Origin of the sequence: Streptomyces sp. NPDC093546 (assembly GCF_044765045.1) — a bacterium.
Taxonomy (GTDB): domain Bacteria; phylum Actinomycetota; class Actinomycetes; order Streptomycetales; family Streptomycetaceae; genus Streptomyces.
Window position 1 is genome coordinate 343,041 of the sequence record NZ_JBIWJG010000001.1, and the last position, 57,671, is coordinate 400,711.

The 57,671-nt window shown below is 73.2% G+C and carries 42 protein-coding genes and 1 riboswitch (2 of these 43 cut by a window edge); of the genes, 30 read left to right on the plus strand and 12 right to left on the minus strand.

Annotated features, from left to right (window positions below; all coding sequences use genetic code 11):
• Both ACIRNI_RS01520 and ACIRNI_RS01525 read right to left on the minus strand, forming a co-directional pair.
• On the minus strand, window positions 1-1,835 hold the 5' portion of the coding sequence (locus tag ACIRNI_RS01520; RefSeq protein ID WP_403547778.1) for an alpha-1,4-glucan--maltose-1-phosphate maltosyltransferase. Its footprint begins 151 nt before the window's first position; 1,835 of the gene's 1,986 nt are visible here — the first part of the coding sequence; its start codon is at window positions 1,833-1,835; its stop codon lies beyond the left edge, outside the window.
• A gap of 292 nt (window positions 1,836-2,127) precedes the next feature.
• Entirely contained in the window at window positions 2,128-3,093 is a 966-nt protein-coding gene (locus ACIRNI_RS01525; RefSeq protein ID WP_403547327.1) for an SDR family oxidoreductase, read from the minus strand.
• Window positions 3,094-3,210: 117 nt separating this feature from the next.
• Between ACIRNI_RS01525 and ACIRNI_RS01530 the strand changes: the two genes are divergently transcribed.
• The 15 genes from ACIRNI_RS01530 (at window position 3,211) to ACIRNI_RS01600 (ending at window position 27,414) form a co-directional block, all read left to right on the plus strand.
• Window positions 3,211-4,176 carry an AraC family transcriptional regulator gene (locus tag ACIRNI_RS01530; protein ID WP_403547329.1) on the plus strand — a complete coding sequence of 322 codons (966 nt, stop codon included), beginning with the start codon at window positions 3,211-3,213 and terminating at the stop codon, window positions 4,174-4,176.
• Window positions 4,177-4,327: 151 nt separating this feature from the next.
• The gene (locus ACIRNI_RS01535; RefSeq protein WP_403547331.1) at window positions 4,328-5,779 is read left to right on the plus strand and encodes a 4-hydroxyphenylacetate 3-hydroxylase family protein; all 1,452 of its coding nucleotides are present in this window, start codon (window positions 4,328-4,330) and stop codon (window positions 5,777-5,779) included.
• Between the two features lie 181 nt (window positions 5,780-5,960).
• Entirely contained in the window at window positions 5,961-7,373 is a 1,413-nt protein-coding gene (locus ACIRNI_RS01540; RefSeq protein WP_403547333.1) for an MFS transporter, read from the plus strand.
• A gap of 69 nt (window positions 7,374-7,442) precedes the next feature.
• Complete coding sequence (locus tag ACIRNI_RS01545; RefSeq protein WP_403547335.1) at window positions 7,443-8,633, plus strand: monodechloroaminopyrrolnitrin synthase PrnB family protein; 1,191 nt, start codon at window positions 7,443-7,445, stop codon at window positions 8,631-8,633.
• Window positions 8,634-8,646: 13 nt separating this feature from the next.
• A complete protein-coding gene (locus tag ACIRNI_RS01550; protein WP_403547337.1) occupies window positions 8,647-9,951 on the plus strand; it encodes a flavin-dependent oxidoreductase in 1,305 nt (434 codons plus the stop codon).
• A 110-nt stretch (window positions 9,952-10,061) separates the two neighbouring features.
• Window positions 10,062-12,692: an alpha-glucan family phosphorylase gene (gene glgP, locus ACIRNI_RS01555; protein WP_403547339.1), complete on the plus strand. Its 2,631-nt coding sequence runs from the start codon at window positions 10,062-10,064 to the stop codon at window positions 12,690-12,692.
• 202 nt (window positions 12,693-12,894) lie between these two features.
• Entirely contained in the window at window positions 12,895-14,439 is a 1,545-nt protein-coding gene (locus ACIRNI_RS01560; protein WP_403547341.1) for an MFS transporter, read from the plus strand.
• Window positions 14,440-14,691: 252 nt separating this feature from the next.
• Window positions 14,692-15,243 carry a hypothetical protein gene (locus ACIRNI_RS01565; RefSeq protein WP_403547343.1) on the plus strand — a complete coding sequence of 184 codons (552 nt, stop codon included), beginning with the start codon at window positions 14,692-14,694 and terminating at the stop codon, window positions 15,241-15,243.
• Between the two features lie 67 nt (window positions 15,244-15,310).
• Window positions 15,311-16,651 carry an ABC1 kinase family protein gene (locus ACIRNI_RS01570; protein WP_403547344.1) on the plus strand — a complete coding sequence of 447 codons (1,341 nt, stop codon included), beginning with the start codon at window positions 15,311-15,313 and terminating at the stop codon, window positions 16,649-16,651.
• A gap of 1 nt (window position 16,652) precedes the next feature.
• Window positions 16,653-17,732: a DUF1702 family protein gene (locus tag ACIRNI_RS01575; RefSeq protein WP_403547345.1), complete on the plus strand. Its 1,080-nt coding sequence runs from the start codon at window positions 16,653-16,655 to the stop codon at window positions 17,730-17,732.
• 2 nt (window positions 17,733-17,734) lie between these two features.
• On the plus strand, window positions 17,735-19,678 hold the full coding sequence (locus ACIRNI_RS01580; RefSeq protein WP_403547347.1) for a CRTAC1 family protein: 1,944 nt from the start codon (window positions 17,735-17,737) through the stop codon (window positions 19,676-19,678).
• Window positions 19,675-20,727, plus strand: coding sequence for an enediyne biosynthesis protein UnbU (locus tag ACIRNI_RS01585; protein ID WP_403547349.1), 1,053 nt, complete (start codon window positions 19,675-19,677; stop codon window positions 20,725-20,727). Before ACIRNI_RS01580 ends, ACIRNI_RS01585 begins: the two co-directional genes overlap by 4 nt.
• On the plus strand, window positions 20,724-26,441 hold the full coding sequence (locus ACIRNI_RS01590) for an SDR family NAD(P)-dependent oxidoreductase (RefSeq protein WP_403547352.1): 5,718 nt from the start codon (window positions 20,724-20,726) through the stop codon (window positions 26,439-26,441). The genes ACIRNI_RS01585 and ACIRNI_RS01590 overlap by 4 nt, the downstream gene beginning before the upstream one ends.
• Window positions 26,438-26,896 (plus strand): acyl-CoA thioesterase, encoded by a 459-nt coding sequence (locus tag ACIRNI_RS01595; protein WP_403547354.1) that lies wholly within the window; start codon window positions 26,438-26,440, stop codon window positions 26,894-26,896. Before ACIRNI_RS01590 ends, ACIRNI_RS01595 begins: the two co-directional genes overlap by 4 nt.
• Window positions 26,893-27,414 carry a flavin reductase family protein gene (locus ACIRNI_RS01600; protein ID WP_403547356.1) on the plus strand — a complete coding sequence of 174 codons (522 nt, stop codon included), beginning with the start codon at window positions 26,893-26,895 and terminating at the stop codon, window positions 27,412-27,414. Before ACIRNI_RS01595 ends, ACIRNI_RS01600 begins: the two co-directional genes overlap by 4 nt.
• A gap of 12 nt (window positions 27,415-27,426) precedes the next feature.
• On the opposite strand, the gene ACIRNI_RS01605 is transcribed toward ACIRNI_RS01600, so the two are convergent.
• Complete coding sequence (locus tag ACIRNI_RS01605; protein ID WP_403547358.1) at window positions 27,427-29,460, minus strand: M4 family metallopeptidase; 2,034 nt, start codon at window positions 29,458-29,460, stop codon at window positions 27,427-27,429.
• Window positions 29,461-29,919: 459 nt separating this feature from the next.
• Between ACIRNI_RS01605 and ACIRNI_RS01610 the strand changes: the two genes are divergently transcribed.
• Entirely contained in the window at window positions 29,920-31,293 is a 1,374-nt protein-coding gene (locus ACIRNI_RS01610; protein WP_403547359.1) for a hypothetical protein, read from the plus strand.
• A gap of 7 nt (window positions 31,294-31,300) precedes the next feature.
• Here ACIRNI_RS01610 and ACIRNI_RS01615 read toward each other — a convergent pair whose 3' ends face one another.
• From ACIRNI_RS01615 to glgX, 3 genes are all read right to left on the minus strand, one after another.
• Window positions 31,301-33,130, minus strand: a complete 1,830-nt coding sequence (locus ACIRNI_RS01615; RefSeq protein ID WP_403547780.1) for an ABC transporter ATP-binding protein — start codon at window positions 33,128-33,130, stop codon at window positions 31,301-31,303.
• Window positions 33,127-34,905: an ABC transporter ATP-binding protein gene (locus ACIRNI_RS01620; RefSeq protein ID WP_403547361.1), complete on the minus strand. Its 1,779-nt coding sequence runs from the start codon at window positions 34,903-34,905 to the stop codon at window positions 33,127-33,129. Before ACIRNI_RS01620 ends, ACIRNI_RS01615 begins: the two co-directional genes overlap by 4 nt.
• 80 nt (window positions 34,906-34,985) lie before the next feature.
• Window positions 34,986-37,172 carry a glycogen debranching protein GlgX gene (gene glgX / locus ACIRNI_RS01625; RefSeq protein ID WP_403547782.1) on the minus strand — a complete coding sequence of 729 codons (2,187 nt, stop codon included), beginning with the start codon at window positions 37,170-37,172 and terminating at the stop codon, window positions 34,986-34,988.
• A 366-nt stretch (window positions 37,173-37,538) separates the two neighbouring features.
• Here glgX and ACIRNI_RS01630 point away from each other — a divergent pair, with 366 nt between their 5' ends.
• The 5 genes from ACIRNI_RS01630 (at window position 37,539) to ACIRNI_RS01650 (ending at window position 43,434) form a co-directional block, all read left to right on the plus strand.
• A complete protein-coding gene (locus ACIRNI_RS01630; protein WP_403547363.1) occupies window positions 37,539-38,789 on the plus strand; it encodes an Ig-like domain-containing protein in 1,251 nt (416 codons plus the stop codon).
• 198 nt (window positions 38,790-38,987) lie between these two features.
• Window positions 38,988-40,250: an Ig-like domain-containing protein gene (locus ACIRNI_RS01635; RefSeq protein WP_403547365.1), complete on the plus strand. Its 1,263-nt coding sequence runs from the start codon at window positions 38,988-38,990 to the stop codon at window positions 40,248-40,250.
• 85 nt (window positions 40,251-40,335) lie between these two features.
• The gene (locus ACIRNI_RS01640) at window positions 40,336-41,103 is read left to right on the plus strand and encodes an enoyl-CoA hydratase-related protein (protein ID WP_355358588.1); all 768 of its coding nucleotides are present in this window, start codon (window positions 40,336-40,338) and stop codon (window positions 41,101-41,103) included.
• A gap of 247 nt (window positions 41,104-41,350) precedes the next feature.
• Complete coding sequence (locus ACIRNI_RS01645; protein ID WP_356642443.1) at window positions 41,351-41,866, plus strand: ATP-binding protein; 516 nt, start codon at window positions 41,351-41,353, stop codon at window positions 41,864-41,866.
• Window positions 41,867-42,237: 371 nt separating this feature from the next.
• Window positions 42,238-43,434 (plus strand): YncE family protein, encoded by a 1,197-nt coding sequence (locus tag ACIRNI_RS01650; RefSeq protein ID WP_403547367.1) that lies wholly within the window; start codon window positions 42,238-42,240, stop codon window positions 43,432-43,434.
• 16 nt (window positions 43,435-43,450) lie between these two features.
• Here the strand turns inward: ACIRNI_RS01650 and ACIRNI_RS01655 are convergent, their stop codons facing one another.
• On the minus strand, window positions 43,451-44,089 hold the full coding sequence (locus ACIRNI_RS01655; protein WP_403547369.1) for a GNAT family N-acetyltransferase: 639 nt from the start codon (window positions 44,087-44,089) through the stop codon (window positions 43,451-43,453).
• A 94-nt stretch (window positions 44,090-44,183) separates the two neighbouring features.
• Here ACIRNI_RS01655 and ACIRNI_RS01660 point away from each other — a divergent pair, with 94 nt between their 5' ends.
• Entirely contained in the window at window positions 44,184-44,399 is a 216-nt protein-coding gene (locus ACIRNI_RS01660; protein WP_355358579.1) for an EF-hand domain-containing protein, read from the plus strand.
• The gene (locus ACIRNI_RS01665) at window positions 44,396-45,367 is read left to right on the plus strand and encodes a CopD family protein (protein ID WP_403547371.1); all 972 of its coding nucleotides are present in this window, start codon (window positions 44,396-44,398) and stop codon (window positions 45,365-45,367) included. Before ACIRNI_RS01660 ends, ACIRNI_RS01665 begins: the two co-directional genes overlap by 4 nt.
• A gap of 21 nt (window positions 45,368-45,388) precedes the next feature.
• Here ACIRNI_RS01665 and ACIRNI_RS01670 read toward each other — a convergent pair whose 3' ends face one another.
• The 4 genes from ACIRNI_RS01670 to gcvT form a co-directional block, all read right to left on the minus strand.
• The gene (locus ACIRNI_RS01670) at window positions 45,389-46,759 is read right to left on the minus strand and encodes an L-serine ammonia-lyase (protein WP_403547373.1); all 1,371 of its coding nucleotides are present in this window, start codon (window positions 46,757-46,759) and stop codon (window positions 45,389-45,391) included.
• A gap of 168 nt (window positions 46,760-46,927) precedes the next feature.
• Window positions 46,928-48,187: a serine hydroxymethyltransferase gene (glyA, locus tag ACIRNI_RS01675; RefSeq protein ID WP_361418731.1), complete on the minus strand. Its 1,260-nt coding sequence runs from the start codon at window positions 48,185-48,187 to the stop codon at window positions 46,928-46,930.
• A 12-nt stretch (window positions 48,188-48,199) separates the two neighbouring features.
• Entirely contained in the window at window positions 48,200-48,577 is a 378-nt protein-coding gene (gene gcvH / locus ACIRNI_RS01680) for a glycine cleavage system protein GcvH (RefSeq protein WP_403547375.1), read from the minus strand.
• A gap of 85 nt (window positions 48,578-48,662) precedes the next feature.
• Window positions 48,663-49,778 carry a glycine cleavage system aminomethyltransferase GcvT gene (gene gcvT / locus ACIRNI_RS01685; protein WP_403547377.1) on the minus strand — a complete coding sequence of 372 codons (1,116 nt, stop codon included), beginning with the start codon at window positions 49,776-49,778 and terminating at the stop codon, window positions 48,663-48,665.
• A 143-nt stretch (window positions 49,779-49,921) separates the two neighbouring features.
• A riboswitch (glycine riboswitch) is annotated at window positions 49,922-50,014 on the minus strand.
• Window positions 50,015-50,170: 156 nt separating this feature from the next.
• On the opposite strand from gcvT, the gene ACIRNI_RS01690 reads away from it, so the two are divergent.
• From ACIRNI_RS01690 to ACIRNI_RS01700, 3 genes are all read left to right on the plus strand, one after another.
• The gene (locus tag ACIRNI_RS01690) at window positions 50,171-50,851 is read left to right on the plus strand and encodes an AAA family ATPase (protein WP_403547378.1); all 681 of its coding nucleotides are present in this window, start codon (window positions 50,171-50,173) and stop codon (window positions 50,849-50,851) included.
• Between the two features lie 62 nt (window positions 50,852-50,913).
• Window positions 50,914-51,648, plus strand: coding sequence for an enhanced serine sensitivity protein SseB (locus ACIRNI_RS01695; protein WP_403547380.1), 735 nt, complete (start codon window positions 50,914-50,916; stop codon window positions 51,646-51,648).
• A gap of 33 nt (window positions 51,649-51,681) precedes the next feature.
• The gene (locus ACIRNI_RS01700) at window positions 51,682-52,464 is read left to right on the plus strand and encodes an enhanced serine sensitivity protein SseB C-terminal domain-containing protein (RefSeq protein WP_403547382.1); all 783 of its coding nucleotides are present in this window, start codon (window positions 51,682-51,684) and stop codon (window positions 52,462-52,464) included.
• A gap of 56 nt (window positions 52,465-52,520) precedes the next feature.
• On the opposite strand, the gene ACIRNI_RS01705 is transcribed toward ACIRNI_RS01700, so the two are convergent.
• Window positions 52,521-53,285 carry a hypothetical protein gene (locus ACIRNI_RS01705; protein ID WP_403547384.1) on the minus strand — a complete coding sequence of 255 codons (765 nt, stop codon included), beginning with the start codon at window positions 53,283-53,285 and terminating at the stop codon, window positions 52,521-52,523.
• A 394-nt stretch (window positions 53,286-53,679) separates the two neighbouring features.
• Here ACIRNI_RS01705 and ACIRNI_RS01710 point away from each other — a divergent pair, with 394 nt between their 5' ends.
• The 4 genes from ACIRNI_RS01710 to ACIRNI_RS01725 form a co-directional block, all read left to right on the plus strand.
• On the plus strand, window positions 53,680-55,350 hold the full coding sequence (locus ACIRNI_RS01710; protein WP_403547385.1) for an ABC transporter substrate-binding protein: 1,671 nt from the start codon (window positions 53,680-53,682) through the stop codon (window positions 55,348-55,350).
• An 88-nt stretch (window positions 55,351-55,438) separates the two neighbouring features.
• A complete protein-coding gene (locus ACIRNI_RS01715) occupies window positions 55,439-56,443 on the plus strand; it encodes an ABC transporter permease (protein WP_403547387.1) in 1,005 nt (334 codons plus the stop codon).
• Between the two features lies 1 nt (window position 56,444).
• A complete protein-coding gene (locus ACIRNI_RS01720) occupies window positions 56,445-57,398 on the plus strand; it encodes an ABC transporter permease (protein ID WP_403547389.1) in 954 nt (317 codons plus the stop codon).
• Between the two features lie 6 nt (window positions 57,399-57,404).
• A protein-coding gene (locus tag ACIRNI_RS01725) for an ABC transporter ATP-binding protein (RefSeq protein ID WP_403547391.1) crosses the window boundary here: on the plus strand, window positions 57,405-57,671 show its start. 738 nt of this gene lie beyond the right edge of the window; only the first 267 of its 1,005 coding nucleotides appear in the window; the start codon lies at window positions 57,405-57,407; its stop codon lies off the right edge, out of view.

Genomic DNA, 57,671 nt, shown 5'->3' on the forward strand with positions numbered 1-57,671 from the left:
CAGTCGAGGCCGAGCTCCGGCATGTCCAACGAGACCGTCGCCTCGTGGGTATGGTGCGGGTCGAGGTTGACGACCGTCAGAACAATGTTCGAACCCGACCGCTTGCTGTAGGCGATCACCGCCTCGTCGTCCACGTGGTGGAAGTGGATCGAGCGCAGCTGCCGCAGCGCCGCGTTGCGCCGCCGGATCCGGTTGAGCGCGGTGATCAGCGGGGTGATCGTCCGGCCCTCGCGCTCCGCCGCCTCCCAGTCGCGCGGCCTCAGTTCGTACTTCTCCGAGTTCAGGTACTCCTCGCTGCCCTCGCGCAGCGGGGTGTTCTCGCACAGCTCGTACCCGGCGTACACGCCCCACGTCGGCGACATCGTCGCCGCGAGCACCGCCCGCGCCTCGAAGGCGGGGCGTCCGCCGTGCTGGAGGTAGCCGGGCAGGATGTCGGGGGTGTTCACGAAGAAGTTCGGCCGCATGTAGGCGGCGGTGTCCCCGGACAGCTCTGTCAGGTACTCGGTGAGCTCCTGTTTGCCGTTGCGCCAGGTGAAGTACGTGTACGACTGGTGGAAGCCGACCGCGGCGAGCGTGTGCATCATCGCGGGGCGGGTGAACGCCTCCGCCAGGAAGAGCACGTCCGGGTCGGTGCGGCGGATGGAGGCGATGACCTTCTCCCAGAAGACCACCGGCTTGGTGTGCGGGTTGTCGACGCGGAAGATGCGCACGCCGTGGGCCATCCAGTGCCGCAGCACGCGCAGCGTCTCGCGGACGATGCCCCGCATGTCCTGGTCGAACGCGATCGGATAGATGTCCTGGTACTTCTTCGGCGGGTTCTCGGCGTACGCGATGGTGCCGTCGGCCCGGTGGTGGAACCACTGCGGGCGCTTGCGCACCCACGGGTGGTCCGGCGAGCACTGGAGCGCGAAGTCCAGCGCGACCTCCAGGCGCAGCTCGCGGGCGCGCGCCACGAAGGCGTCGAAGTCCTCCATGGTGCCGAGGTCCGGGTGGATCGCGTCGTGGCCGCCCTCGGCCGAGCCGATCGCCCACGGCACGCCGACGTCGTCGGGTCCGGCGGTCAGGGAGTTGTTGCGGCCCTTGCGGTGCGTGGTGCCGATGGGGTGGATCGGCGGCAGGTACACCACGTCGAAGCCCATCGCGGCGATGGCCGGCAGCCGCTCGGCGGCGGTGCGGAAGTTGCCCGAAACGAGCCGCCCGTTCTCGACGCGGGCGCCCTCGGAGCGCGGGAACATCTCGTACCAGGAACCGAAAAGCGCCCGCTCCCGCTCCACGAGGAGGGGCAACGGGCGCGAGGAGGTGACCAGTTCGCGCAGCGGGTGCCGGGACAGGGCGTCCACGGCCTCCGGTGCGAGGGCGGCTCGCCACCGCTCCTCGGGCGGGCGCCGCGCGTCCCGCAGCGCGTCCACCACCGCGAGCACGGCCTCGCGGCCCTCCCTCTTCGGTACGCCCTCGGCGGCGCGCTCGTGCAGGGCCGCGCCCTCCGCCAGGACGAGCTCGGTGTCGAGGCCCGCCGGGATCTTGATCCCGGCGTGGTGGCGCCAGGTGGCGACCGGGTCGCTCCACGCCTCGACCCGATAGGACCAGCGCCCTTCGGCCGTCGGAGTGACCTCGGCGCCCCAGCGGTCGGTCCCGGGCGCGAGCTCGCGCATCGGGGTGAAGGGGCTCTCGCGGCCGGCCGGGTCCGTCAGGACGACATTGGCGGCCACGGCGTCGTGGCCTTCGCGGAACACGGTGGCCGTAACCTGAAAGGTTTCGCCGACCACCGCCTTGGCTGGCCTTCTGCCGCAGTCGACCAGAGGGCGGACATCGAGGACGGGAATGCGACCAATCAGCGAGTTCACGGCATCACCTGAGGGTTGCGTACGGGGTATCGCTCTTTGTAGCTGCTCCGTTGACGAGTGGCGGGGCGCAGGCATCACCGCTCCTGTCCGGGTTCACTCGGGTGGGCGGGTACCGCAGGAGCCTTCCCACACCGTTCGGGTGGGCAATCCGGCGCGTTGTTAACTCCTACGGTGCATCAGGGAAACGGGAAACCGGCCCCGTATGGTTGATTCCGGGACCGGTTGGCTTGTTTCCACCGAATGGGTGACGAGGAGCCGTCGGGCAGATGCCGAGGAGCGATCCTCACGCCCGGGACTGGGCGTTGTGCTCCTCCGGGTCGTTGGCCCACACCTGCCACGGCTGCCGGCTGACCCACTCGTCCACCGGTGCCTGCCGCAACGACAACGCCCGCGCCGAAGCGCCGTCGTCACCCGCCATCAGCGTCTCGTCCGTCCCCGACGCCATGTAGTGGTAGATGCCCGCTACACCGGCCGCCGCGGCCGGGCCCAGAACCGCCGCCAGGCCCTGCTCGAAAGCGACCGGATCCAGCGCCTGGTACCGCACCTGACGGCCGAGACCCCGCGCGAAGGCCTGGGCCAGCTGGTCGCCCGTCAGCGTCCGCTCGCCGCCGATGTCGAACGTCCGCCCTTCCACGCCGTCCGCGGTGAGCGCCGCCAGCACCGCCTCCGCCAGGTCCCGGTGCGAGAGCCAGGCCGTCGGCGTGTGCGCGGGCAGCGGATAGGCGAGCACCCCGTCGTTGACCAGGGCGGGGCCGTTCCACGGGCTGAAGAGGTTGTCCAGGTAGACCGGCGGGCGCAGCACCACCAGCGGGACGCCGCTGTCGCGCAGCACCTCCTCGGTGATCCGCCGCGTCTCGAACGCCGCCACGTCGGTGGAGACCGACGGGACGCGCGTGTTGGCGTTGTAGACCAGACGCCGCACCCCGGAGTCCACGGCCGCCGCCGCGATGTTGCGCGCGTACCGGCGGACTCGCTGGGGCTCGTACACCAGCGGCATCGTCACCGCCGCGTGCGTCGCCCCGTCGAAGAGCTGCCGTACGGCCTCGGCGTCGGCCAGGTCACCGGAGGCGAAGGCGACGCCCGGCAGCGGCGGCCGGTCGCCCTCCGGACGGCGGGTAAGGGTGCGGACGCGGTGGTGCCGTTCCGCCAGGAGACGGGCGATCGCGCCGCCCTGGAAACCGGTCGCCCCCACGACCGAGACCCGCATCGGCGCGGGCGTCTGCATGGGCTGGGAAAGGTGATCGGACATGTGCCTGAAGGGCCCTTCGATAGGGTGTCTCTGCTGCCATGACGGCACTCCACAGGCTGGCGGCGACGGCTTTGGCCGATCAATTAACAAACCGGGGCGGGGGTTGAAGGATCGTCCATGGACACCGTACGCACCGATCAAGCAGGTACCGACAGTGACGACCTCCTCAGCGAGCTGTTGCAGCCGCTGCGCCTCACAGGGGTCTTCGACAGCCGCTGGCACGTCAGCGCCCCGTGGGCGATCGAGGGCGACGCCGAGCAGAGCTGCGCGGTCCTGCACTACATCGTCCAGGGCGGCTGCTGGATCACCGCCGAGGGCCAGGCGCCGCAGGAGCTGCACGCCGGGGACCTGGCCGTCTTCCCGACGGGCACCGCGCACCGCCTCGCCGACCGGCCCGAACGGCAGGGCGTGCCGCTCAAGGCCATGCTGCCCGAGCGGGTCCCCGGCACCTCGGGCGAGATCCGCATCTCCGGCGGCGGCCCGCAGAGCCGGCTGCTGTGCGCCGGGCTGCACTACGACGCCAGCGCCGCGACCGGCCTGTACAAGGCGCTGCCCTGGGTGCTCGTGCTCGACCGCTCCCAGGTGGACCGCGAGCCGCTGCTGCGCGACACGCTGCGGCTGCTCGCCTCTCCGGACCGGCCGATCGGCCCCGGGGACCGGCTGATCACCCTGCGCGCCTTCGAGATGGCCCTGGTGCTGGCGCTGCGGCCGCTGCTGCGCGAGTTCGCGGAGAACCCGGCGTCCCTGCCGGTGCTGCGGCACCCCGGGATCAGCCGGGCGCTGGTGATGATCGCGACCCGGTTCGCGGAGCCGTGGACCATCGAGTCCCTGGCCAAGGAGGTCGGCATGTCGCGCTCGGCCTTCACCGCCGCCTTCCGCGAACTGGTCGGCGAGGCCCCCGCCCGCCATCTGACGGGACGGCGGATGCAGGAGGCGGCACGGCTGCTCGGCGAGACGTCGCTGCCGCAGTCGGCGGTGCCGCAGCGGGTCGGCTACCAGAGCGCGGTCGGCTTCCACCTGGCGTTCCGCAAGTGGTTCGGTGTGACGCCGGGGGAGTACCGCTCGGGCGCGACGGCGGCGTGAGCAGGCCCGCGGCCCGGGTCCATTCCGACCGGTACGTACCCCGACCCCACTGGCAGGTTCTTAAGTGCGGCTGGACGGACGTTCATTGCCGCAGGCCGTTACGGCCAGACAGGCTCTGCTGCGGCAATGCCGTTACGCAAGAGGAGAACAGGTGACCAGGTCCGGTCAGGATTATCTGGCGTCGCTGCGCGACGGGCGCGAGATATGGCTCGACGGCGAGCGGGTGGAGGACGTCACCTCGCACCCCGCCTTCCGTAACACCGCGGCGTCGATCGCGCGGTTGTACGACCTGGCGCACGACTCCGAGCACACGCCGGTCCTCACGCAGGGCGGCGTCCACCGCGCGTACGCCATCCCGCGTTCGTACGAGGACCTCGTCGCCCGCCGCCGGGCGTACAAGGTGTGGGCGGAGGCGAGCTTCGGCTTCCTGGGCCGCACGCCCGACTACATGGCGGGCGGCGCGGCCGGCTTCGCCGCGGTGCCGGGGCTGTTCACGACGGAGGCGTACGACGGATCCGACGCCGCCCTCGCGTACCACCGGCGGCTCGCCGAGGGTGACCTGTACCCGACCTTCACCATCACCAACCCGCAGATCGACCGGACGAAGCCGGCCTCCGAGCAGGAGGAGGACGACCTGGTGGTGCGGGTCGTCGCCGAGAAGGACGGCGGGATCGTGGTGCGCGGCGCCAAGATGATCGGCACCGCGGCCGTCTTCGGCAACGAGGTCATCGTCGGCACCATCGAGCCGCTCGCCCCGCAGGACGTCGAGCACGCGGTCTGCTTCTCCATCCCGATCGACACCCCCGGGCTGAAGTTCCTCTCCCGCACGTCGTACGAGGCGCAGGCGCGCAGCGTCTTCGACAACCCGCTCTCCTCGCGCTTCGACGAGAACGACGCGCTGCTGGTGTGCGACGACGTCTTCGTGCCCTGGGAGCGGGTGCTCGCCTACCGGAACGTCGACGTGTCGTTCCGGATGTGGTGGCAGACGCCGGCGTACCTGAACTTCGTCCACCAGGCGGCCACCCGCTTCTGGACCAAGCTCGAGTTCCTGACGGGCGTCGCCATCCTGCTGACCAAGGCCAACAACACGTACCAGCTGCCGCCCGTCACCCAGGCGATCGGCCGGCTGATGGGGCGGGTCGCGCAGGCGAAGGCGTTCGTGCTGGCCGCAGAGGCGTCGTACGAACAGGTCGACGGCGGGCGCGGCGGGGTGATGCCCGGCAAGGACATCTCCTTCGCGCAGCGCATCATGGCCGGCGAGCTCTACCCGCAGACCGTCCAGGAGATCAAGCTCCTCGCGGGCGGCGGCCTCATCCAGCTCCCCGCCTCCGGCGAGGACCTGCTCCACCCGGAGCTCGGCCCGCTGGTCCGCAAGTACATCCGCTCGCCCGGCACCCCGGCCGAGGAGCGGATCAAGCTGCTGAAGCTGGCGTGGGACGCGCTCGGCTCGGAGTTCGCCGGCCGCCACGAGCAGTACGAGCGCTTCTACCACGGCGCACCGCACGTCTACCTGATGCAGCAGGCCTGGGAGGGCGACACCGCCGCGTGCGAGTCCCTGGCGCAGGCCTGCCTGGACGGCTACGAGCTGGGGGCGTCCCGGTGACGCGGACGTTGTCGCCGGTGGTGCCCGATGTTTCCGCGGTGGCCGCCGTGCGGCGGCCCTGCCCGGACCCGGCCCTGCCCCCGGCCGGGGCGGCGGTGCCGCGCCCGACGCGCCGCTGTCGGCGCTCGGCGCCCGCGGCGCGGCACGCTGCCGCCCGGCCTGCCGTGCCGGAGGTGCGGCGGTGAGTGGGACCCGGACGCGGCCGCTGCGCGGCGCGCTGGCGCTGCTCGCGGCCACGCAGCTACTGCTGATCATGGACACGGCGATCGTCAACGTCGCGCTGCCGTCGATCGGCGAGGACCTCGGCTCCGGCTCCGCCGGGCTGTCGTGGGTCGCCAACGCCTACCTCATCACCTTCGGGGGCCTGCTCCTCCTCGGCGGGCGCACCGCCGACCTGCTCGGCCACCGGCGGCTGTTCGTCGCCGGGCTCGGGCTGCTCGCCGCCGCCTCCGCCGTGGGCGCGCTCGCCGGCTCCGCCGGGGCGCTCGTCGCCGCGCGCGCCGTGCAGGGCGTCGGCGCCGCGCTCGCCGCGGCCGCCGCCTTCGCGCTGCTGCTGATCCTCTTTCCGGACGGGCCCGCGCGGCACAAGGCGCTCGGCGCGTTCGCCGCGATGGGCGGGCTCGGCGGGGTGCTCGGCACCGTGCTCGGCGGCGTCCTCACCGACGTCCTCGGCTGGCGCTCCACCTTCTGGCTGAACGTCGCCGTCGCCGCGCTCCTTGCGGTCCTCGCGCTCCGCCTCCTCGACGGCGGCACCCGCGGCGCCGAGCGCGGCTTCGACCTGCTCGGCGCGCTCACCGCCACCGTCGGCCTCGGCCTCGTCGCGTACGCCCTCGTCGGCCGCAGCCTCGTCGCGGGCGCGGCCGGGCTGGTCCTGCTCGCCGCCTTCGCGGTGCTGGAGACCCGCATCGCGCGGCCCCTCGTGCCGCCCGCCGTGCTGAAGCGGCCCACGCTGCGGCTCGCCAACGGCCTGAGCGCGCTCGCCCAGATGGCGCTGTTCCCGATGTTCTTCCTGGTGAGCCTGTACCTCCAGCAGGTGTTGGAGCACTCGCCGCTGGGCGGCGGGCTCGGGCTGCTGCCGCTCTCCGTGGTCGTCGTCGCCACCGCTCCGCAGACCGGGCGGATCATCGGCCGCCTCGGCCTGCGCGCCGCCACGGTCCTCGGGTTCGTCCTCCTCCTCGTCGGCATGGTGTGGCTCGCGTTCGCCCTCACGCCCGACGGCACCTTCTTCACCACCGTCTTCGCACCCAGCCTCCTGCTGGGTGTCGCCCTGCCGCTGGTCATGGTCACCACCAACGTGGCCGCCACCGCCGAGGCCTCGCCCGCCGAGACGGGCCTGGCCTCCGGGCTCATCAACACCAGTCAGCAGTTCGGCTCCGTCCTGGGCCTCGCCGTCCTGGTGGCCGTCGCCACCGCCCGTACGGGCACGGCGGCGTCCGGGGCGGCGACCCCGGCGGCCGAGACGGCCGGCTTCCAGGCCGCCCTGCTCGTCGGCGCCGCCTTCGCGGCGGTGGCCGCACTGCTGTCCGTACGGCTGACCCCGCCCGCGCCCGTACCGGCGCCGCCACGCCACGACCGGGTGGGTGACCTGCGGTAACCGCGCGGCCGCCTGACCGAGCGGCCGCGCCACCACCCCGACCCGAGACTGCCCGAGGGGGGCTTCCCGTTGACCTTGTACGACCTTGTCGCGCCCGGTCTGGACACCGTCGCCGAACCGCGCTACCGCATAGCCGAGATACGCGCGGCCGATCCACTCGGCGCCGATCCGCTGCTCGCCGCGCTCCCCGCGATGAACCGTGACGCCGACGTCCCGGCGCTCACCGTCGCGCTGCGCGCCCTCATCCCCGACCTCGACCGGGTCGCCGAGTGGAGCGTCGTCGAGGCGCTCGCCGGGATGCGCGACCTCGGCATGCTCCTCGGCTCGCTGAAACGTCACGGCACCGAACCCCTCGCCGTCGTGCCCGAGGTCCTGCCCGTCCTGGAGGAGCTGGCCCGCCGCACCGACATGGTGCCCCGCGACACCGTGCACCACTACACCACCTGGAACCCGCTCGGCCGGCGCCAGCGGATGTACACCGGCCACGAGATGGAGGCCCACCTCCAGGAAGCCGTCCGGATGGTCTTCCCCAGCCTCGTCGCCGCGCTCGACACCTGCGCGCAGCTCGCCCGCCTCGAACCGTACGACCCGGGCTTCGCCCTCGCGCTGGACCGCACCGCACAGCACGTCCAGTCCATGGTCGACGCCATCGACTTCACCGTCGCCAACGTCACGCCCGTCTTCTTCGCCCAGACGCTGCGCTCCTACTTCGAGGAGATCGACGTGGCGGGCCGCGACTACCTCGGGCCCGCCGCCGCGCAGGTCCCGCTGTGGCTGGTGGACCTGACGCTCTGGCAGTGCGACCGCTCCCAGCCCGCGTACGACGCCTTCCTCGACGAGTCCGTCCAGTACAGCCTGCCGTCGTGGCGCGCCTTCTACGCGGCCCACAAGGGAGGCGTCTCCGCCGTCAGCAAGCTGTCCGCCGCGCTGAGCTGGGAGACCGTGCACCGGCTGCCGCCCCAGCTCGTGGCCTCCGCCCGCTCGCTCGCCCGCGTGCTGCGCATCCTCAAGACGTTCCGCGCCCGGCACATCGGCATCGCGCGCAAGGCGTACAGCGACGAGCTGCGGCTGTACGACGAGGGCAGCGGCGGCGCCCCGGTGGCGCTGCTGCGCGAGGTCCTCGACCTGACGCGGGACAACGAGACGCTGGTGCGCCGCTCGGTGGCACCCCCGCGGCCGGCCACCGCCCCCGCACCCGTGCCCGTGACCGCGGCCACGGCGAGCGGCGCCGCGCCGCACCGTCCCGCACCGGCCGCGTGAGAGGAGCGCCCCCATGACCCCGCACATACTCATCGCCGGCGGCGGCATCGCCGGTCTCACCGCCGCGCTCTCCCTGCACGCCGCAGGGTTCCAGCGCGTCACCGTGGTCGAGGCCGCCCGCGAGATCCGCTCCGTCGGCGCCGGACTGAACATCATGCCCAACGCCGTCCGCGAGCTCGACGCGCTCGGCGTCCTGGACCGCCTGGAGACCGACGCCGTACGCACCCGGGAGCTGCGCTACTACCACCGCTCCGGCGGCCTCATCTCCCGTGAGCCCCGCGGCCTGCGCGCCGGCTACCGCTGGCCCCAGCTGTCGATCCACCGCGGCCACCTCCAGCTCGTCCTCGCCGAGGCCGTACGGGAGCGGCTCGGCCCTGCCGCGATCGTCGGCGGCGTCCGCGTCGCCGGGCTGGAGATCCTGCCCGACGGCCGCCCGCGCGTCCGCCTCGCCCACCGCACCGGCGCCACCCGCGGCCTCGCCTCGCTCCAGCCGGACGTCCTGATCGGCGCCGACGGCATCCGCTCGGAGGTCCGCGCCGCGCTCCACCCGGGCGAGGGCCCGCCGCCGTGGAACGGCATGCTCGTGTGGCGCGGCGTGTCGCGGATGGCGGCGAAGGACACCGGTTCCTTCATGCTCATCGCGGGCGACGACCGCCGGAAGGCCGTCGTCTATCCGATGACCGAGCCGACCCTGCGCAGCCCGGAGGTCCTCGTCAACTGGGCGCTGGCGATGCCCGCCGACCGCATCGCCGGCGCCGAGCGCCTCGACGCCGTACGCGGCGACTGGAACCAGCCGGTCCCCGTCGGCGACTTCCTCCACCACTACGAGGGGTGGGAGTTCGACGGCGTCAGCGTCCCCGACGTCCTGCGCGCCTCCGACGGCGCCTACGAGTACCCCATGGTCGACCGCGAGCCCCTCGCCCGCTGGAGCCACGGCCGCACCACCCTGATCGGCGACGCCGCCCACGCCATGTACCCCATCGGCTCCAACGGCGCGACCCAGTCCATCGTCGACGCCCGCGCCCTCGCCCACGCCATGGCGCTGTACCGCGACCCGGCCGACGCCCTCGCCGCCTACGAGGCGGACCGGCGCCCCGCCATGACGGAGCTCCAGCGCGCCAACCGCCGCCTGGGCCCCGAGGTCGTCATCAACCTGGCCCACCAGCGCGCGCCCGGCGGCTTCACCGACATCGACGCCGTGATCCCGCCGGAGGAGCGCGCCGAGATCGCCGCGCGCTACGCCCTGACCGGCGCGTTCGACCCGGCGGCCGTCAACGCGGGCTCACCCTACGAGGTGGCGGTGAGCGTGCTCCCCTGAGTGCGCCGTGGTTGACGGTGGCACCGTGCCACTACCGTCGAAGGGTGAAGGCGGACGCACACCGTGGTGCGTCCGCCCCGATACGTACCTGCCCTGCGAAGGTGGAACACGTGAAGGCAATCCGTCGATTCACCGTGCGCCCCGTCCTCCCCGAACCCCTCCGCCCGCTCAGCGACCTCGCGCGCAACCTGCGCTGGTCCTGGCACACCGAGACCCGCGAGCTGTTCCAGACCGTCGACCCCGACGGCTGGCGTGCGGCCGGCGGCGACCCCGTACGGCTGCTCGGCTCGGTGCCCGCCGCGCGCCTCGCCGAGCTCGCCAAGGACCGGCGGTTCCTGCGCCGCCTGGCCGCCGCCGCCGACGACCTCGACGACTATCTCCACGGCCGCCGCTGGTACCAGCAGCACCAGGGCGCCTCGGACGGCGAACTTCCCGCCGCCGTCGCGTACTTCTCGCCGGAGTTCGGCGTCACCGCGGCCCTGCCGCAGTACTCCGGCGGCCTCGGCATCCTCGCCGGGGACCACCTGAAGGCCGCCTCCGACCTCGGCGTCCCGCTCATCGGCGTCGGGCTGCTCTACCGCCACGGCTACTTCCGCCAGTCCCTCTCGCGCGACGGCTGGCAGCAGGAGCAGTACCCGCTCCTCGACCCCAACGAGCTGCCGCTGAGCCTGCTGCGGCAGGAGAACGGCTGCCCCGTCCGCGTCTCCCTCGCGCTGCCCGCCGGCCGCCGGCTGCACGCGCACATCTGGGTGGCGCGCGTCGGGCGCGTACCGCTGCTGATGCTCGACTCGGACGTCGAGGAGAACGGCACCTCGGAGCGGGACGTCACCGACCGGCTGTACGGCGGTGGCAGCGAGCACCGGCTGCTGCAGGAGATGCTGCTGGGGATAGGGGGAGTGCGGGCCGTCCGGGCGTACTGCGCGCTGACCGGCCACCCGGACCCCGAGGTCTTCCACACCAACGAGGGCCACGCCGGCTTCCTCGGCCTGGAGCGCATCCGCGAACTGACCGAGAGCGGACTGGAGTTCGACGCGGCCCTGGAGGCGGTGCGCGCCGGGACCGTGTTCACCACCCACACGCCCGTCCCGGCCGGCATCGACCGCTTCGACCGCGAGCTCGTCGCCCGCCACTTCGGCGACGGCGCGGAGCTGCCGGGCGTCGACGTCGAGCGGATCCTCCAGCTCGGCCGGGAGACCTACCCGGGCGGCGAGCCCGGCCTCTTCAACATGGCCGTCATGGGCCTGCGCCTCGCCCAGCGCGCCAACGGCGTGTCCACGCTCCACGGCGCCGTCAGCCGCGAGATGTTCGCGGGCCTGTGGCCGGGCTTCGACCCGGAGGAGGTGCCGATCACCTCCATCACCAACGGCGTCCACGCCCCCACCTGGGTCGCCCCCGAGGTCTTCCGGCTCGGCGCCCGCAAGATCGGTACCCAGCGCGCCGAGGACGCGCTGAGCGTCGGCGGCTCCCAGCGCTGGGACTCCGTCACGGACATCGCCGACGCCGAGATCTGGGAGCTCCGGCGCGAGCTGCGCGAACAGCTGGTGACGGAGGTGCGGGCGCGGCTGCGCGCCTCGTGGCGGCAGCGCGGCGCGGGCTCGGCGGAGCTCGGCTGGATCGACGGCGTCCTCGACCCCGACGTCCTCACCATCGGCTTCGCGCGCCGCGTCCCGTCGTACAAGCGGCTGACGCTGATGCTGCGGGACCGCGAGCGGCTGACGAGGCTGCTGCTGCACCCGGAGCGGCCGGTGCAGATCGTGGTGGCGGGCAAGGCCCACCCGGCGGACGACGGCGGCAAGCGGCTGGTGCGGGAGCTGGTGCGGTTCGCCGACGACCCGCGCGTGCGCCACCGGATCGTCTTCCTGCCGGACTACGGCATGGGCATGGCCCAGAAGCTGTACCCCGGCTGCGACGTCTGGCTGAACAACCCGCTGCGGCCCCTGGAGGCGTGCGGTACGTCGGGGATGAAGGCGGCGCTCAACGGCTGTCTCAACCTGAGCGTGCTCGACGGCTGGTGGGACGAGTGGTACGAGCCGGACTTCGGCTGGGCCATCCCCACCGCCGACGGCCCGACGACGGACGAGGACCGGCGCGACGACCTGGAGGCCGCCGCGCTGTACGAGCTGATCGAGCAGCGGGTCGCGCCGCGCTTCTACGACCGGGGCGGCAGCGGTCTGCCGGAGCGGTGGATCGAGATGGTCCGCCGCACGCTCGCCAACCTCGGCCCCAAGGTGCTGGCGGGGCGCATGGTGCGCGAGTACGTGGAGCGGCTCTACACCCCGGCCGCCCTGGCCCACCGCTCGCTGGACGAGGACGCGGCGCGCGAACTGGCCGCCTGGAAGGCGCGGGTGCGCGCCGCGTGGCCGCGCGTCACCGTCGACCACGTCGAGGTCGACGAGGCCAACGGCACCGCCGAGCTCGGCGCCACGCTCGCCCTGCGCGTGCGGGTGGCCCTCGGGGACCTCCGGCCCGAGGACGTGGAGGTCCAGGCGGTCGCGGGCCGCGTCGACACCGACGACCGGCTCCGCGACGCCCAGAAGGTGCCGCTCAAGCCGTCGGGCGGGCCGGACGAGCAGGGCCGCTGGGTGTACGAGGGGCCGCTGACCCTGGACCGTACGGGCCCGTTCGGCTACACCGTGCGGATACTGCCCGCACACCGGCTGCTGCCGGCGGGCGCGGACCTGGGCCTGGTGGCGCTGCCGACGGAGACGACGGGGGAGGGCGCGGGCGTGCTGATGCGTTAGCCGCCATGCGGGGCCCGGCCGCTGTGCGGCCGGGCCTCTTTCCCTTTCATATGCGGAATTTTTTCGGCCCGGTATGGGTGGCCACCGTGACGGGCATTCATGAATGCACCAGGGGAGGGGGCGGAATATGAAGGGCAAAGGCACGCCGCGAACGGGGGCGAGTGCGGGGGGATTTCCCCGCCCGGGGCTGTTCTGGCTCGGGGTGGCCGCCGGGACGGCCGGCACGGTGCTGCACCTGCCGATGTTCCTCGCGTCCCGTCACATGGGCTACCACATGGCCGGGATGGCGCCGGACCCGGCCATGGTGGCGGGCATGGCGCTGATCGTGGGCGGTGTGGCGGCGGTGCTGGCCGGCTTGTGGCCGCCCCGGGCCGAGGCGCTGCGCCGCGAGGCGGCGATCGCAGCGGTCCGGGTGCGCCCCCAGGACGACGCGCCTCTGCGTCCCGCCCACGTCGCCCTGCTGCTCGTGCTCTCGCTCGCCGTGACGATCGACGTCATGAAGCCGCTGACCCTGTCGCTGGTCGTGCCCGGGGTCGCCGCCGAGTACGGCCTCGCCTCGCCGCTGCGCCCCGGCGGTGGCGTACCCGTGGCCTGGCTGCCGCTGGCCGGGATCACCGGCACCATGGTGGGTTCCTTCGTGTGGGGCTGGCTGGGCGACCGGATCGGGCGGCGCAACGCGATCCTGCTGGCCGGGGTGCTGTTCGCCACGACGTCCGTCTGCGGCGCCATGCCGGGGTTCTGGTGGAACGTGCTCATGTGCCTGGTGATGGGCGCGGCGGCCGGCGGCATGATCCCGATCGCCTTCACGCTGCTCGCGGAGACGGTGCCGCGCCGGCACCGCGGCTGGCTGATGGTGCTGATCGGCGGCAACGTCACGGTCGCGTACGCCCTGACGAGCTGGCTGGCGGCGGTGCTCACCCCGGAGTTCGGGTGGCGGGCCCTGTGGCTGGTGGGGCTGCCCACGGGGCTGCTCCTGCTGGTGCTGAACCGCTGGATCCCGGAGTCGCCCCGCTTTCTGCTCGCCACCGGGCGTGCCGAGCAGGCGCGTGAGGTGCTGGCGCGGTACGGCGCGGCCCTGGTGCCGGTCGGGCCGGAGTCCGGGCCGGAGTCCGGACCGGCGCGGGGGCCCCGGACCGGGTACCGGCGGCTGTGGGAGCGGGGGTTCGGCGGGCGTACGGCGGTGCTGACGGTCCTGGCGGCGGGCGCCGGCCTGCTGACGTACGGGTTCCAGATGTGGCTGCCCGTCAACCTCGCCCGCATCGGCTACCTGGAGGCGTCGTCGGCCCGCGTCCTGCGGGACAGCGCCCTGATCAGCCTGCCGCTCAACGTGCTGACCGCGCTGCTGTACGGGTTGTGGAGCAGCAGGCGCACGGCGGTCGTCGTCGCGGGTGCGGCGGCGGCCGCCCTGGTCGTCCTCGCGGCGGCGGGCGAGGAGGTCGCCGGGAACGAGTCGCTGATGCGGCTGCTGCTGCTGGTCCCGCTGTGGGGCATCAGCGCGACCGCGGCCGTGGTCGCCGCGTACAGCTCCGAGGTGTACCCGACGGCGCTGCGGGCGCGCGGCACGGGCTGGGCGGCGGCGGTGAGCAAGGTCGGCGGCGTGCTGATCCTCGCCCTCTCGGTGGCCGCCGCGGCGGTTCCGCCGATGGAGGTCACGGCCCTGGTGGCGGCCGCGCCGCTGGCCGCGGCGGCGCTGGCGTTCGTGTTCTTCGCCCCGGAGACGCGGGGGCGGGGGCTGGACGAGGCCTGAGCCGGGCCGTCCGTATCAGGCCGGTTCCCTTTTCCGTGGCGTGATCTCGCCAATTCCAGCCGCAATTTCATAGGTAAATAACACTGCTTGTTTGGCATGCGCCCTGGAAATCTACCGGCGCGCCACCTTTCCCTTCCTTGTCCGTCACGCGGATGGGTGAATATGGCAGAGGAAATGGTCCGAATGGCGGCACTCGGGAATGTCGTAAGTGCACATCACCCACTCCCCGAGTAACGTTCGGAGGTTCTTCTCGTGCCCACAACCACCGTGCTGCCGTCGGTCGGCGCCGAAATCCCCTGTAGTTGCTACGCCGCGAACGTCCCGCTCAAGGTCCGCACCGCCCTGGTGAACGTCGAGTTCAAGGGCGGCATCAAGGTCCGGGTGGAGGCCCATCCCGACCAGCCGCCGCACAAGGCCGTCGTGCTCAAGGTCGTCGGCCACAAGGTGGAGGCCGACCACCCGCAGCTGGGCAAGATCACCATCGAGCAGGACAGCATGGAGGCGACGCCGGACAGCCTCCTGAAGATCGTCCAGCACTTCCCGCCGAAGCTGAGCGCCGTGATGTTCCTGTCGTTCACGCTCACCATCGAGCGGCCGCCCGGTGAGGGCGCCGCCCCGGGAGCCCGTCCGGAGCCGATGAAGCTGCGCACCAAGGAGCCGGCGAAGCTGCTGAGCCCGGAGCTCAGCAAGTTCCCGCCGGACGGGGACATGTACCGGCTGGAGACCCCGATCAAGCTCGTCCACCCGGACACCGACCAGGTCATCGCCACCATCGACAAGTTCCCGGTCCGCGTCGGCGGCTGAGCCGCCGTAGCCGGCCGGCAGCAGCACGCTGACCGGCCACCAGTGCAGCGAGCGTGGGGGTGCCCTGATGCGTCATGCCCGGATTCCGAAGGTGACGGTCGTCGCGGGTTGCGTACGAAGCCTGCGCGTCTGTCTCGTCCTGACGGTCCGGCTGGCCGTCCTGGGCCTCATCGCCCTGCGCTGCTCACTGTCGCCGGGCAAGGACCGCTTCGCGCCGCGGCGCGACGCCTGGCTCCTCGCCACGGTGACCGCACTCGGGCCGGCCTTCGTCAAGGCCGCCCAGATCCTCAGCACCCGCGCCGACCTGGTCCCCCGTCATGTCGCCCGGGTGCTGAGCACCCTGCACGACCAGGTGTCGCCCCTCCCGCTCGGGGACGGGACGCGCCGCTTCCCACCCGAGCTGAGACACGCCCTCCGGGACGATCCCGGCCTGGCCGGGCGCCCCCCGGTCGCCGCGGGCACCATCGCCTGCGTCTACCGGGCCCGGCTCGCCGACGGCCGCACCGCCGCCCTCAAGGTCCGCCGCCCCGGTGTCGTCCGGCTCCTCACCACCGACCTGGCGATCATGCTGACGCTCGCCCGGCTCGTCGCGCCGCTGCCACCGCTGCGCGGCGTCCCGGTGGTGGACATCGTGCGGCAGCTGACGGGCTCCCTGCGCGGACAGCTCGACTTCGACCTCGAGCGGCGCAGCCTCCGCTTCCTACGGGAGAACCTCGCGGAAGAGCCGGACGTCCGCGTCCCGGAGGTGTACGACGAGCTCTGCGGCCCGGACGTCCTGGTCATGGAGTACCTCGAAGACCTGCACGACGGGGAGAGGAGAGCGGGCGGCGCGCAGGCCGCCGTGACAGCCCTGCGCGCCGCCTTCCACATGCTCTTCCTCGACGGCTTCGTCCACTGCGACCTGCACCCCGGCAACCTCGTCTGCGGCCCCGGCGGCGCGGTGACCGTCGTCGACGCCGGTTTCACCGTGCGCCTGACCGAACAGTCCCGGGAGAAGTTCACCGACTTCTTCGAGGCGATGGGAGCCGGGGACGGCCGGACCTGCGCCGACATCGTGCTCTCCACCACGCGCCCCGGGCCGCGCACCGACACCGAGGGATTCCGGCGCGAGCTCGCCGAGCTCGTCGCCTCCCGGGGGGACGCGACCGCCGCCACGTTCGACCTGATGTCCTTCGCCGCCCGGCTCTTCGCGCTCCAGCGCCGCCACGGCCTGTACGCGGACCCGCAGTTCGTCTTCCCGATCCTGTCGCTGCTGGTCCTGGAGGGCACCGTACGGGACCTCGGCCCGGACCTGGACTTCCAGGCCGTCGCCAAGCCGTACCTGATCACCGCCCTCATGGAACGCGCGCTTCTCGCCGCCCAGAGAGACAACGCCCAAAGAAATCAGGAGAAACAGGAGTCCGGCTGACATGCTCTCCCACGCCTCGCCGTCCGGCCCCTCGCCGTCCAGCCCCTCGCCGCCCGGACCGGACACCGCCGCCTCCGAGGAAGCGACGCCGCCCCGGCCACCCCGGGCCACCCCCGTGGTGCCGCGCCCCCTCCGCCGCATCGTCATCCCCCTGCTGCGCCAGGACACCGCGCAGGTCGACTTCGGCGTACGGCGCTTCCGGCTGCGGCCCGGCCCGGCCCGCGACATCCTCCAGGCGGCCGGACAGGCCTTCCTCGCCGGCTTCCACGCCGCGCTCGACGCCCGCACCCTGGCCGGGCTGGCGGCCGACGTGGAGCGCCTCCCGCCCGAGCGGCGCGGCTTCGCCTACGAGGGCGCCGGCATGGCCTGCTCCGTACTGGACCTGCTCACCGGCGCACGCGGCCGCAGGTTCGCCGCCCTGGTCTCCGGGCCCGCGGCCCGGTACCCGCACCTCGTGCACGTCGGCGCGGGATGGGCGTACGCGCGCCTGGGCCTGCGGCCCCGGGGCGGCCTGCCCGCCGCGCACCCGCCCGAGCAGTGGCTCGCCTGGGACGGGTACGGATTCCACCAGGGGTTCTTCCACCCCGACCGCGTCATCGGGCGGCAGCAGGTCGAGCGCGGCCTGACCGCCGACGAACGCGCCATCCGGGACCAGGGCCTGGGTCGCGCCCTCTGGTTCCACGAGTGCGCCGACCCCGAGGGCCTCGTGCCGCGCGTCGCCGAGTTCCCGCCCGACCGCCGCGGCGACCTGTGGAGCGGCGCCGGACTCGCCGCCACGTACGCGGGCGGCGCCACCCCCGCGGAGCTGCACCGCCTCGCCGAAGCGGCCGGCGCCCACCGCGCCGACCTCGCCCAGGGCTCCGCCTTCGCCTGCGCGGCCCACCACGTCTCCGGCCTCGTCCCGGAGCACACCCGCGAGGCCGCGCGCGTCCTGACGGGCACCACCGTCGAGGAGGCGGCCGACTGGACCGACCGCTCCCGTGCGGCGCTCGGGCCCGCCGCGACCGGCACCGGCCACTACCAGCTGTGGCGCGCCGGGATCCGGGACCTGTACCTCCGCAGCCGCCGAGGAGACCACTGACCATGCCCGCACCCCTCATGAGCCTCGTACGCCGCAACCTGGCGCGGGTCGCCGCGCTGCTCGCCTGCGTGCTGCTGTGGCAGCTCTCCCAGCCGCCGGGCGCCTCCCCGGCGATGCGCGAGCGCCTCGCCCAGCGGTTCTCCTTCTCCCCGCACCTCGTCTCGCCCGCGCAGCACCCCACCGACCGGACCCTGCGGCCGGTCGCCCCCGCCTACCGCGACATCTCGTCGTGGATCTCCTCCGTGGGCGCCGGGGCCGCCCTCTTCGCCGTGGACGACGGCAGCGTCTCGCACGACATCTGCCTGGTCGACCCGCGCACCGACACGGTCACCGTCGGCCCGGCCCCCGGCACCGGCCGGCGGTACGCGCCCTTCACCCTCGCCCCGCCCGCGCGCGAGCTGCCGTCGTACGCCGCGCCCATGGGCTGCCTCCCGGCGGACCTCAACGAGGACGGCCGCCAGGACGTGGTCGTCTACTACTGGGGCCGCTCGCCCGTCCTCTTCCTGCGCCTCGCCGGACGCCCCCCGGGCGCCGGGGCGTTCCTCCCGCGCGAGCTCGTCCGCCCGCGCGCCGTGTGGAACACCAATGCCGCCACCGTCGGCGACTACGACGGCGACGGCCACCTCGACCTCGTCTTCGGCAACTACTTCCCGGACGGCGCCCGCGTCCTGGACCCCACCGCCCACCAGCCGGACAAGCTGGTGATGAACGCCTCCCTCTCCAACGCCCGCAACGGCGGCACCAACCGCCTCCTGCGCTTCACCGGCGCAGACCGGGGCCCCGCCCCCGACGCCCGCTTCACCGAGGTGCCCGACGCCTTCGCACCGGACGCCGCGCGCGGCTGGACCCTCGCCCTGGGGACGTACGACCTCGACGGCGACCACCGCCCCGAGCTGTACGTGGCCAACGACTTCGGCCCCGACCAGCTGCTCGTCAACGAGTCGTCCCCGGGGCGTGTCCGGTTCCGCGAGGCCGTCGGCCGACGGCACGCCGCCACCCCCAAGTCGAAGGTGCTGGGCCGCGACTCCTTCAAGGGCATGGGCGTCGCCTTCGCACAGCTCGGCCCGGACCGCGTTCCCGACATCCTGGTCAGCAACATCGGCGAGGCGTACGCCCTCCACGAGAGCAACTTCGCCTTCACCGCCGGCGGCAGCCTCCGCGACGCCGGGCGGGCGCTCCACCGCGGCACCGCCCCGTACGACGACGACAGCGAGCCGCTGGGCCTGTCCCGCACCGGCTGGAGCTGGGACGTGAAGGCCGCCGACTTCGACAACGACGGCGGTCCCGAGATCATGCACGCCACGGGCTTCGTCGCCGGACACACCGACCGCTGGGCGCAGTTGCAGGAGACGGCCATGTCCAACGACCTCATCCTGGACAACCCCCGGCTCTGGCCGCATTTCAAGCCCGGCACCGACCTGTCCGGCCACGACCGCAACACCTTCTTCGTCCGCGGCGCCGACGGCCGCTTCACCGACGTGGCCCGCGAGGCCGGGGTCGGCACGGACGCCGTCAGCCGGGCCTTCGCGATCGGCGACGTGGACTCCGACGGCCGCCTCGACTTCGTCGTCGCCAACCAGTGGGCGCCGTCGGTGCTGTACCGCAACACCGGCCGGGCGGGTGCCTTCCTGGCCCTCCGCCTGCGGCTCCCGGCCGCCGAAGGCGGCGGCGCGAGCGGCGGAGCGACCCGGCCCGCCATCGGCGCCACCGCCACCGTGACGCTGCCCGACGGCACCGTCCGCACCGAGCAGCTGTACCCGGCCAACGGGCACAACGGCGTCAACGCCCCCGACCTCACCTTCGGCCTCGGCGCCGCCAAGGCGGGCCCGTCCACCGCCCTGCCCGTCCGCCTGACCTGGCGCGACGGCGAGGGACGCGTCCACACCCGCACCACCACGCTCCGGCCGGGCCGCCACGAGCTGATTCTCACCGAGGAGACACGATGAACGGACGCGGACGCGGACTCGTACCCGGACTCGACCGCATGGCGCGCACGGCGCGGTGTGTGCTCGGCGGCCCGGACGACCCGCGCAGCGCCGCCCTGCGCCGGTTCGGCCTCTCCATCACCGTCCTGACCGTGGTCGGCCACACCGTCCTCGGCTTCGAGCAGGCCTACCTCACCCCCGTCGTCGCGGTGGCGGCCGCCCTGCTCGCCGAAGGAGTCCTCGGCACCATCGACGCCCACGCCCGCGGCGTACGCCCCTGGTACGCCGCCGGGTCCGCCGGCGCCGTCGTGGACCTGCTGCTCCCCGCGTACATCACCGGACTGGCGTGCGCGATGCTGCTGTACGCCAACGACCGGCTGATGCCGACCGTGCTCGCCACCGTCGCGGGCGTGGCGAGCAAGTACGTCGTCAGGGTGCGCGTCGCCGGGCGCGCACGGCACGTGCTCAACCCCAGCAACACCGGGATCGTGCTGGTCCTGCTGCTCTTCCCGTGGGTCGGGATCGCGCCGCCGTACCAGTTCACCGAGTGGACGGCCGCCCCGGCGGACTGGGTGATCCCCGTGGTGGTCCTGGCGGCCGGGACGATGCTCAACGCCAAGCTGACCGGCAAGATGCCGCTCATCGCCGCCTGGTGCGGCGGCTTCGTCGCCCAGGCGGTGCTCCGCTGGGCCCTGTCGCTGGGCGACCTCTCCCTGGTGAGCGCGCTGCTGCCGATGACGGGCGTGGCGTTCGTGCTCTTCACCAACTACATGATCACCGACCCGGGCACGACCCCGTGGCGCCCGCGCCACCAGGCCGTCTTCGGCGCGGCGACGGCCGCCGTCTACGGCGTACTCGTCCACTTCCACGTCGTCTTCGGCCTGTTCTTCGCGCTGGTGATCGTGTGCGTGCTGCGGGCGGGCGTGCTGGTGGCCGCCGAGCGGCTGCCGTGGGGCTCCGCCGGACGCGGCGCGTCCACCGCGTCCAACGCCTCCTCCGCGTCCGCTCCCGCCCCGCCCGCCTCCGTCCCCGCGCAGGGCCGCCCCTCACTCCAGCCGGAGACACGATGAGCCCGTACGACACGGAGGGCACCGACGGCACCGACGGCTCCGCGCTCGCGATCGTCGGCATGGCCTGCCGGTACCCCGACGCCGAACGGCCCGAACGGCTCTGGGAGATGGCCCTGGAGCAGCGCAGGGCCTTCCGCCGCCTCCCCGCGGAGCGCATGGACCCGGACGACTACTACGACCGCGACCCGGCGGCCCCCGACAAGACGTACAGCCTGTACGCCGCCGTCCTGGAGGGCTGGGCCTTCGACCGGTCGGCGTTCCGCATCCCCGGCCCGGTCTTCCGGGCCGGGGACCCCGCCCACTGGCTGGCCCTGGAGACCGCCGCCCGCGCCCTGGAGGACGCCGGTTTCCCCGGCGGCGCCGGACTGGACCGCGACCGCGTCGGCGTGGTCCTCGGCAACAGCCTCACCGGCGACACCACCCGTGCCGGGACGCTGCGGCTGCGCTGGCCGTACGCACGCCGCGTCCTCGCCGCCGCCCTGGCGGACACGGGACTCCCCGGCGACGCACGCGAGGAGGTGCTGCGCCGCGCCGCTGCCGGCTACCTGGCGCCGTTCCCGCCGACGACGGAGGAGTCGCTCGCCGGGGCGCTCTCCAACACCATCGCGGGCCGGATCTGCAACCACTTCGACTTCCACGGCGGCGGCTTCACGGTCGACGGTGCCTGCGCCTCCTCCCTCCTCGCCGTCATCGAGCTGTGCCGCGCGCTGCGCGACCACAGCGTCGACTTCGGCCTGGCCGGCGGGGTCGACCTGAGCCTCGACCCCTTCGAGCTGGTGGGCTTCGCCAAGACCGGCGCCCTCGCCGCCGACCGGATGCGCGTCTACGACGAGCGGTCGGCGGGCTTCTGGCCCGGTGAGGGCTGCGGCATGCTCGCGCTGATGCGGGCGGCCGACGCGCGCGCCGCCGGGCTGCGCGTGTACGCGGAGATCCGCGGCTGGGGCGTCTCCTCCGACGGTGCCGGGGGCATCACCCGGCCCGACCGGGACGGGCAGCTCCTCGCCCTGCGCCGCGCGTACGAACGGGCCGGCGCCGACCCAACCGACGTCCTCCTCCACGAGGGCCACGGCACCGGCACGCGCGTCGGCGACGAGGTGGAGCTCGGCGCCCTGGCGGCGCTGCGCGCGGGCGCCCACCGGCGCGCGGCCCTCTCCACGATCAAGGCGAACATCGGCCACACCAAGGCCGCGGCCGGCGCGGCGGGCGTCATCAAGGCGGCCATGAGCCTGCACACCGCGGTGCTGCCCCCGACGACCGGATGCCGGGACCCGCACCCGCTGCTGCGATCGGGCGAGGCCCGGCTGCGCGTGCTGCGCCGCGCCGAACACTGGCCCGAGGGCCCCCGGCTGGCCGGGGTCAGCTCGATGGGCTTCGGCGGCATCAACGCCCATGTCGTGCTCGCCGCCCCCGACGCCCCCGCCCCCACCTCGCCGTACCCCCGCAGCCCCGTAGTCGTACGCCGCGCGGCGCCCGAGCACGCCGTCATCGCCGCCGCCGCGGCCGAACCGGGCGAGCTGCGCGCGCTGTTCGAGGACGTCGCCGCCGTGGCCCCCCGGCTCTCCTTCGCGGAGCTGCACGACCTGGCGGCCCAGCTCGCGCGGCGGACGCCGGCCGGCGGCTCCTCGCGCGTCGCCGTGGTCGCCGCCACCCCCGACGAACTGGCCCGGCGGGCCGCCTCGGCGGCCGCTCACCTCGCGTCCGCTCCCACTCCGGGAGCCCTGACGCACCTGCCGGGCGTATGGCTGGGGCACGGCGTACGCGGCCGGGTCACGCTCCTCTTCCCCGGCCAGGGCGCACCGTCCGCCGCACCTACGACCTCCGGTTCTCCCGGCGGCACCGAGACCGCCCAGCCCGCGATCCACCGCGCCGCCCTGCGCGGGCTGCGCACGCTGGACGCCCTCGGGGTCACGGCGACGGCCGCCGTCGGCCACAGCCTGGGCGAGATCACCGCGCTGGTGTGGTCGGGCGCGCTCTCCGTACGGGACAGCATCCGTCTGGTACGCGTCCGGGGCCGGCTCATGGCCACCCTCGGCGCGCCCGGGACGGGCATGCTCAGCCTCCGCACGGACCCCTCCACCGCGCTCGGCCTGTGCGGCGGGACCGGGCTGGTCGTCGCCGCGTACAACGGCCCCCGTTCGGTGGTGCTCGCCGGAGCGGAGGGGGAGTTGGGCGAGGTCGCGGCCCGCGCCGAGCGGGCGGGCATCGCCCGCACCCGGCTCCCCGTGTCCCACGGCTTCCACTCCCCGGCGGTCCTGCCGTGCGTCCCGCCGCTGCGCCGCGCCCTCGCGGACGTGGACTTCGGCCGCCCGGCGCGCCGCCTGGTGTCCACCGTCCACGGGCGGGCCCTCACCCCGGACGACGACCTGGCGGCGCTGCTGTGCGACCAGGTCACCGCGCCCGTACGGTTCTGGGACGCGGTCGCCGGCGTGCTCCCGGAGACCGACCTGTGCTGCGCCGTGGGGCCGGGGCAGGGGCTCGCCTCGCTCCTGGCCGACCAGGGCTGCGGCGTCCCGGTGGTCACCATCGGGACCGGAGACCCGGACGACGCGGCCACGGCCGACGCGGTGGCCGCGCTGTTCGCGGCGGGCGCGGGCGCGGGCGCGGGTGCCGGCGTGCGGGTCGACAGGCTGACGGCCGGGTGCGGGGCGCGGCCGATCGACCTCCGCCGCCCCCGGACCTTCCTGCGCAGCCCGTGCGCGGCGGCGCCGCCCCTCCCGGAGGCCGGTCGGGAGGCCGCTGCCCAGGACGCCGTCGCCCCGGTGGCCGCCGCCCCGGCCGCCCCCGTCCCGGACCGCGACTCCGCCGCCGCCGTACGCGACCTGCTCGCCCGCGCCACCGAGCTGGAGCCCGAGCTCATCGGCATGGAGACGCGGCTCCTGACCGACCTGCACCTCACCTCCCTGACGGTCACCCAGCTCGCCGCGACCGCCGCGCACCGCATGGGCCGCCGCCCCCCGGCCGCGCCGCTGTCGCTGGCCGACGCCCGGGTGTGCGACCTCGTGGAGGCCCTCGACGCCCTGCCGCCCGCCACCGCCGCCGACACCGGCCCCGGGGGCGCGGCCGGCACCACCGTCCCCGGCGTGGACACCTGGGTGGAGTGCTTCACCGAGCGGCTGCGGCCCGTCCGCGACGGCCTCCCCGAGCCGAGCGGCGCCGGATGGCGTACCACCGTCCTCGCCGAAGGCGTCCTGGGCGAAGGCGGCCTCGCCACCCAGGCGCCGCGCGTCTTCGCCGCCACCACCACCCCCGACACCGAGCTCCTCTACGCGCCCCCCGGTGCGGCCCCGCCGCCCGTCGGCCGCCTCCTGGCCGCCACCCGTGCCGCGCTGCGCACCGGGCGTCTGGTGGTCGTCGCGCACGACACCGCGCTCGCGGGCTTCGCGCACAGCCTCCACAAGGAGCACCCCGCGCTGGGCGTCACGCTGCTGCGCGTCCCGCCGACCGCGACCGGCCTGCGCCACGCCGCCCGCCACGCCACGGCCGAGCCGGGCCGGTACCGGGAGCTGGTCGTGGACGAGTGCGGCAGGGCCCACACGCCGTACGCGCAGGTGGCGCGGTTCCCCGCGCCCGGGCCCTCGCGCCCGCTGCCCCTGGGGCCCGGCGACGTCCTGCTCGTCACCGGCGGCGGCAAGGGCATCGGCCACACCTGCGCCAAGGCGCTGGCGCTGGTCTGCGGCGCCCGGCTCGCGCTGATCGGCCGGGCCCGCCCCGAGCACGACGAGTCCCTGCGTACGCGCCTGGCGGAGCTGGCCGCCGCGGGCGTGACCGCCGCGTACGAGGCGGCCGACCTCGCCGACGCCGCCGCCGTGGCCTCGGCGGTGCGCCGCCTCACCGAGCGGCTCGGCCGCCCGGTCACCGGGGTCCTGCACGCCGCGGGCGTCAACGAACCGGCCTGCTTCGCCGACCTGGACGAGGCGCGCGTCGAAACGCACCTCGCCCCCAAGGTGACGGGTCTGCGCCACCTCCTCGCGGCGCTGCCCACGGACCGGCTGCGGCTGGTCGTCGGCTTCGGCTCGGTGATCGGCCGGTACGGGCTGCCCGGCGAGTGCCACTACGCCCTCGCCAACGGCCTGCTGCGCGCCGCGACCGAGCGGCTGGCGGCCGAACTCCCCGACACCTGCCGCGTCCTGACCATCGACTGGTCGGTGTGGGCCGGCACCGGCATGGGCGTACGGCTCGGCGTCCTGGACTCCCTTCTGCGCGAGGACGTCACCCCCATCGCCCCGGACACCGGCACGGACCTGTTCCTGCGCCTCCTCGCCGCCCGGACCCCGCCCACGGTCGCCGTGCACGGCCGGCTGGGCCGCGACGTACCCGCCCCCGCGACGGCGGGCCCTCCGCAGCGGTTCCTGGAGGAGGTGCGCGTCCACTACCCGGCCGTCGAACTGGTCGCCGAGGCGCGGCTCGACCTGCGCCGCACCGACCGGCACCTCGCCGGACACCGGCTGGACGGGGTGGTCTGGCTCCCCGGCGTCCTGGGCCTGGAGGCCATGGCCCAGGCGGCCACGGCGGTGGCGGGCGGCCAACCGCTGCACGAGGCCCGCGACATCGTCTGGGCGCACCCCGTGACCGTGCCGGAGGAGGGCACCCGCACCGTACGGGTGTGCGCCCTGCACCGGGGGGACGCCGTCGAGACGGTCCTGCGCAGCGACGAGGACGACTTCTGCGTGGACCACTTCCGCGCCGTGTTCCCGCTGGCCGTACCGTCCCTCAACGGACACCGGCCCGCCCCGGCGGAACCCGCCGGGAGGGACGGTCTCCACCCCGACGAGCTGTACGGGCCGCTCTTCTTCCACACCGACCGGTTCCGCAGGGTCCGGAGCCTGACCGCGCCCTCCGCGCGCAGCTGCCGCGCCACGCTGGCACCGCCGGAGCCGGGGGCGGACGGGCCGTGGTTCGCGGCCCCGCTCGCCGTCCCGCTGCTCGGGGACCCGGCCGTCAACGACGCCTCCCTGCACGCGCTCCAGGCGTGCGTGCCGCACCGCAGGCTGCTGCCGGTGGCCGCCGGGTCGCTGACGATCCGGCCCGGCGGGGGACCGGTGGAGCAGGTCCGCGGCACCGAGCGCTCCGCCGCCGACGGCGACTACGTGTGGGACGCGGAGGGCCTCGACGCCTCGGGCCGCACCGTGCTGCGGTGGCGCGGGCTGCGCCTGCGGGACGTCGGCCCGCTGCCACGCGGCGAGCGCCCCTGGCCGGCCCCGCTCCTCGCGGTGCTGCTGGAGCGGGCGGCCACGGCCCTGGGCCTGGACGGCCGCCTCCGCGTGACGATCCGCCCCGCGACGGGCCCCGCGTCGGGGCGCCCGCCAGAGCCCGGCGTCTCCCGCAGCCATCTCGACGGCCGGCTGGTGCTCCAGGTCGAGGACGCGGATGCCAAAGGGCCCCTGGCCTGCGACTGGGAGGCCGTGCCCGCACGCCCGGAGAGCGCGTGGCGCCACCTCCTCGACCCGGAGCAGCGGGCCCTGGCCGACGTGCTGCGCCACCAGTGCGGGGAGCCGTTCGACGCGGCGGCCACCCGGGTGTGGACGGCCGCCGAGTGCCTGGCCAAGGCGGGCCGGCCCCCGCGCGCGCCGCTCGCCCTCGGCGGGGTCTTCGACGGCGGCTGGGCCCTGCTGCGCTCCGGCGACGCGCTGATCGCCTCGGCGGTGGTGCGGGTGGCGGGCGTCGAGCGGCCGGTGGCGGTCGCGGTGCTGAGCGGACAGGAGGAGAACCGATGACGACCGAGACCCGCACGCGGACGTACGCGTACGAACACCTCGTCACCTTCGAGGAGACCAACCTCGTCGGCAACGTGTACTTCACCCACTACCTGCGCTGGCAGGGGCACTGCCGGGAGCGGTTCCTCGCCGAACGGGCCCCCGGGGTGCTCCGGGCGCTGCACGGCGACCTCGCCCTGGTGACCGCGTCCTGCCACTGCGCGTACTTCACCGAGCTGTTCGCCCTCGACCGGGTCACCCTGCGGATGTCGCTGACGGCGGCCGACGAGTACCGCGTGAGCATGGGCTTCGACTACTACCGCGTGGGCGGCGCGGTGCCCCAGCTCGTCGCGCGCGGCGGCCAGACCGTGGCCTGCGCGCGCCGCACCGGCGACGGCGGCGTACAGCCGGTTCCGGTGCCGGAGGAGCTGCGGGCCGCGCTCGCGCCGTACGGTCCGCCGGGGAGCGGCACATGACCGACGCCGCGGCCTTCCGGGCCGCGATGGCCCACATGCCCACCTCCGTCACGGTGGTCACCGCGTACGCCGCCGACGGCACCCGCCCCGGCCCCGTCGGCTGCACGGCCAGCGCCGTCCTGTCGCTCTCCCTGCGCCCGCCGAGCCTGCTGGTCTCGCTGGCCGCCACCGGCCGTACGGTCCGCGCGATCCGGCGCGCCGGGGGCTTCGCCGTCAACGTGCTGAGCTGGGAGCAGCGCGAGCTGACGCGCCGGTTCGCCGAGGAGCCCCCGTGCCGCCGCTTCGACGGGGTGCCGTGGGCGTACGAGCAGGGCCAGCCGGTGCTGATCGGGGCCGCGGCGAGCGTCGTGTGCGCCGTCGACAGCTGCTACGACGTGTGGGACCACACCCTGCTGGTCGGGCGGGTCCTGCACAGTGCCCACCACCCCGACCGCACCCCGCTGGTCTACCACCGCCATACGTGCACGACCGCCCGGTGGCAGTCGGACTACCACCGGGCGGTCGTGGACAACCCGTAACAGCGACGAGGGTTACGGGAAGGTCAGCTTCCAGCTGTTGATGTAGCCGGTGTCCTGCGCGGCGACGTCCTGCACGCGCAGCTTCCAGCTGCCGTTGGCGACCTCGCTGGAGGCGTTGACCGTGTAGGTCGCCTTGACGTTGTCGGCCGAGTCCGAGGAGCTGGAGTTCTTCAGCCGGTACGCCGTGCCGTCGGGCGCCACCAGGTCGACGACCAGGTCACCGCGCCAGGTGTGGACGATGTCCACGTCCACCTTCAGGGTGGAGGGGGCGTTGCCCGCGACGCCGGTGACGCTCACGGCCGAGGTGACGGCCGCGCCGTTGTCGGGGATGGCGACGTCGGCGGTGTTCTCGAAGACCTTGCCGGTGCCCGGGTCGCCACCGCCGGGGCGCGAGCCGACGTTGACGCCCGCCCAGGCGTGCTCGACGGCCTTCACCTCGGCGCTGCCGGCGCCGTACAGCTCGGTCGCGACGGCGACGGTGCCGGCGCGGGCCCCCGCGTAGTCGGTCCGCGAGTTGAACTTGGTCGTCAGCGCCTTGTACCAGATCAGCGCGGCCTTGTCGCGGCCGATGCCGGTGACGGGGAGGCCGTCGGAGGTCGGCGAGTCGTACGCCACGCCGTTGACGGTCTTGGCGCCGCTGCCCTCGGAGAGCAGGTAGAACCAGTGGTTCGCCGGGCCGGAGGAGTAGTGGACGTCCACGCCGCCGATGCCGGAGTACCAGTAGTCCTTGGACGAGCCGTCCTTGCTGGGCTTGTCCATGTAGCGCAGCGGGGTGCCGTTGCCCCGGATGTCGATCTTCTCGCCGACGAGGTAGTCGCCCGGGTCCTTCGGGTTGTTCGCGTAGAACTCGACGGCGGCGGCGAAGATGTCGGAGGTCGCCTCGTTGAGGCCGCCGGACTCACCGCTGTAGACCAGGCCCGCGGTGTTGGAGGTGACGCCGTGCGTCATCTCGTGGGCGGCGACGTCGATCGACGTCAGCGGCTTGGCGTTGGCGGCGCCGTCGCCGTACGTCATGCAGAAGCAGCTGTCCTGCCAGAAGGCGTTGACGTAGGCGTTGCCGTAGTGGACGCGGGAGTACGCGCCGACGCCGTCGCCCTTGATGCCGCTGCGGCCGTGCACGCTCTTGTAGTAGTCCCAGGTGAGCGCGGCGCCGTAGTGGGCGTCGGCGCCCGCGGTCTCCAGGTTGGACGGGGTGCCGTCGCCCCAGATGTCGTCGGCGCCGGAGAAGAGCGTGCCGGTGCCGGAGGTGCCGCGGTTGAGGTTGTACGTCTTGTGGTTGCCGCGGGCGGTGTCGGTCAGCGTGTACGAGGGGGCGGTGCCCAGCGTGACCTGGCCGCTGTACTGGGTGTTGCCGGTGCCGGTGTGCACGGCCTGCCACTCGTACAGCTTCTTGCCGGTGGTGGCGTCGGTGATGACGTGCAGTTCGTTCGGGGTGCCGTCGTGCTGGAGCCCGCCGACGACCGTCTCGTACGCGAGGACCGGCGCCCCCTGGCCCATCCAGACCACCTTGCGCGGCGCGCGCTCGGCGTCGGTCGCCTTGGAGCCCTCCGCCCGGGCGGCGCCCAGCGCCTGCTTCTCGGCGGCGGCCGGGGCGATGTCCGCGCTGGTGTCGACGTTCTTGAGCTGCGCCGGGGACGCCTTGCTGACGCCTTCCGTCTTCCCCGCCTTCGTCTCGGTGACGACGAGGTCGCCGCCGAGGACCGGGAGCCCGCCGTAGGTGCGCTCGTAGCGGGTGTGGGTGGTGCCGTCGCGGTCCTGGACGACGTCGCGGACGACGAGCTTCTCCTGGGCGCCGAGGCCGAGTTGCTTGGCGGTGGCCGCCTTGTCGGCGTCGGCGGCGCGTATCAGCGCGGTGCGCTGGGCGGGGGAGAGGTCGGCGGGCAGGGCGCCGGGGTCGGCCTTGCCGGCGGCCTGGCCCTTCGGGGCGACCGGGCCCCACTCGTCGTCGGCGGCGGCGGTACCGGTCTGCACGCCCACGGCGAGCATGGCGGCGGCGGCGATCAGAGCGCCTGTCGCGGTGGCGCGACGGCTTGGCGTGGATCTCACGCAGACTCCTTTTGCGAGGGGGGTACGGGCGGCTGGGTGGGCCGCTCGGCGGAGCAAACAGAGCTGGTGGAACAGGTCGGAAAGCGGTGGTGACCGCAGTGCGAACAGCTGTGCGCAAGAACGGTGGAAGAGTGGCAGCAGCGGAGGGTTCCTGTCAGGACCGCGTCAACAACTTGGCCGGAAATCGTCCGTTGCTCGCATCGTCATGTTCGTTAAGCGGACGTTTCGCCGGATGAGGCGGGAGGGTCCGCGGGTGCGCTCCGCAGCGGCTCCCCGCGCCGGGGGGTGCGGCCCCGCCCGTGGCGGCCGGGGGGAACTCTGGCTCGTTCCGCTCCGCCCGTCTTCCGGCCGCACCGCGTCAGTCGTTCGGTCGCCGCCGGGCCCGCGTGTCGGGGAGTGCAATGCCTTAATGGTCCCGAATGTCCCGTCAGAACGTCGGAAAAGAAGGCAGGGATCAAGGTGCGGATCTTCTCAAGAGGCCCCGGGCGTACGCCCACCGGACGGCGTCGGCGGCGGTGGCTCCTCGCCGCCGCCGTGACGTCCGCGCTCGCCGCCTCCGGTGCCCCGGCGCACGCCGACGCCGGCGACTGGGCGCCCGTCCCCGACATGAAACTCGCCCGCACGGGCCACGGCACCACCACGGCGCCCTGCCCCGACGCCGTCGGTGCCCTCGGGGACGGCCAGTGCGTGTACGTCGTCGGCGGCCACCCCCTCGAAGCGGCCCTCTCGCTCCACGCGTACAGCCCCGAGAAGCGCACCTGGGCGAAGCTTCCCTCGATGACCGTGGGCCGCTCCGGCCTCGCGGCCGCCACCGCGCCGTGCCCGGCGAACGTCAAGGCGCTGCGCGGCACCTGCGTGTACGCGGTCGGCGGCACCAACGGCGGCGGCTCCCTCACCGCGGTCGAGGCGTACAGCCCGGCCACCAACACCTGGGCGGCCGTGCCCGCGATGCGCAGCGCCCGCGCCTTCCTCGGCGCCGCGACCGCACCGTGCCCGCCCGGCGAGACGTCCCTGCGCGGCCTGTGCGTGTACGCCGTCGGCGGCGCGGCGCGCAGCGGCGCGGCGGCCGGCGGTACGGGTGCGGGCCACGCCGCCGCTCAGGCCGCCGCCAAGGGCACCGGTACGGGCACGGCCAAGGACGCCCCCGCCAAGGGCACGGCCAAGGACCCGGCCCCGGACAAGGATCCCGCCAAGGACCCGGCCCCGGGCACCGGCACGGCGCCCGGCAACGGCACCGGCCACACCCCCGGGACCGGCTCCGGCAGCACCGTCACCACCCTCGCCACCGTCGAGGCGTACAGCCCCGCCACCAACACCTGGGCGCCGCTGCCTCAGCTCCCCAGCCCCCGCCGCAGCCTGGGCGTCACCGCCGCGACCTGCCCCCGCGCCGTGATCTCCACCGCCCCCTCCTGCGTGTACGCCGTCGGCGGCACCGGCGCCGAGACCGCCGACCCCGTGAACACCGTCGAGGTCTTCGACCCCGAGGCCCGCGCCTGGGTGAAGCTCCCCTCCACCCCGACCGCCCGCCGCGCCATGGGCGTCACGTCCGGCCCCTGCCCCGGCTCCACCTCGATGGTCGGCACCACCTGCGTGTACGGCATCGGCGGTTCGCCCTCCACCCAGATGACGGCCGTCGCCACGACGGAGGTCTTCGCCCCCCGCACCAACAGCTGGTCGGCCGTCCCGTCCCTCCCCGAGGCGCGCTTCGGCTTCGGTGCCACGGCCGCCCCCTGCTCCGACGACCTCGCCCGCACCTGCCTGTACGCCCCCGGCGGCATGGCGGGCACCACGCCGAGCGCCCGCATCTCGGCCTACGACGTGTCGCGCGCCTGACAGGGCCTCACCCCACCAGGCTGTCCCGCCACGCGCGGTGCAGGTCCGCGAAGCGGCCCTCACCCGCGATGAGGTCGGCCGGCGGGCCGTCCTCCACGATGCGGCCCGCCTCCATCACCAGCACCCGGTCGGCGATCTCCACCGTCGAGAGGCGGTGGGCGATCACCACCGCCGTACGGCCGTGCAGCACCGTGTCCATCGCGCGCTGCACGGCCCGCTCGCCCGGGACGTCGAGGGAGCTGGTCGCCTCGTCCAGGATCAGCACCGCCGGGTCGGCCAGCAGGGCGCGGGCGAAGGAGACCAGCTGCCGCTGGCCCGCCGAGATGCGCCCGCCCCGCTTGCGCACGTCGGTGTCGTAGCCGTCCGGGAGGGCCGCGATGAAGTCGTGGGCGCCGATCGCCTTCGCGGCCCGCTCGATCTCCTCGCGGCTCGCGTCCGGGCGGCCCAGCGCGATGTTCTCCGCGACCGTCCCGGAGAACAGGAACGCCTCCTGCGTCACCATCACCACCCCCCGCCGCAGCTCCGCGTTGGCCAGCTCGCGCAGGTCGACGCCGTCGAGCAGGACCCGGCCCTCGGTCGGGTCGTAGAAGCGGGCCAGCAGCTTCGCGAGCGTCGACTTCCCCGCGCCCGTCGCCCCGACCACCGCGACCGTCTGCCCCGCCGGGATCGTCAGGCCGAAGCGCGGCAGCACCTCGCCCCCGGTGCGGTACGCGAACCGGACGCCGTCGAAGACCACCTCCCGGCCCGGGCCGCCCGTCCCCGACGGCGGCAGGGCGCGCGGCGCGGCGGGCTCCGGGACCGCCGGGGTCTGGGCCAGCAGCCCGGCGATCTTCTCCAGCGACGCGGCCGCCGACTGGTACGAGTTCAGGAACATCGCCAGCCGGTCGATCGGGTCGTACAGCCGGCGCACGTACAGCACGGCCGCCGCCAGCACCCCCAGCGCGAGCGTGCCGTCCGCCACCCGGTACGCGCCCCACAGGACCATGCCCGCGACCGCCGTGTTGGCGACCAGGCGCGAGCCGACGACATAGCGGGCCATCTCCAGGATCGCGTCGCCGTTGCGCCGCTCGTGGCGGTGGTTCAGCTCCCCGAAGCGCGCGTCGTTGGCCCGCTCGCGGCGGAACGCCCGCACCGGGCGGATGCCGTTCATCGTCTCGGCGAACTGCACGATCACCGACGAGATCGCGGTGGACCGCGCGCTGAACGCGACCGCCGCACGCCGCTGGTAGAGCCGTACCAGCAGGTACAGCGGCACGAAGGACGCGACGGCCACGGCGCCCATGCCCAGGTCCAGCCAGAGCAGCAGCAGCGCGATGGAGACGAAGGACACGAGGACGCCGACCAGCTCCTGCAGCCCCTCGCTGAGCAGCTCCCGCAGCGCCTCGACGTCGGTCGTGGCCCGCGAGATGAGCCGGCCCGAGGTGTACCGCTCGTGGAAGTCGACGCTCAGCGCCTGCGCGTGCCGGAAGATCCGGCCGCGCAGGTCCAGCAGCACGTCCTGGTTGACGCGCGCGGACGCCCGGATGAACGCGTACTGGAGCAGCCCGGCGCCCACCGCGCACGCCGCGTACCCGGCGCCGACCGCGACCAGCGGCCCGTACACCTCGCGCCGCAGCGCCGGTACGGCGGTGTCGATGGCGTACGCGACGAGCAGCGGCCCCGCCTGCACGGCCGCCTGCTGCACCAGCAGGAGCAGCGCCGCGAGCACGACCCGCCCGCGCAGTGGCCGCAGCAGCGACCGCAGCAGCGCGCCCGTCGCCCCGCGCCCGGCGGGCAGCGCGTCCCGGTCGAACGGATCGCCGCCGCCGGGCTTCGTCTCCGTCTCCGTCTCCGTCACCGCGCACCGCCGCCCCTCGTCGTCTCCGCACCCGACATCAGCCACGCGTACTCCGCGCTCGTCCGCAGCAGCTCCTGGTGCGTGCCCACCGCCGCGATGCGGCCCTCCGACAGCAGGGCCACGCGGTCGGCCAGCAGCACCGTGGAGGGGCGGTGCGCCACCACCAGGGCCGTCGTGTCGCGCAGGACCTCGCGCAGGGCCGCCTCGACCAGGCCCTCGGTGTGCACGTCGAGCGCGGACAGCGGGTCGTCCAGGACCAGGAAGCGCGGGCGGCCCACCACCGCCCGGGCCAGGGCCAGGCGCTGGCGCTGGCCGCCGGACAGGCTCAGGCCCTGCTCGCCGACCTGCGTCGCGGCGCCGTGCGGCAGCGCGCCCACGAAGTCCGCCTGGGCCACCTCCAGGGCCCGCCGCAGCTCGGCCTCGCCCGCCCCCGCCGGGCCCGCGCCCATCAGGACGTTCTCGCCGACGCTCGCCGAGAAGAGCGTCGGCTCCTCGAAGGCGACCGACACCAGCTCGCGCAGCCGCTCCCGGGGCAGGGCCGCCACCTCGACCCCGTCGAGCAGGATGCGGCCGCCCGTCACCTCGTGCAGCCTCGGCACCAGCGCCGTCAGCGTGGTCTTGCCGGAGCCGGTGGCACCGACCAGCGCCATCGTCTCGCCGGGCCGCACCCACAGGTCGACACCGGCCAGCACCGGCGGCGCGTCGGGCGGCGCGTCCGGATAGCGGAAGGAGACGTTCTCGAACCGCAGACCCCCGGACGAGGGGGAAGCCGACGCGGCACCGCCGGCGTCCTCCTCCTGCTCGTCCATCACCTCGAAGTACCGGTCCGACGCCGTCGCCGCCTCCTGGCTCATCGCCAGCAGGAAGCCGATCGACTCCACCGGCCAGCGCAGCGCCAGCGCCGTCGACAGGAACGCCACCAGCGTGCCCGCCGACAGCTCCCCGTCGGCCACCCGCACGCCGCCCAGCACCAGCGCCGCGCCGATCGCCAGCTCCGGTACGACGGTGATCACGCCCCATATGGCGGCCAGCAGCCGTGCCTTGACCAGCTCCGTACCGCGCAGCCGCCGCGCCAGCTCGCGGAACGCCCGCGCCTGGCTGCGGTGCCGGCCGAAGCCCTTGATCACCCGGATGCCGAGCACGCTCTCCTCGACGACCGTCGTCAGATCGCCCACCTGGTCCTGCGCCCGCCGCGCGACGACCGAGTACCGCGTCTCGAACAGCGCGCACACCACGATCAGCGGCACCACCGGCACCAGCAGCACCAGCCCCAGCACCAGGTCCTGCACCAGCAGCACCGCGCAGCCCACCAGCACCGTCACGCCGTTGACGAAGAGGAACGTCAGCGGGAACGCCAGGAACATCCGCAGCAGCGACAGGTCCGTCGTCGCCCGCGACAGCAGCTGCCCCGACGCCCACCGGTCGTGGAACGCCACCGGCAACCGCTGCACATGCCGGTACAGGTCGGCGCGCATCGCCGCCTCCACCCCCGCCAGCGGCCGCGCCACCAGCCACCGCCGCAGCCCGAACAGCGCCGCCTCGGCGATCCCGAGCCCCAGCACCAGCACGCCCCCCAGCCACACCCCGCCCGGATCGCGCTCCGTCACCGGACCGTCCACGATCCACTTCAGCACGAGGGGGATGACCAGGCTCAGACAGGACGCCACCACGGCGACGAGGGCGGCGACGGACAGCCGTGCCCGTACCGGCCGGACGTACGGCCACAGGCGCAGCAACGAGCGCACGCTCGAACGGTTGGTCACATGGTCAGCCATCAGCACCGAGCCTACGGTTGACCACTGACATCGCTCGCCCGATTTTCGGCCGACCGGTGCCGGAGCGGTCCTCCTCCGTCCTACTCCCGGACGCGCAGCAGCAGCACCGACCTCGGCGGCACCGTCAGGAGGCCGCCCCCCTCGTGCACCGTCCCCGGCTCCTCCGCCTGCTCCTCCCGCGAGGTGTCCACCACCAGCTCGTACGACGCGGCCCACGGCGGACCCGGCAGCCGGAAGTCCAGCGGGTCGGCGGCCGCGTGGAGGATCGCCAGGAAGCTGTCGTCGATGACCGGCTCCCCGCGCGCGTCGCGGCCCGGGATGTCCCGGCCCGACAGGTACAGCCCGATCGTCGCCGTCCGCGCGTACCAGTCCCCCTCCGTCATCTCCTCGCCCCGCGCGGTGAACCACGCCAGGTCCCGCAGCCCGTCCGCCGCCTGCGGCCGGCCCGAGAAGAACGCCCGGCGCCGCAGCACCGGATGGGCGTGGCGCAGCCGAAGCAGCCGGGACGTCAGCTCCAGCAGGCCACCGGGCCCCGGCTGCTCCGGCAGCGACCAGTCGACCCAGCCGAGCTCGTTGTCCTGGCAGTACGCGTTGTTGTTGCCGCCCTGCGTACGGCCCATCTCGTCGCCCGCGACCAGCATCGGCACGCCCGTCGACAGCAGCAGCGTGGTGAGCAGGTTCCGCAGCTGCCGCCGCCGCAGCGCGTTGACCCCCTCGTCGTCGGTCTCGCCCTCCGCTCCGCAGTTCCAGGACCGGTTGTCGTTCGTGCCGTCCCGGTTGCCCTCGCCGTTCGCCTCGTTGTGCTTCTGCTCGTACGACACGAGGTCGCGCAGCGTGAAGCCGTCGTGCGCGGTGACGAAGTTGATGGAGGCGTACGGGCGCCGCCCGCCCCACGCGTACAGGTCACTGGACCCGGACAGCCGGTATCCGAGGTCCCGCACGTCCGGCAGGGCACCGCGCCAGAAGTCCCGCACGGCGTCCCGGTAGCGGTCGTTCCACTCCGCCCACAGCGGCGGGAAGGCCCCCACCTGGTAGCCGCCGTTGCCCACGTCCCACGGCTCGGCGATCAGCTTCACCCGGCGCAGCACCGGGTCCTGGGCGATGACCGCGAGGAACGGCGACAGCATGTCGACGTCGTGCATGGAGCGGGCCAGCGCCGCCGCCAGGTCGAAGCGGAAGCCGTCCACGCCCATCTCGGTGACCCAGTAGCGCAGCGAGTCGGTGATCAGCCGCAGCACGTGCGGCTGCACCACGTGGAGGGTGTTGCCGCAGCCCGTGTAGTCGGCGTACCGGCGGGGGTCGGCGGCCAGCCGGTAGTAGCCGCGGTTGTCGATGCCGCGCAGCGACAGCATCGGGCCCAGCTCGCCCGCCTCCGCGGTGTGGTTGTAGACCACGTCGAGGATGACCTCGATGCCCGCCGCGTGCAGCGCCTTCACCATCCGCTTGAACTCGCCCACCTGCTGCCCGGCCGTGCCGGACGCGCTGTACGCGGCGTGCGGCGCGAAGTAGCCGATGGAGTTGTAGCCCCAGTAGTTGCGCAGCCCCCGCCGCAGCAGATGGTCCTCGTGCGCGAACTGGTGCACCGGCAACAGCTCCACCGCCGTCACCCCGAGCCGTACGAGATGCTCGATCGCGGCCGGATGGGCGAGCCCCGCGTAGGTGCCGCGCAGCTCCTCCGGGATGCCCGGGTGGCGCCTGGTGAAGCCCTTCACGTGCAGCTCGTAGATGACCGAATCGGCCCACGGCGTCTTCGGCCGCCGGTCGTCCGCCCAGTCGTCGTCATCGTGGACGACCACGCCCTTGGGTACGTACGGCGCGGAGTCGCGGTCGTCGCGCACGGTGTCGGCGACGTGCTGGTCCGGCCAGTCGCGGACGTGCCCGTAGACCTCCGCCGGAAGGGTGAAGTCTCCGTCGACCGCACGCGCGTACGGGTCCAGCAGCAGCTTCGCCGGATTCCAGCGGGCCCCCGTCCACGGGTCCCAGCGCCCGTGCACCCGGTAGCCGTACCGCTGCCCGGGCCGTACGCCCGGCACGAAGCCGTGCCAGATCTGATGCGTCAGCTCGGTCAGCGCAGACCGCCGCTCCATGCCGTCCTCGTCGAACAGGCACAGCTCCACCGCCTCCGCGCCGCCCGCCCACAGGGCGAAGTTCGTCCCGGCGACGCCGTCCGGCCCCACCCGGAACCGCGCGCCCAGCGGCGTCGGCGCCCCCGGCCACACCGGTGGCCCCGGGGCCGTCCGCTGGCGCCCGTTCAGCTCGCGTACCACCCGCGGCGCACCGCGCGCGCTCCGCGCACGCCGCACCGCCTCCTGCTCCGCTGCGCTCGACACACGGCCTCCCGCGGCTCCCTTTTTCTAAGGGCTCGGTTTACCTCCGGGCCGCCCAAGTCGGTGTCGACGGTCGATCGTGCTCGGATCGCTCGTCCCTCGCGACCCTCCGCGCGTTCTCCCTTTCGACACCGCCGCAGCCCTTCGGCTCACTCGCCCCGGCATCCGGACCATGTGCGGACGCGCCGCGGGTCCCGCCGCCGCGCGTCCGCACATGGTCCTCCACCTGTTCTGCCCGCAGGGCCCCGCTCCCAACATGACCCGCACTGACGTTTCCCTTGGAGGGGCGCACTCGTTGGGCGCATCGTGAAACACGTACTGAGACGGGCAGGGCTCGGCACGGCCGCGGCCGTGACATGGGCAGGACTGGTGGCGGGGCTGGTGGCGGGCCTGGCGGCCTGCACCGCAGGCGCCTCGCTGGACCTCGGCGTCGGGGACAAGGCCCGGGCGCCCGGTGACACCATCCGGGTGATCCCCGACGACGGCGCCAAGGGCATCGCGCCGGACAGCCGGCTGGAGGTGCGCGTGCCCAGCGGGCGGCTGGAGCGCGTCCGGGTGATGAAGGTCGAGGACGACCGGCCGACCGAGGTGCCCGGGTCCCTCTCCGAGGACGGGCTGCGCTGGCGCCCTGCGCCCGGTACGCGCCTGGCACTGGCGGCCAAGTACAGCGTGGACGCCGTCGCGCTGGACGGGCACGGCCGCCGCTCGGCGCGGCACTCCACCTTCACCACCCTCGTCCCCGAGCACCGTTTCATCGGCTACTTCAAGCCCGAGAACCGCTCCGTCGTCGGCACCGGAATGATCGTCTCCTTCGGCTTCAACCGCCCCATCGAGAACCGCGCCGCCGTCGAACGGGCCATCCGGGTCACCGCCCACCCGCCGGTCGAGGTGGCCGGCCACTGGTTCGGCAAGGACCGGCTGGACTTCCGGCCGCGCGCGTACTGGAAGCCCGGCACCCGGGTCACCGTCGAGCTGCGGCTGCGCGACGTCGAGGCGGCGCCGGGTGTGTACGGCATCCAGCACAAGACGGTGGGCTTCACCATCGGCCGCTCCCAGGTGTCCCGGGTGGACGCCGAGGAGCACACCATGGAGGTACGGCGCGACGGCAGGCTCGTCACGACGCTGCCCATCACGGCCGGGGCGCCCAAGACGACCACGTACAACGGCAAGATGGTGGTCAGCGAGCTGTTCGACGTGACGCGGATGAACGGCGCCACGGTCGGCTTCACGGACAAGAAGACCGGCAAGGGCGAGTACGACATCAAGGACGTGCCGCACGCGATGCGGCTGACCGACTCGGGGACCTTCCTGCACGGCAACTACTGGGCCCCGGCGACGACCTTCGGCGCGGCGAACGTCAGCCACGGCTGCGTGGGGCTGCGCGATGTGAAGGGCGGCAGCCCGGACACCCCGGCGGGCTGGTTCTTCGACCGCACCCTGATCGGCGACGTGGTGGAAGTGGTCAACTCCCAGGACCGTACGGTCGCTCCCCACAACGGCCTGGGCGGCTGGAACATGGACTGGAAGCGCTGGAAGGCGGGCTCCGCGCTGTCCTGAGTGCTTCCTTCACCCCCGCCCACCCGCGCGCGCCCCGCATGGCACGTGTTCGTCCTGGACAAGTTGGGACTGAACGGTGACATTCGAGGGCGCTGTGTGGTGCCTGCAATGTGATTATCTAACGCGGTGCGCGCGGTTGAAGCGCGCGGGGGTGCGGGCCGTGGCGGTGCCAGGCCGGTGCGAGGGGAGAACACCACAGTGAACGGGCAGCCGATATCGGGGGCATCGGCCGGAGCGGGCGGCACGCGCCGCACGGGCACGGGCAAGCGCAGGGGCACGGCCCTGCTCATGGGGGCGCTGCTGCTGCTGGCGACGGCGTGTGGGGGCGGGGGCTCCGACAGCGGCGGCGGCAAGGGCGGGGACAAGAAGCAGGACGGCACCTCGGTGGGGAACGCGGCCTCGCAGGCGGTCGTCACCGTCACGCCCAAGGACGGCGCCGCGTCGGTCGCCACCAGCGGGGCCCTGAAGGTCACCGCCGAGAAGGGCAAGCTGACCACGGTCACGGTCGCCGACTCCAAGGGCAACAAGGTCGAGGGCGAACTGGCCGCCGACGGCACGAGCTGGGAGCCGGTCCGGCACCTCGCCTCCGGCACCAAGTACAAGGTGCACGCGATCGCCAAGGACGCCGACGGCCGTGAGTCCGCCAAGGACACCACGTTCACCACCCTCGTCCCGAAGAACACCTTCATCGGCCACTACACGCCGGAGGACGGCTCGACCGTCGGCGTCGGCATGCCGGTCTCCATCAACTTCACCCGCGGCATCACCAACCCGGAGGCCGTCGAGAAGGCCATCAAGGTGACCGCCGAGCCGTCCGTGCCGATCGAGGGCCACTGGTTCGGCAACGACCGCCTCGACTTCCGCCCCGAGAACTACTGGGCGGCGGGCACCAAGGTGACCGTGAAGCTGGACCTGGACGGCGTCGAGGGCCGCCCGGGCGTGTACGGCAAGCAGTCCAAGACGGTGACGTTCACCATCGGCCGCAGCCAGGTCTCCACGGTCGACGCGAGCGAGAAGACCATGAAGGTCGTCCGCGACGGCAAGCTCCTCAAGACCATCCCGATCACCGCGGGCGCGCCGTCGACGACGACGTACAACGGCCAGATGGTCATCAGCGAGAAGTACAAGGTGACCCGGATGAACGGCGCCACCGTGGGCTTCGGCGGCGAGTACGACATCAAGGACGTGCCGCACGCCATGCGCCTGTCGACGTCCGGCACCTTCGTCCACGGCAACTACTGGGCGTCGGCGGGCACCTTCGGCTCGGCCAACGTCAGCCACGGCTGCGTGGGCCTGCGCGACGCACGCGGCGCGGGCGACCCGAACACCCCGGCGGCCTGGTTCTACGACAACTCGCTCATCGGTGACGTGGTCATCGTGAAGAACTCGAAGGACAAGCAGATCAAGCCGGACAACGGCCTCAACGGCTGGAACATGTCCTGGTCGGAGTGGATCAAGTAAGCCACGCGCTCGTCAGGGCCCGGTGCCGCGGAAGTGACCGACGGCACCGGGCCCGTTGTCGTTAGCGGCGGTTAACCTGCCCCGTATGACAGTCACTCTCGAAGTCTCCGAAGGCGTCGGCACCCTCCGCCTGGACCGCCCGCCGATGAACGCGCTGGACATCGCCACGCAGGACCGGCTGCGCGAGCTCGCGGAGGAGGCCGCCCGCCGCGACGACGTCCGCGCCGTGGTGCTGTACGGCGGCGAGAAGGTGTTCGCGGCCGGCGCGGACATCAAGGAGATGCAGGCGATGGACCACGCGGCCATGGTGCTGCGCTCCAAGGCCCTCCAGGACTCCTTCACCGCCGTCGCCCGCATCCCCAAGCCCGTCGTCGCCGCCGTCACCGGGTACGCGCTCGGCGGCGGCTGCGAGCTGGCCCTCTGCGCCGACTTCCGGATCGCCGGCGAGAACGCGAAGCTGGGCCAGCCCGAGATCCTGCTCGGCCTCATTCCCGGCGCGGGCGGTACGCAGCGCCTGGCCCGGCTCGTCGGCCCCTCGAAGGCGAAGGACCTGATCTTCACGGGCCGTCACGTGAAGGCGGACGAGGCGCTGGCCATCGGGCTCGTGGACCGCGTCGTCCCGGCGGCCGAGGTGTACGAGCAGGCGCACGCCTGGGCCGCGAAGCTCGCCCAGGGGCCGGCGCTGGCGCTGCGCGCCGCCAAGGAGTCCGTCGACGCGGGCCTGGAGACGGACATCGACACCGGCCTGACCATCGAACGGAACTGGTTCGCCGGGCTCTTCGCGACCGAGGACCGGGAGCGCGGTATGCGTAGCTTCGTGGAGGAGGGTCCCGGTAAGGCCAAGTTCCTCTGAGCGCGGCCCTGTTGGCGCCCCCGGTTTCCGCGTGTCAGCCGTGTGGGTGGTTTGACGGAGCGGTGAACGGGCCCGGGGTTATGCCGCGGGCCCGCCTGGCCGAGCGAGTGTGACCTGCGTCACCGCAGGTCACGCCCCACATGGGGGCATTTCATGTCAGAGGCATATGCCAAACCTGCCCCCCGGCACCGTCGCCGGTGGAGGACCGATTCCTCGGGAACGGCCCCGCGGCGGCGGCCGGGCGGCCATGATGGGGGGCATGGCGGGGCTGGAAGGTGTGGAGCAACCACGGCAGCGCGGCGGCGCCACCGCCGCGCGGTGGGTGCCTGTCGCGGACGACGAAGAGGCGCTCAAGGCGCTGGAGCTGTTCGGCAATCCGACGGAGGACGAGGTGCGGCTGCCGTCCCTGCCGGAGTCGGCGGCCACGGCGCGCCGGCTCACGCAGTGCGTCGTCCTGCGGCAGTGGGCGCTCGGCCCGCAGATCGCCGAGCACGCGATCCTGCTCGTCTCCGAGCTCGTCGGCAACGCCGTACGGCACACGGGGGCCCGGGTCTTCGGCCTTCGGATGCTGCGGCGGCGCGGCTGGATCCGGATCGAGGTCCGCGACCCCTCGCGCGGCCTGCCCTGTCTGATGCCGGTCCGCGAGATGGACACCAGCGGGCGCGGACTTTTCCTCGTCGACAAGCTCTCCGACCGGTGGGGCGTCGACCTGCTGCCGCGCGGCAAGACCACCTGGTTCGAGATGCGCGTCTCGGACCGGTGACCCATCGGGGCGCCGTGACCGTGCACGAAGAAAGCCCCCTCGCGCCGTGGTGCGGCGCCGCGGGGGCTTTCTCGTGCGGCGCCGTGAACGGGGAGTGGGGTGTGTTCACGGCGCGAGTGCGACCTCGCCCGGGTCAATGGGGGTCGTGTGCACCGACTATGGCAGACGGGGGGCCTTGCCGCCAAACGACCCTACCGGCTCAATAGTGTGCAAATCGGTCTATGTGGCGACGGAAACGCAGGTGAGTTAGGCCACCCGCCTTGCAAACCATGAATAAATATGGGTTGACCTGTTTGATTCCTCGGCTTCCCGTGCCCGTACCAGTTTTCCCGCATCGTTACGGTTCACCCCGTTCGCGCCATACATGTCGCGTGACGACCCTCTCGCAGCGATCGAAGAGTCTCCTCGCGGCCGGCGCGCTCGCCGCGCTCGCGGCCCTCGCCGGCTGCTCCGGCGCCGGCACCGACCGCACCGAGGCGCGGTCCACGAAGGCCGCCGCACCCGCCGCCGTACCGAAGGCCAAGGCGAAGGCCCCCGGGGCACTGCCCGGCATGCCGCCGCTCCTCGATCCCCGGGACGTCTACGCGGCCGACCGCCCGAACCGGCTCTCGCCGGTGGTCAAGGGCTTCCCCTCCCGCGTGTACGTGCCCAACACGAACTCGGGCACGGTCTCGGTCATCGACCCGAAGACGTACAAGGTCATCGAGACCATCAAGGTCGGCGTCCAGCCGCAGCACGTCGTGCCGTCCTGGGACCTCAAGACGCTCTGGGTCAACAACAACCGCGGTCACACCCTCACCCCCATCGACCCGCGCACCGGCGCCGCCGGCAATCCGGTCGAGGTCCACGACCCGTACAACCTCTACTTCACGCCGAACGGCAAGTACGCCGTCGTCATGGCCTCCCTCGACCGCGAGCTCGTCTTCCGCGACCCGCACACCATGGAGCGCGTCCACACCGAGCCCGTCTCCTGCTACGGCGTCAACCACGCCGACTTCTCCGCCGACGGCCGGTACTTCGTCGTCTCGTGCGAGTTCTCCGGCGAGCTGCTCAAGGTCGACACCGAGAAGATGAAGGTGATCGGCCAGCAGCGGCTGCCCTTCCGGGGCGCCATGCCGCAGGACGTGAAGCTCTCCCCGGACGGCAGGACCTTCTACATCGCCGACATGATGGCCCACGGCATGTGGGTGCTGAACGGCGACACCTTCGCCCCGCCGAAGCTGCTGCCCACCGGCAAGGGCTGCCACGGCCTGTACGTCTCCCGGGACTCCAAGGAGATGTACGTCTCCAACCGCGGCGAGGGCTCCGTCTCCGTCTACGACTTCGCGCGCGGCGCGCTCACCAAGAAGTGGCACCTGCCGGACGGCGGCTCACCCGACATGGGCGGCGTCTCCGCCGACGGCAAGGTGCTGTGGCTGTCGGGGCGGTACGACTCCGAGGTGTACGCGATCGACACGACGACCGGCAAGCAGCTCGCCCGCATCCCGGTCGGCAGCGGCCCGCACGGCCTCGCGGTCTACCCGCAGCCCGGCCGCTACTCGCTCGGCCACACCGGCGTCTTCCGCTGAGCCGTCACGAGGTGCCCTACCCGGCGATGAACAGCGCCTCCGAGCCGACCGGGCGGTAACCCGCCGCCTGGAAGGCGCGCACGCTGCGGGCGTTGCCCGGCGCCTGCTGGGCCCACACCACCGCGTCCGGCACCAGATGGCGGGCCGCGACGGCGAGGGCCGTGCCCAGTCCGCCGCCGCGCGCCTCCTCGTCGACCTCGACCGCCGCCTCCCAGCGGCCGGCGACGCCCCGCCCGAGGATCACCACGCCGCCGTCGGCCGCCCAGACGCGTACGTCGTCGCGGAACTTGAGGGCGCGCGCGACGCGGGGGTGCTCGGGGTCGGCGATCTCGCGCAGGGGGAGCTCCGGGGCGCCGGGCAGGGCGGGGGCGGCCGTCAGGAGGTCGACGGTGTTCATGTGGCGGCCCGTACGGGCCAGGACCGCCGCGAGGAACACCGGGTTCATGGTGGCGGCCAGGGGGTCGCTCGCGGTGGCCGCGAGGGTGGAGCGTATCCAGTCCGGGTCCTCGTCCGTGAAGACCACCGAGTGCGCCGTGAAGGACAGCACGCCGGCGTCCCGGGTGTTCGGCTGCGGGACCACCGTCACCGAACCGTCGGCCGGCGGGAACGCGCCGCGTGCCGCTGCCGCCAGGATCTCCGCCACCGCATCGCTCATGCGTTCCATGGTGCCGGATGGCCCCCGGACCGGGTGCACCTGCCGTCCCGATAATCTGACCGGCGTCAGTTATGCACCAAGAAGGGGTGGACCTGTGGCGGACATCGAGTCGGCGCGCAAGGCATTCGAGCGGTTCGACGTGAACGGGGACGGGCTGATCTCGGCCGCCGAGTACAAGAGCGTCATGGCGCAGCTCGGCGACTTCAACGTCACCGAGACCGTCGCCCAGGCCGTCATCAACAACCAGGACGGCGACGGCGACGGCCTGCTGACCTTCGACGAGTTCTGGGCGCACCTCAATAAGGCGTGACCGTCCACGCACCCGACGGCGCCGTCCGGCGATCCGGGCGGCGCCGTACGCGTACGGCGCTCCTCGCCGGCGCCGGCGCGCTCGCCGCGCTCGCGGTCGCCCTGTACGGCGCCGGCATCGCCGCGCACGGCACCGGCGAGCTGCGCATCCCGGCCCCCGGGGCCACCACCCTGCTGCGCGTCGCCGTCTTCGCCGCCCTCGCCCTGCACCTGGGAGAACTCGCCGGTGTCCGGCTCGCGGGGGAGGGCCCCCGGCCCCGGCCGTGGGCGGTGTGGGCGGCGCTCGGCGGGGCCGCCGCCTCGGCCGGGCAGATCGTGGTGCTCGCCGACGTGAGCGGCCTCGACCTCACCGCCGCGTACGGCACGCGCGAGGGCGGGCTGCTGCTGCTCATGGCGAACGGCTTCGCCCTGGCGGCCGCCTGCGCCGCGCTCGCCCGGCCCGGCTGGGCGCTCGCCCCGCTCGCGCTGGTGACCGGCGCCGAGGCGCTGCGCGCGCACCCGGAGCCGTACACGCCCGAGCTCGGCACGGCCCTCACCGTCGTCCACCTCACCGCCGGGTCCCTGTGGGTCGGCGGCCTGCTGTACGTGCTGCGCGTGGCGCACCTGCGCGGCGGCCTGCGGGGTGCACGCGAGGCCCTGACGCGGTACGCGCGCCTCGCCGGCTGGCTCTACGCGGCGCTCGCTGTCACCGGCACGTGCTCGACGCTGCGGCGCCTGCCCGCCGACGTCGTGCTCTCCAGCGCGTACGGCAGGGTGCTGATCGCCAAGCTCGCCCTGGTCGCGGTGGCGAGCGCCCTGGCCCTGACCGCCCGCCGCCGCATGCACCGCCGCCGGGCGCGGCACGGCGGGGACGCGACGGCCCCCGCCCGCGCCGAGCTGGCGGTGCTGGCCGGCGTCGTGGTCGTGTCGGCGCTGCTGACGGTGGTGCCCGACCCGCACTGGATCAGCACCCGGCTCACCCTTCAGTGAGCGACGTGTTCCGCGTGCGGCTCAGCACTCGATGATGTTCACCGCGAGACCGCCGCGCGCGGTCTCCTTGTACTTGACCGACATGTCGGCGCCCGTCTCCTTCATGGTCTTGATGACCTTGTCGAGGGAGACCTTGTGGCTGCCGTCGCCGCGCATCGCCATCCGCGCCGCCGTGACGGCCTTCACCGCCGCCATGCCGTTGCGCTCGATGCACGGGATCTGGACCAGGCCGCCGACCGGGTCGCAGGTCAGGCCCAGGTTGTGCTCCATGCCGATCTCGGCGGCGTTCTCCACCTGCTCCGGGCTGCCGCCCAGCACCTCGGCGAGCGCCCCGGCCGCCATCGAGCAGGCCGAGCCGACCTCGCCCTGGCAGCCGACCTCGGCGCCGGAGATGGAGGCGTTCTCCTTGAAGAGCATGCCGATCGCGCCCGCCGCCAGCAGGAAGCGCACCACGCCGTCCTCGTCGGCGCCCGGCACGAAGTTCATGTAGTAGTGCAGGACCGCCGGGATGATGCCGGCGGCGCCGTTCGTGGGGGCGGTGACGACGCGGCCGCCCGCGGCGTTCTCCTCGTTCACCGCCATCGCGTACAGCGTGATCCACTCCATGGAGAGGGCCTGCGCGTCACCCTCGGTGCGCAGCTTGCGCGCGGTGTTCGCCGCGCGGCGGCGCACCTTCAGGCCGCCCGGCAGGATGCCCTCGCGGGACATGCCGCGGTCCACGCACGCCTGCATGACCCGCCAGATCTCCAGCAGGCCCTCGCGGATCTCGTCCTCGGTGCGCCAGGCCTTCTCGTTCTCCAGCATCAGCGCGGAGATCGACAGGCCGGTCTCGCGGGTCAGGCGCAGCAGCTCGTCACCGGTGCGGAAGGGGTACTTCAGCACGGTGTCGTCGGGAACGATCGGATTCTCGCCCGCCACCGCGTCCTCGTCGACGACGAAGCCGCCGCCCACCGAGTAGTACGTCTTCTCCAGCAGCGTCGCGCCCTCGGCGTCGTACGCCCACAGGGTCATGCCGTTGGCGTGGTACGGCAGCGCCTTGCGGCGGTGCAGGACCAGGTCGGCGTCGAAGTCGAAGGCGATCTCGTGGACGCCCAGCAGGCTGATGCGCCCCCCGCTCTTGATCCGCTCCACCTGCTCGTCCGCGGTCTCGACGTCGACCGTGCGCGGCGAGTTGCCCTCCAGGCCCAGCAGGACCGCCTTGGGGGTGCCGTGCCCGTGGCCGGTGGCGCCCAGCGAGCCGTACAGCTCGGCGCGTATCGAGACGGTGTGGGCGAGCAGGCCCTCGTTCTTCAGCCGGCGGGCGAACATCCGGGCGGCGCGCATGGGGCCGACCGTGTGGGAGCTGGACGGGCCGATGCCGATCGAGAACAGGTCGAAGACCGAGATGGCCACGGGGGACTCCTTGGTGGGAAGACGACGCTGTCTGCCGGGGTGGTGCAGGGACAACGCAGGGGTGGGGCGGTGAGCGGGGGCAAGAGACGGGGCACCGCACTCACTGTTCAGTGTGCGCGGTGCCCCGCAGTTCAGTCTGTTGCGTACGTTACGTACCGCGTGAAGAGTTTACAGACCGGGGTAAAGCGGGTGCTTCTCGGCGAGGGCCGTGACCCGGGCCTTGAGCGCCGCCGCGTCGTAGTCCGGCTTCAGCGTCTCGGCGATGATGTCGGCGACCTCGCGGAAGTCCTCGGCCTGGAAGCCGCGGGTGGCCAGGGCCGGGGTGCCGATCCGCAGGCCCGAGGTGACCATCGGGGGCCGCGGGTCGTTCGGGATGGCGTTGCGGTTGACCGTGATGCCGACCTCGTGGAGCCGGTCCTCGGCCTGCTGGCCGTCCAGCTCGCTGTTGCGCAGGTCGACCAGGACCAGGTGCACGTCCGTACCGCCGGTCAGGACGGAGACGCCGTGCTCGGTGACGTCCGGCTGGACCAGGCGCTCGGCCAGGATGCGGGCGCCGTCCAGGGTGCGCTGCTGGCGCTCCTTGAACTCCTCGCTCGCGGCGACCTTGAACGCCACGGCCTTGGCGGCGATCACGTGCTCCAGCGGACCGCCCTGCTGGCCGGGGAAGACCGCGGAGTTGATCTTCTTGGCGAGCTCGGCCGTCGACAGGATCACGCCACCGCGCGGGCCGCCCAGCGTCTTGTGCGTCGTCGTCGTGACCACGTGGGCGTGCGGCACCGGCGAGGGGTGCAGGCCGGCCGCGACCAGGCCGGCGAAGTGCGCCATGTCGACCATGAGGTACGCGCCGACCTCGTCCGCGACGCGGCGGAAGGCCGCGAAGTCCAGCTGGCGCGGGTAGGCGGACCAGCCGGCGACGATCAGCTTCGGCTTGTGCTCCTTGGCAAGGCGCTCGACCTCGGCCATGTCGACCTGGCCGGTCTTGTCGTCGACGTGGTACGCGACCACGTTGTAGAGCTTGCCGGAGAAGTTGATCTTCATGCCGTGGGTCAGGTGCCCGCCGTGCGCGAGGTTCAGACCCATGATCGTGTCGCCCGGCTTGAGCAGCGCGAACATCGCCGCGGCGTTCGCCTGGGCGCCGGAGTGCGGCTGCACGTTGGCGTGCTCGGCGCCGAAGAGCGCCTTGATGCGGTCGATGGCGATCTGCTCGACCACGTCGACGTGCTCACAGCCGCCGTAGTAGCGGCGGCCGGGGTAGCCCTCGGCGTACTTGTTGGTGAGGACCGAGCCCTGGGCCTCCATGACCGCGACCGGAGCGAAGTTCTCCGAGGCGATCATTTCCAGGGTGGACTGCTGGCGGTGGAGCTCGGCGTCGACGGCGGCGGCGACGTCCGGGTCCAGCTCGTGGAGAGGGGTGTTGAGAAGCGACATCGGAAAAGGTCCTTACTCGCCGGAGAACTCGGTGTACTCGTCGGCGGAGAGCAGGTCCTTCGGCTCCTCCGCGACGCGTACCTTGAAGAGCCAGCCGCCCTCGAACGGTGCGGTGTTCACCAGCGAAGGATCGGCCACGACGTCCTCGTTGGCCTCGACGACCTCGCCGGTCACCGGGGAGTAGAGGTCGCTGACGGACTTGGTCGACTCCAGCTCACCGCAGGTCTCGCCCGCGGTCACCGTGTCGCCGACCGCCGGGAGCTGGACGTACACCACGTCACCGAGCGCGTTCGCCGCGTGCTCCGTGATGCCGACCGTCGACACGCCGTCCTCGGCGGCCGACAGCCACTCGTGCTCCTTGCTGTAGCGCAGCTGCTGGGGGTTGCTCATGACTGGAATTCTCCTGTACGCGGGGGAGTGCTGGTGAACGGGGGAGTGGTGCGTGAGGTGCCGGAGGTCACTTCCGGCGCCGGGGTCACTTCTGGCGCTTGTAGAAGGGGAGCGCCACGACCTCGTACGGCTCATGGGTACCGCGGATGTCGACACCGACCCCCGCCGTCCCCGGCTCGGCGTACGCGGCGTCCACGTACGCCATGGCGATCGGCTTGCCCAGCGTCGGCGACGGCGCGCCCGAGGTGACCTCGCCGACGACCTCGCCCCCGGCGACCACCTGCATCCCGGCGCGCGGGACCCGGCGCCCCTCGGCGACCAGGCCGACGAGCTTGCGCGGCGGGGCGATCTGCGCCCGCTCGACGGCCGCCTCCAGCGCCTCCCGGCCCACGAAGTCGCCCTCCTTCTCGAACTTGACCACCCGGCCGAGCCCCGCGTCGAAGGGGGTGAGGGCCGTCGTCAGCTCGTGCCCGTACAGCGGCATGCCCGCCTCCAGGCGCAGCGTGTCGCGGCAGGACAGACCGCAGGGGATCAGGCCGGCCGGGGCCCCGGCCTCCGTCAGCGCCTGCCACAGCTTCTCCGCGTGCTGCGGCTCCACGAACAGCTCGAAGCCGTCCTCGCCCGTGTAGCCGGTGCGGGCGATCAGCGCGGGCACGCCCGCGACGGTGCCCGGCAGTCCCGCGTAGTACTTCAGCCCGTCCAGGTCCGCGTCGGTGAGCGACTTCAGGATGCCCGGGGACTGAGGGCCCTGGATCGCGATCAGGGCGTACGCGTCCCGGTCGTCCCGGACGACGGCGTCGAAGCCGGCGGCCCGCTCGGTGAGGGCGTCCAGCACGACCTGGGCGTTGGAGGCGTTGGCGACGACCATGTACTCCTGCTCCTGGAGCCGGTACACGATCAGGTCGTCGAGGATCCCGCCGTCCGCCTGGCAGATCATGGTGTAGCGGGCGCGGCCCACGCCGACGCCGCCGATGTTGCCGACGAGCGCGTGGTCGAGGAGGGCGGCGGCCTGCGGGCCCGTGACGGTGATCTCGCCCATGTGGGACAGGTCGAAGAGACCGGCCTTCGTGCGGACGGCGTTGTGCTCGTCGCGCTCGCTGCCGTACCGCAGCGGCATGTCCCAGCCGGCGAAGTCGGTCATGGTCGCGCCGAGCGCCCGATGCACGGCATCGAGGGCGGTGAGGCGGGGGGCAGTGCTCATGGATGTGGCTCCCAGGGCATGGCTCGAAGACGGTCCTCCCCATCTGTCATCGGAACCTGAGAGGTTCACCGTGACCGTACGGGGACGGCCCTCGGCTTGCACCTTGGGTGGAGCCGCCGCGGCGGCCCGCTTTTCAGATCTGCCTCATCCACGCGGTACGGGGCCTGAGAGATTCAAGGGAGGAACTTGCTCCTTCGGCGCCCGGGCGGGACCCGGGACTCTCCCGCGCGGATTCAAGCGGCCGGTATGCGGTTGTACGCACCTGCGTGCGGTGGCGCGCACATCATTGCACGCGGGGTCTCCTCGGCAAATCGCTTGTGCCTTATTACCCTTTCTTTACACTTCTTGGGCAAGGGTCGGGGAAGGCCGAGCCCGAGCAGGGGGAGTACGCGATGACGTTGCAGCGGACAGGTCCGAGCGCGGCCACCGGTGCGGTGAGCGGTGCCATGACCGGCGCGGTCGCCGGCGCGGTCGCCGTGCCCGCGCCCACCCGCGCGCCCGCGCCCGTGCTGCGGGACCTGCGCGACCGCGCCGGGCGCTGCCCGCGCGAGCTGGGCTTCGCCGCCGGCGACCTGGTGGTCGTCTCCGGCCTGCCCGGCAGCGGCAAGTCCACCCTGATCGCCCGCGCCGCCGACGGGCGCGGCATCGACTCCCAGGACGCCCGCGAGCGGTGGGAGCACCGGATGCCGCCCTTCCTGCCGTACGCGGTCTATCGCCCCCTCGTCCGGGTCGCCCACTACGCCGGGCTCCGGCGCGCCCTGCGCTCCGGCGCGAGCGTCGTCGTCCACGACTGCGGCACCCAGGCCTGGGTCCGGCGCTGGCTGGCCCGCGAGGCCCGGCGGCGCGGGCGCGCCCTGCACCTGATACTGCTGGACGTCACCCCCCAGGCGGCCCGCGAGGGCCAGCGCGAGCGGGGGCGGGGCGTCTCCGGATACGCCTTCGCACGGCACCGCAGGGCGGTGGGGCGGCTGGTGCGGGACGCCGAGAAGGGCGTGCTGCCGGGCGGCTGCGCTTCCGCCGTGCTGCTCGACCGGCCGGCGGCGACGGCGCTGACCCGTATCACGTTCGGCTGAGCCGGACGGTTAGGGTGCCCTGAAAGACGCGCCGCACGGGTGGGAAGGACGAGGGGACACCAGTGGACACCGCATGGCCGGCCAATGAGCTCGAAGAGGTGCTCGCCGCCTCCCTCGGCAACCCCGCGGCCGGAGCCCGGCTCGTCGAGGTCCTGGGCCGCAGCCCCTTGTGGATCCCCCTCCCCAAGGGCGGCGGCCCCGACAGCCCGGACCTCGACCTGCCCACGCTGGAGCTGGACGGCCAGGCGTACGTCCCCGTCTTCAGCTCCGAGCAGCAGTTCCTGCGGTGCGTCGGCCCCCACATGGCGTACACCGTCGCGCCCGCCGTCGAGTTCGCCCGCGGCCTGCCCCCGCAGCTCGGCATCGCCGTCAACCCCGGCGGCGCCGTGGGCGCGCCCCTGCCGCCGCCCGCCGTCGCCGAACTGTGCCGCGTCGGCCGCACCCCGCTGGACGGGCCCGCGAGCGGCGCCCGCGTGCGGCTGTTCGAGCCCGACTGGCAGGAGGACCCGGTCGACTTCCTCTCCGCGGCGGCCGCCGAGTTCGAGGCCACCGGCACCGTCCTCACCGCCCGCCGCGCCCTCGCCTCCATCGAGGGCGGCGCCCCGACGCTCTTCGTCGGCGTCCAGCTCTCCTCCTGGGAGGGCGCGGACCGTAACGTACCGATGGACGCCCTCGGCCGGGCGCTCGGCCGCGTCCAGGTGCCGTGGCCGGTCAACCTGGTCCTGCTCGACATCGCGCAGGACCCGGTGGGCGACTGGATGCTGGAGAAGGTACGGCCCTTCTACCAGCGGGCCTAAGCTGGTGCGGTGGACCGAAGAGGGGGACCCAGGGTGAGCGCGCAGAGCACCGCGGCGGCCGGGCCGATCGAGCAGCTGCTGAGCAACGTCACGCCCGGACGCTACGACGCGTACGAGGCGCTGCTCGCGGCCCTCGCCGAGGCCCCGGTCTGGATGCTGCTCTGGCACGGCCAGGCCGGCTCGCCCGACGCCCAGTACGGCAACATGGAGGTCGACGGCCTCGGCTACGCGCCCTGCGTCACCTCCGCCCAGGAGCTCGCCGTCTCCGGCTGGAACCGCGCCCACGAGGTCATCACCGGCCGTGACATCGCCCGCGCGCTCTACCCCGACCGCTGGGGCATCTGGCTCAACCCGCACGCCCCCGGCGGCGGCGTCGGCATCCCCTGGCCCGACCTGCGCCGCATCGCCACGGGCCTCGACCGGATGCCCGCGGGGCCGCTGAAGCTCTCCGAACCCGGCATCCAGATCCCGCAGTTCTACGCCCTGCTGACGCAGAACGCCCACCGCACCCCGGCGGTTCGCTCCCTGCGCCGCGTCTGGGTCCAGCCCGCGCTCGGCTCGCCGTACCTCGCCATCGGGCTCGACCTGTACGACACGAGCCAGGCCTCCGTCGACGCGGTCCGCGCGATGATGCGCGAGTCGATCGTGGCGGTGCCGGAGGGGCTGCCCGTCTCGACGGTCGCCATGTCCGACGAGTACGACCCCATCACCCTGTGGCTGCGGGCCAACGCGCGCCCCTTCTACGACCGCGAGGCGCACGCGACGGCCCCGATGGTCCCGGGCGGTGGCTACGGCTACCCCCCGCAGGGCTCCTGACACAACCGCGCCGGGCGGGTGAGACCCGGTCCGGCGCGGCGTGAGGGGTCCGGCTGTCAGGTGCCGGGCTTGGGGTAGAGCAGGTTCAGCACGCCGAAGTCGTCCGAGGACGGATGCTGCGGGAACTCGGGTACGGACAGGCAGCTGTTGGTCGAGCCGTTGTGGTCCAGGCCGAGCGCGTGCCCCATCTCGTGGCAGGCGACGCTGCGCCGGGCCGCGTAGGTGTTCGGGGTGACCTGGTCGTTGAGCTTGACGGTGACCGACCCGTCGACGAAGTAGCCGCCGGATGTGTTCGCCTCGGTCACGCCGTACCAGTCGGTGCCGTAACTGCCGCTGTACACGTGGACGCAGTGACGGCCGCCCCCGGGGCAGCCCGCCGTATGCCAGCGGTAGTACGCGTCGATGCCGGGCGCCTGGTACCAGTCGACCCGGGCGTCCGTCACCGGCCAGGAGTCGCTGGTGTGGTCGAGGAAGTACACCTGCGGGTCGTTGAACGGCCCGTAGGCCCATTTGGCCCCGCACCAGGCGGAGGCGGTGCCGACGTAGGGTGCGCAGCCGAAGGTGCCGATGCCGGCCTTGCCGCCGGGGCTGCCGGCGTCCTGCACACCGCGGACGCCCTGCCGCCGCAGGCCGGCCCTCAGCTGGTCGGCGCTGACGCCGGGCGCGGGGTCGTACACCGCGATGTAGGTGGTTCCGTCCGCTCGCGGCTGGACGACGTAGACGGCGTCGTCGTGGGATGCCCGCACGGTGGCCCGCTCTGCCGGGGCGCTCGGCCGGGCCTGTCCGACGGGCGCGGAGAGTGCCATGACGATCGTGGTCACAGCCAGTGCGAGGGCGGCTTTCGATCTTCGTAACACGTCACGTTCCCCCTGCTGCTCGTGACCGGTCCCGCCGCCCGTTGCGGCGGGATCGTGAACGGCCACCGAGCAAGACCGGGCAATCGTGGCATGGACTCGTCAAGATGGGGGGTGTGCGATCGCGCCACTTCCCACCGGCCTCCGGGGCCGGCGGCGCGGCCCTCTGAACCGCCCCACATGTCACGGGTGTTACGCCTCCCCGCACGCTTGTCCCGTAACTGACCGGTTTGGCGAGTGTCCGGGTCTCAGGTAGGTATCACCGCTATGCGGACTGTTCTCCGCCGACGTACGCCTGGGTAGTGTTCGGCCGGTCAAGACCACCATCTCTCCCGTCACGGCGGAACCCCTGGGGGGACCCATGCGAATATTCAAGTCCCGGTCCGTCCGGGCGATCACGGCGGCGCTGGCCGTCGGGATGATCGCCACGGGCTGTGCCAGCGAGCGCGGCAAGGGCGACGACAAGGCCGGTGACAAGGACACCTTCGTGTTCGCCGGCGCCGGTGACCCCACCTCCCTGGACCCCGCCCTGGCGAGCGACGGTGAGACGTTCCGGGTGACCCGGCAGGCCTTCGAGGCGCTGCTGGAGCACGAGTCCGGCGGTACCAAGCTCGTCGGCGGGCTGGCCGAGAAGTGGTCGAGCGACCCCACGGGCACCGTGTGGACGTTCAACCTCCGCAAGGGCGTGAAGTTCCACGACGGCGAGGCGTTCAACGCCGCGGCCGTCTGCGCGAACTACGACCACTGGTTCAACTGGAAGGGCACGTACCAGTCCAGCGCGGTCTCGTACTACTGGCAGAGCATCCTCGGCGGCTTCGCCAAGAACGAGGACAAGGAAGCCCCGAAGCCCAACTACAAGTCCTGCGCCGCCAAGGACGAGAACACCGCCGTCATCACGGTCAACGAGCCCTCCGCCACCCTGCCGGGCGGCTTCTCCCTCCAGGCCCTGGCCATCCACTCGCCGAAGGCCATCAAGGCGTACGAGAAGCAGGAAGCCACCGCCAAGGGCGAGGCCATCACGTACCCGAAGTACAGCCAGGAGGCCGGCACGGTCGCCGGCACCGGCCCGTACCGGATCACGAAGTGGAACAAGGGCAACAAGGAAGTCACCCTTGAGCGCTTCGACGACTACTGGGGCGAGAAGGCCAAGATCAAGAACCTGGTCTTCCGCACCATCGACACCGAGGACGGCCGCCGCCAGGCGCTCCAGGCCGGTGACATCGACGGCTACGACCTCGTCGCCCCGGCCGATGTGAAGACCCTGGAGAACGCGGGCTTCCAGGTCCCCACCCGTGACGTCTTCAACCTCTTCTACGTCGGCTTCTCCCAGGAGAAGAACCCGGCGCTGAAGAAGCCCGAGGTCCGCCAGGCCCTCGCGCACGCCATCGACCGCGACAACATCGTCAAGACGCAGCTCCCCGAGGGCGGCAAGACGGCCACGCAGTTCATGCCGGAGACGATCGCCGGCTACTCGGACAAGGTGAAGAAGTACCCCTTCGACACCAACAAGGCCAAGCAGCTCCTCGCGGCCGCGGGCGAGTCCGGTCTGAGCCTCGAGTTCTGCTACCCGACCGAGGTCACCCGCCCGTACATGCCCGCTCCCCAGGACATCTTCGAGCTGATGAAGTCCGACCTGGAGAAGGCCGGCATCAAGGTCACCCCCAAGCCGCTGAAGTGGGCCCCCGACTACCTGGACGCCACCGAGGCCGGTGCCTGCGCCCTGCACATGCTCGGCTGGACCGGTGACTACAACGACGGCTACAACTTCATCGGCACCTGGTTCGCCAAGTACGACAAGCAGTGGGGCTTCAAGGACACCACCGTCTTCGACGCGGTGACCGCCGGCTCGAAGGAGGCGGACCCGGTCAAGCGCGTCGAGGCGTACAAGAAGGCCAACGAGGTGATCATGGAGTACCTGCCGGGTCTCCCCGTCTCCTCCTCGCCGCCCGCCATCGCGTTCGGCAAGAACGTCAACCCTCCGAAGGTCTCCCCGCTGACGCAGGAGTACTTCTCCGAGGCTTCCTTCAAGTAATCGCACCTCACGCGGGGTCCGCCCGGCCACAGCAGTCCGTGGCCGGGCGGACCCGCATCTGACGCACGTTAAGAAAGGGGCATGCGGGGTGCTGCGACTCGTCGTACGAAGACTGCTACAGCTCATACCCACCCTGCTCGGCCTGTCGGTTCTGCTCTTCCTCTGGCTGAACCGGCTGCCCGGCGGACCCGCCTCAGCGATCCTGGGCGAGCGGGCGACCGAAGCCGAAGTGGCGCGCATCAACCGGCTCCTGGGCCTCGACCAGCCGGTCTGGGTGCAGTACGGGCGCTTCCTCAAGCGGCTCTTCGAGCTCGACCTCGGAACCTCCACCCAGACCGGCCAGCCGGTGTGGGACGAGTTCGCCCTGCGCTTCCCGGCCACGGTCGAGCTCAGCCTGGCGGCGATGTTCATCGCCGTCGTCGTCGGCATCCCGCTCGGCTACTTCGCGGCCCGGCGGCGCGGCAGCTGGCTGGACGTCACGGCGGTGTCCGGCTCGCTGGTCGGCATCTGCATCCCGGTGTTCTTCCTCGCCCTGCTCCTCAAGGGCGTCTTCGCCGTCGACCTGGGTCTCTTCCCCAGCTACGGCCGCCTGTCCACCGGCCTCGACGCCACCTCGGTCACCGGCTTCGCCGTGCTCGACGGTCTGCTGACCGGGGAGTTCGACGCTACCCTGGACGCCCTCCACCACCTGGTGCTGCCGGCCATCGCGCTCGCCTCCATCCCGCTGGCGGTCATCGTCCGCATGACCCGCGCCAGCGTCCTGGAGGTCCTCGGCGAGGACTACGTCCGCACAGCGGAGTCCAAGGGCCTGGAGAAGCGCGTCGTACGCGGCCGGCACGTGCTGCGCAACGCGCTGCTGCCGGTGGTCACCGCGATCGGTCTGCTGACCGGATCGCTGCTGTCGGGCGCGGTCCTCACCGAGTCCGTCTTCGCCTTCGGCGGTATCGGCTCCTTCATCCGCACCGCGATCGACGACCGCGACTACCCCGTGCTCGTCGGTTTCATCATGTTCATCGCCATGGTGTACGTCCTCATCAACCTGCTGGTCGACCTGGCGTACAGCCTCATTGACCCGAGAGTGCGGGTGCACTGACGTGAGCACCAAGACTGACAAGATCGAGCGCCTCGCGCAGCTCACCGTACGCAACGAGGCCACCGCCGGCGGCAGCCTGTGGCGTGAGGCCTTCCGCCGCCTGAAGTCCAGCAAGATGGCGCTCGTCGGCGCCGTCATCATCGCGGTCTTCGTGGTCGTCGCCGTGCTGGGCCCGTGGCTGGCCCCGCACGCCCCCACCGCGCAGACCTGGCGCGGCGAAGTCTTCCCCAACCAGGGCAAGTTCATCGGACCGCGGGGCGAGAACTGGTTCGGCCTCGACCACCTCGGCCGCGACCAGCTGTCCCGCTTCCTCGTCGGCTCCCGGCAGACCCTGCTGGTGGGTGTCGTCTCGATGCTCATCGGCCTGATCGTGGGCGCGGTCATCGGCCTGCTGTCCGGAGCCGCGGCGACGCTCGGCGGTCAGGCGGGACGCCGGATCGACACCTTCGTCATGCGCGTCACCGACATCATGCTGTCGCTGCCGTCGCTCCTGCTCGCCGTCTCCATCGCCGCCGTGATGGGCCAGTCCCTCACCACCGTGATGATCGCCGTCGGTGTGGTGCAGGTGCCGATCTTCGCCCGGCTGCTGCGCGGCTCGATGCTCGCGCAGGGCGGTTCGGACTACGTGCTCGCGGCGCGGGCGCTGGGCGTGCGCAAGCGGCGCATCGTCGTCACCCAGATCCTGCCGAACTCCCTGAGCCCCGTGATCGTGCAGGCGACCCTCAGCCTCGCCACCGCGATCATCGAGGCGGCGGCCCTCTCCTACCTGGGCCTCGGCAACCCGGACCCGGCCGTCCCCGAGTGGGGCGTGATGCTCTCGCAGGCGAGCCGCTTCTTCGACAACGCGCCCATGATGTCGTTCTTCCCGGCCATCGGGATCATCATCACGGCTCTCGGCTTCACGCTGCTCGGCGAGGCCATGCGCGAAGCCCTCGACCCGAAGCTGCGAGGCTGAACTGCCATGCCACTGCTCTCTGTTGACGAACTCACCGTCACCTTCGGCGGGCGCGGCCGTACGCCCTCGACGGCCGTGGACGGCGTCTCCTTCGCCGTCGACCAGGGCCAGGTCGTCGGCCTGGTCGGCGAGTCGGGCTGCGGCAAGTCCGTGACCTCGCTCGCGCTGATGGGCCTGCTGCCGCGCAAGGGCGTCACGGTCACCGGCCGCGCCGACTTCGACGGCGCCGACCTGCTGACCATGAGCCCCAAGCAGCTGCGCGACATGCGCGGC

Bases quoted from the DNA above. Each gene is read 5' to 3' on its own strand.
- ACIRNI_RS01590 (WP_403547352.1), top strand. From the start codon at position 20,724: ATGAGCCCGTACGACACGGAGGGCACCGACGGCACCGACGGCTCCGCG.
- ACIRNI_RS01655 (WP_403547369.1), bottom strand. From the start codon at position 44,089: ATGAGCGATGCGGTGGCGGAGATCCTGGCGGCAGCGGCACGCGGCGCG.
- ACIRNI_RS01575 (WP_403547345.1), top strand. From the start codon at position 16,653: ATGCTCTCCCACGCCTCGCCGTCCGGCCCCTCGCCGTCCAGCCCCTCG.
- gcvH (WP_403547375.1), bottom strand. From the start codon at position 48,577: ATGAGCAACCCCCAGCAGCTGCGCTACAGCAAGGAGCACGAGTGGCTG.
- ACIRNI_RS01525 (WP_403547327.1), bottom strand. From the start codon at position 3,093: ATGTCCGATCACCTTTCCCAGCCCATGCAGACGCCCGCGCCGATGCGG.
- ACIRNI_RS01710 (WP_403547385.1), top strand. From the start codon at position 53,680: ATGCGAATATTCAAGTCCCGGTCCGTCCGGGCGATCACGGCGGCGCTG.
- ACIRNI_RS01620 (WP_403547361.1), bottom strand. From the start codon at position 34,905: ATGGCTGACCATGTGACCAACCGTTCGAGCGTGCGCTCGTTGCTGCGC.
- ACIRNI_RS01600 (WP_403547356.1), top strand. From the start codon at position 26,893: ATGACCGACGCCGCGGCCTTCCGGGCCGCGATGGCCCACATGCCCACC.
- ACIRNI_RS01690 (WP_403547378.1), top strand. From the start codon at position 50,171: ATGACGTTGCAGCGGACAGGTCCGAGCGCGGCCACCGGTGCGGTGAGC.
- ACIRNI_RS01580 (WP_403547347.1), top strand. From the start codon at position 17,735: ATGCCCGCACCCCTCATGAGCCTCGTACGCCGCAACCTGGCGCGGGTC.
- ACIRNI_RS01550 (WP_403547337.1), top strand. From the start codon at position 8,647: ATGACCCCGCACATACTCATCGCCGGCGGCGGCATCGCCGGTCTCACC.
- ACIRNI_RS01585 (WP_403547349.1), top strand. From the start codon at position 19,675: ATGAACGGACGCGGACGCGGACTCGTACCCGGACTCGACCGCATGGCG.
- ACIRNI_RS01640 (WP_355358588.1), top strand. From the start codon at position 40,336: ATGACAGTCACTCTCGAAGTCTCCGAAGGCGTCGGCACCCTCCGCCTG.
- gcvT (WP_403547377.1), bottom strand. From the start codon at position 49,778: ATGAGCACTGCCCCCCGCCTCACCGCCCTCGATGCCGTGCATCGGGCG.
- ACIRNI_RS01595 (WP_403547354.1), top strand. From the start codon at position 26,438: ATGACGACCGAGACCCGCACGCGGACGTACGCGTACGAACACCTCGTC.
- glyA (WP_361418731.1), bottom strand. From the start codon at position 48,187: ATGTCGCTTCTCAACACCCCTCTCCACGAGCTGGACCCGGACGTCGCC.
- ACIRNI_RS01570 (WP_403547344.1), top strand. From the start codon at position 15,311: ATGCGTCATGCCCGGATTCCGAAGGTGACGGTCGTCGCGGGTTGCGTA.
- ACIRNI_RS01530 (WP_403547329.1), top strand. From the start codon at position 3,211: ATGGACACCGTACGCACCGATCAAGCAGGTACCGACAGTGACGACCTC.
- ACIRNI_RS01645 (WP_356642443.1), top strand. From the start codon at position 41,351: ATGATGGGGGGCATGGCGGGGCTGGAAGGTGTGGAGCAACCACGGCAG.